The 43,182-nt window shown below is 65.9% G+C and carries 45 protein-coding genes; 21 read left to right on the forward strand and 24 right to left on the reverse strand.

The window, feature by feature from the left end:
- Positions 1–665, forward strand: a 665-nt coding sequence (locus tag ACLP4W_RS24505; RefSeq protein WP_442389984.1) for an alpha/beta fold hydrolase, incomplete at its 5' end; no start/stop codon positions are given.
- 198 nt (positions 666–863) lie between these two features.
- Here the strand turns inward: ACLP4W_RS24505 and ACLP4W_RS24510 are convergent.
- Genes ACLP4W_RS24510 through ACLP4W_RS24525 form a run of 4 tightly spaced genes read right to left on the reverse strand, consistent with a single transcriptional unit; the run spans position 864 to position 2,300 of the window.
- A complete protein-coding gene (locus ACLP4W_RS24510) occupies positions 864–1,178 on the reverse strand; it encodes a hypothetical protein (protein ID WP_442389985.1) in 315 nt (104 codons plus the stop codon).
- A 19-nt stretch (positions 1,179–1,197) separates the two neighbouring features.
- Positions 1,198–1,770 (reverse strand): TetR/AcrR family transcriptional regulator, encoded by a 573-nt coding sequence (locus ACLP4W_RS24515; protein WP_442389986.1) that lies wholly within the window; start codon positions 1,768–1,770, stop codon positions 1,198–1,200.
- On the reverse strand, positions 1,767–2,030 hold the full coding sequence (locus ACLP4W_RS24520; RefSeq protein WP_442389987.1) for a hypothetical protein: 264 nt from the start codon (positions 2,028–2,030) through the stop codon (positions 1,767–1,769). Before ACLP4W_RS24520 ends, ACLP4W_RS24515 begins: the two co-directional genes overlap by 4 nt.
- A 15-nt stretch (positions 2,031–2,045) precedes the next feature.
- Positions 2,046–2,300, reverse strand: a complete 255-nt coding sequence (locus tag ACLP4W_RS24525; protein ID WP_442389988.1) for a DUF3761 domain-containing protein — start codon at positions 2,298–2,300, stop codon at positions 2,046–2,048.
- A 335-nt stretch (positions 2,301–2,635) separates the two neighbouring features.
- Here ACLP4W_RS24525 and ACLP4W_RS24530 point away from each other — a divergent pair, with 335 nt between their 5' ends.
- Together ACLP4W_RS24530 and ACLP4W_RS24535 are read left to right on the forward strand one after the other, a co-directional pair.
- Positions 2,636–3,319: an SDR family oxidoreductase gene (locus tag ACLP4W_RS24530; protein WP_442389989.1), complete on the forward strand. Its 684-nt coding sequence runs from the start codon at positions 2,636–2,638 to the stop codon at positions 3,317–3,319.
- A gap of 384 nt (positions 3,320–3,703) precedes the next feature.
- Positions 3,704–4,057 (forward strand): DUF732 domain-containing protein, encoded by a 354-nt coding sequence (locus ACLP4W_RS24535; protein ID WP_442389990.1) that lies wholly within the window; start codon positions 3,704–3,706, stop codon positions 4,055–4,057.
- Between the two features lie 402 nt (positions 4,058–4,459).
- On the opposite strand, the gene ACLP4W_RS24540 is transcribed toward ACLP4W_RS24535, so the two are convergent.
- Complete coding sequence (locus ACLP4W_RS24540) at positions 4,460–5,965, reverse strand: DUF4185 domain-containing protein (protein ID WP_442389991.1); 1,506 nt, start codon at positions 5,963–5,965, stop codon at positions 4,460–4,462.
- 474 nt (positions 5,966–6,439) lie between these two features.
- Here ACLP4W_RS24540 and ACLP4W_RS24545 point away from each other — a divergent pair, with 474 nt between their 5' ends.
- The 4 genes from ACLP4W_RS24545 (at position 6,440) to ACLP4W_RS24560 (ending at position 11,374) form a co-directional block, all read left to right on the forward strand.
- Positions 6,440–7,855, forward strand: a complete 1,416-nt coding sequence (locus ACLP4W_RS24545) for an MFS transporter (RefSeq protein ID WP_442390024.1) — start codon at positions 6,440–6,442, stop codon at positions 7,853–7,855.
- Positions 7,856–8,127: 272 nt separating this feature from the next.
- A complete protein-coding gene (locus tag ACLP4W_RS24550; RefSeq protein ID WP_442389992.1) occupies positions 8,128–9,354 on the forward strand; it encodes an acetyl-CoA acetyltransferase in 1,227 nt (408 codons plus the stop codon).
- Position 9,355: 1 nt separating this feature from the next.
- Positions 9,356–10,879: a carotenoid oxygenase family protein gene (locus ACLP4W_RS24555; RefSeq protein ID WP_442389993.1), complete on the forward strand. Its 1,524-nt coding sequence runs from the start codon at positions 9,356–9,358 to the stop codon at positions 10,877–10,879.
- Positions 10,880–10,891: 12 nt separating this feature from the next.
- Positions 10,892–11,374, forward strand: coding sequence for a VOC family protein (locus tag ACLP4W_RS24560; RefSeq protein ID WP_442389994.1), 483 nt, complete (start codon positions 10,892–10,894; stop codon positions 11,372–11,374).
- A 4-nt stretch (positions 11,375–11,378) separates the two neighbouring features.
- On the opposite strand, the gene ACLP4W_RS24565 is transcribed toward ACLP4W_RS24560, so the two are convergent.
- The 8 genes from ACLP4W_RS24565 to ACLP4W_RS24600 all read right to left on the reverse strand — a co-directional run bounded on the left by ACLP4W_RS24565 (position 11,379) and on the right by ACLP4W_RS24600 (position 19,413).
- On the reverse strand, positions 11,379–11,813 hold the full coding sequence (locus tag ACLP4W_RS24565; protein ID WP_442389995.1) for a hypothetical protein: 435 nt from the start codon (positions 11,811–11,813) through the stop codon (positions 11,379–11,381).
- Between the two features lie 102 nt (positions 11,814–11,915).
- On the reverse strand, positions 11,916–12,689 hold the full coding sequence (locus ACLP4W_RS24570) for a VOC family protein (RefSeq protein WP_442389996.1): 774 nt from the start codon (positions 12,687–12,689) through the stop codon (positions 11,916–11,918).
- 104 nt (positions 12,690–12,793) lie between these two features.
- Positions 12,794–13,267, reverse strand: coding sequence for a type II toxin-antitoxin system Rv0910 family toxin (locus ACLP4W_RS24575; protein WP_442389997.1), 474 nt, complete (start codon positions 13,265–13,267; stop codon positions 12,794–12,796).
- Between the two features lie 4 nt (positions 13,268–13,271).
- On the reverse strand, positions 13,272–13,460 hold the full coding sequence (locus ACLP4W_RS24580) for an antitoxin (RefSeq protein WP_442389998.1): 189 nt from the start codon (positions 13,458–13,460) through the stop codon (positions 13,272–13,274).
- 41 nt (positions 13,461–13,501) lie between these two features.
- Positions 13,502–15,925 (reverse strand): cation-translocating P-type ATPase, encoded by a 2,424-nt coding sequence (locus ACLP4W_RS24585; protein ID WP_442389999.1) that lies wholly within the window; start codon positions 15,923–15,925, stop codon positions 13,502–13,504.
- A complete protein-coding gene (locus ACLP4W_RS24590; protein WP_442390000.1) occupies positions 15,922–17,514 on the reverse strand; it encodes a serine hydrolase in 1,593 nt (530 codons plus the stop codon). The genes ACLP4W_RS24585 and ACLP4W_RS24590 overlap by 4 nt, the downstream gene beginning before the upstream one ends.
- Before the next feature lie 40 nt (positions 17,515–17,554).
- Complete coding sequence (locus ACLP4W_RS24595) at positions 17,555–18,673, reverse strand: MBL fold metallo-hydrolase (RefSeq protein ID WP_442390001.1); 1,119 nt, start codon at positions 18,671–18,673, stop codon at positions 17,555–17,557.
- Positions 18,674–18,678: 5 nt separating this feature from the next.
- On the reverse strand, positions 18,679–19,413 hold the full coding sequence (locus tag ACLP4W_RS24600; protein WP_442390002.1) for an enoyl-CoA hydratase: 735 nt from the start codon (positions 19,411–19,413) through the stop codon (positions 18,679–18,681).
- Between the two features lie 27 nt (positions 19,414–19,440).
- Between ACLP4W_RS24600 and ACLP4W_RS24605 the strand changes: the two genes are divergently transcribed.
- The 3 genes from ACLP4W_RS24605 to ACLP4W_RS24615 all read left to right on the forward strand — a co-directional run bounded on the left by ACLP4W_RS24605 (position 19,441) and on the right by ACLP4W_RS24615 (position 23,366).
- A complete protein-coding gene (locus ACLP4W_RS24605) occupies positions 19,441–20,913 on the forward strand; it encodes a carboxyl transferase domain-containing protein (protein WP_442390003.1) in 1,473 nt (490 codons plus the stop codon).
- A gap of 400 nt (positions 20,914–21,313) precedes the next feature.
- Complete coding sequence (gene prrA, locus ACLP4W_RS24610) at positions 21,314–22,024, forward strand: two-component system response regulator PrrA (RefSeq protein WP_442390004.1); 711 nt, start codon at positions 21,314–21,316, stop codon at positions 22,022–22,024.
- Position 22,025: 1 nt separating this feature from the next.
- Positions 22,026–23,366 (forward strand): HAMP domain-containing sensor histidine kinase, encoded by a 1,341-nt coding sequence (locus tag ACLP4W_RS24615; protein WP_442390005.1) that lies wholly within the window; start codon positions 22,026–22,028, stop codon positions 23,364–23,366.
- Between the two features lie 73 nt (positions 23,367–23,439).
- Here ACLP4W_RS24615 and arfC read toward each other — a convergent pair whose 3' ends face one another.
- The 3 genes from arfC to arfA are packed head-to-tail and all read right to left on the reverse strand — an operon-like array spanning position 23,440 to position 25,294.
- A complete protein-coding gene (gene arfC, locus ACLP4W_RS24620; RefSeq protein WP_442390006.1) occupies positions 23,440–24,108 on the reverse strand; it encodes a channel accessory protein ArfC, sunset domain variant in 669 nt (222 codons plus the stop codon).
- 2 nt (positions 24,109–24,110) lie between these two features.
- Complete coding sequence (gene arfB / locus ACLP4W_RS24625) at positions 24,111–24,257, reverse strand: channel accessory protein ArfB (RefSeq protein WP_442390007.1); 147 nt, start codon at positions 24,255–24,257, stop codon at positions 24,111–24,113.
- 11 nt (positions 24,258–24,268) lie between these two features.
- Positions 24,269–25,294, reverse strand: a complete 1,026-nt coding sequence (gene arfA, locus ACLP4W_RS24630) for a channel-forming protein ArfA/OmpATb (protein WP_442390008.1) — start codon at positions 25,292–25,294, stop codon at positions 24,269–24,271.
- Between the two features lie 106 nt (positions 25,295–25,400).
- On the opposite strand from arfA, the gene ACLP4W_RS24635 reads away from it, so the two are divergent.
- Together ACLP4W_RS24635 and ACLP4W_RS24640 are read left to right on the forward strand one after the other, a co-directional pair.
- Positions 25,401–25,664 carry a DUF2630 family protein gene (locus ACLP4W_RS24635; RefSeq protein ID WP_442390009.1) on the forward strand — a complete coding sequence of 88 codons (264 nt, stop codon included), beginning with the start codon at positions 25,401–25,403 and terminating at the stop codon, positions 25,662–25,664.
- A 26-nt stretch (positions 25,665–25,690) separates the two neighbouring features.
- Positions 25,691–27,238: a phytoene desaturase family protein gene (locus ACLP4W_RS24640; RefSeq protein WP_442390025.1), complete on the forward strand. Its 1,548-nt coding sequence runs from the start codon at positions 25,691–25,693 to the stop codon at positions 27,236–27,238.
- Between the two features lie 36 nt (positions 27,239–27,274).
- Here ACLP4W_RS24640 and ACLP4W_RS24645 read toward each other — a convergent pair whose 3' ends face one another.
- Positions 27,275–28,570 carry a citrate synthase gene (locus ACLP4W_RS24645; RefSeq protein ID WP_442390010.1) on the reverse strand — a complete coding sequence of 432 codons (1,296 nt, stop codon included), beginning with the start codon at positions 28,568–28,570 and terminating at the stop codon, positions 27,275–27,277.
- Positions 28,571–28,839: 269 nt separating this feature from the next.
- Complete coding sequence (gene pdxH, locus ACLP4W_RS24650; RefSeq protein ID WP_442390026.1) at positions 28,840–29,466, reverse strand: pyridoxamine 5'-phosphate oxidase; 627 nt, start codon at positions 29,464–29,466, stop codon at positions 28,840–28,842.
- Positions 29,467–29,582: 116 nt separating this feature from the next.
- On the opposite strand from pdxH, the gene ACLP4W_RS24655 reads away from it, so the two are divergent.
- Together ACLP4W_RS24655 and ACLP4W_RS24660 are read left to right on the forward strand one after the other, a co-directional pair.
- Complete coding sequence (locus ACLP4W_RS24655) at positions 29,583–30,704, forward strand: citrate synthase 2 (RefSeq protein WP_442390011.1); 1,122 nt, start codon at positions 29,583–29,585, stop codon at positions 30,702–30,704.
- Between the two features lie 213 nt (positions 30,705–30,917).
- Entirely contained in the window at positions 30,918–31,376 is a 459-nt protein-coding gene (locus ACLP4W_RS24660; protein WP_442390012.1) for a VOC family protein, read from the forward strand.
- A 9-nt stretch (positions 31,377–31,385) separates the two neighbouring features.
- Here the strand turns inward: ACLP4W_RS24660 and ACLP4W_RS24665 are convergent, their stop codons facing one another.
- On the reverse strand, positions 31,386–33,077 hold the full coding sequence (locus ACLP4W_RS24665) for an FAD-dependent oxidoreductase (RefSeq protein WP_442390013.1): 1,692 nt from the start codon (positions 33,075–33,077) through the stop codon (positions 31,386–31,388).
- Positions 33,078–33,095: 18 nt separating this feature from the next.
- Positions 33,096–34,121 carry an AurF N-oxygenase family protein gene (locus tag ACLP4W_RS24670; RefSeq protein ID WP_442390014.1) on the reverse strand — a complete coding sequence of 342 codons (1,026 nt, stop codon included), beginning with the start codon at positions 34,119–34,121 and terminating at the stop codon, positions 33,096–33,098.
- 244 nt (positions 34,122–34,365) lie between these two features.
- Between ACLP4W_RS24670 and serC the strand changes: the two genes are divergently transcribed.
- Positions 34,366–35,484 (forward strand): phosphoserine transaminase, encoded by a 1,119-nt coding sequence (gene serC, locus ACLP4W_RS24675; RefSeq protein WP_442390015.1) that lies wholly within the window; start codon positions 34,366–34,368, stop codon positions 35,482–35,484.
- A gap of 121 nt (positions 35,485–35,605) precedes the next feature.
- Positions 35,606–36,361 carry a septation protein SepH gene (gene sepH, locus ACLP4W_RS24680; protein ID WP_442390016.1) on the forward strand — a complete coding sequence of 252 codons (756 nt, stop codon included), beginning with the start codon at positions 35,606–35,608 and terminating at the stop codon, positions 36,359–36,361.
- On the opposite strand, the gene ACLP4W_RS24685 is transcribed toward sepH, so the two are convergent.
- Genes ACLP4W_RS24685 through ACLP4W_RS24695 form a run of 3 tightly spaced genes read right to left on the reverse strand, consistent with a single transcriptional unit; the run spans position 36,358 to position 37,954 of the window.
- On the reverse strand, positions 36,358–36,645 hold the full coding sequence (locus tag ACLP4W_RS24685) for a DUF2537 domain-containing protein (RefSeq protein WP_442390017.1): 288 nt from the start codon (positions 36,643–36,645) through the stop codon (positions 36,358–36,360). The two genes, sepH and ACLP4W_RS24685, sit on opposite strands and share 4 nt — an antisense overlap.
- A 26-nt stretch (positions 36,646–36,671) precedes the next feature.
- Positions 36,672–37,526 carry a TrmH family RNA methyltransferase gene (locus tag ACLP4W_RS24690; protein WP_442390018.1) on the reverse strand — a complete coding sequence of 285 codons (855 nt, stop codon included), beginning with the start codon at positions 37,524–37,526 and terminating at the stop codon, positions 36,672–36,674.
- Positions 37,523–37,954, reverse strand: coding sequence for a MarR family transcriptional regulator (locus ACLP4W_RS24695; RefSeq protein ID WP_442390019.1), 432 nt, complete (start codon positions 37,952–37,954; stop codon positions 37,523–37,525). The genes ACLP4W_RS24690 and ACLP4W_RS24695 overlap by 4 nt, the downstream gene beginning before the upstream one ends.
- Positions 37,955–38,153: 199 nt before the next feature.
- Between ACLP4W_RS24695 and ACLP4W_RS24700 the strand changes: the two genes are divergently transcribed.
- Positions 38,154–38,429, forward strand: coding sequence for a DUF2530 domain-containing protein (locus tag ACLP4W_RS24700; protein ID WP_442390020.1), 276 nt, complete (start codon positions 38,154–38,156; stop codon positions 38,427–38,429).
- Positions 38,430–38,459: 30 nt separating this feature from the next.
- Positions 38,460–38,915: an SRPBCC family protein gene (locus tag ACLP4W_RS24705; RefSeq protein ID WP_442390021.1), complete on the forward strand. Its 456-nt coding sequence runs from the start codon at positions 38,460–38,462 to the stop codon at positions 38,913–38,915.
- On the opposite strand, the gene ACLP4W_RS24710 is transcribed toward ACLP4W_RS24705, so the two are convergent.
- Positions 38,912–39,775, reverse strand: a complete 864-nt coding sequence (locus ACLP4W_RS24710) for a DUF3027 domain-containing protein (RefSeq protein ID WP_442390027.1) — start codon at positions 39,773–39,775, stop codon at positions 38,912–38,914. The two genes, ACLP4W_RS24705 and ACLP4W_RS24710, sit on opposite strands and share 4 nt — an antisense overlap.
- A gap of 130 nt (positions 39,776–39,905) precedes the next feature.
- Between ACLP4W_RS24710 and ACLP4W_RS24715 the strand changes: the two genes are divergently transcribed.
- From ACLP4W_RS24715 to ACLP4W_RS24725, 3 genes are all read left to right on the forward strand, one after another.
- Entirely contained in the window at positions 39,906–41,570 is a 1,665-nt protein-coding gene (locus ACLP4W_RS24715) for an MFS transporter (RefSeq protein ID WP_442390022.1), read from the forward strand.
- 35 nt (positions 41,571–41,605) lie between these two features.
- Complete coding sequence (locus tag ACLP4W_RS24720) at positions 41,606–42,082, forward strand: DUF2771 domain-containing protein (RefSeq protein WP_442390028.1); 477 nt, start codon at positions 41,606–41,608, stop codon at positions 42,080–42,082.
- A 106-nt stretch (positions 42,083–42,188) separates the two neighbouring features.
- Positions 42,189–43,055, forward strand: coding sequence for a DUF559 domain-containing protein (locus tag ACLP4W_RS24725; protein WP_442390023.1), 867 nt, complete (start codon positions 42,189–42,191; stop codon positions 43,053–43,055).
- Positions 43,056–43,182 lie beyond the last annotated feature (127 nt).

Raw genomic sequence — 43,182 nt, forward strand, 5'->3', positions numbered from 1 at the left:
GACTAGACGTCGTGGCGTTCGACGGACCCGGCCAAGGGGCGGCGTTGGAAGCAGGATTGCCGATGACGGCCGAGTGGCACAAGCCGGTCGGCGCTGTGCTTGACCATTTCGGTGTCGATGATGTGACTTTGATGGGGTTTTCGCTCGGCGGGTGCCTGGTCATGCGTGCCGCAGCTTACGAGCCGCGGGTGAGTCGAGTCATCGCCGACGACATTCTCACCGATTTCACCGCCTGCTTCGCCTACCGGTTGGCCGCGCCGCAAAAAGCGCTGGTGGTTAACGCCGGCCGACTGCCCGCGGCCGTGGTGGACAGGTTGATAAACCGCGCCCGCAGCCGGAACTTGTTGGCCGACTGGGGGATCGGAAACGCCGAAACGGTGTTTGGAGTCGACACCCCGGCCCAGGCGCTGGCCGGGGTGCGCGCCATGCGCACCGATGACGTCTCTTCCGGGATCACCCAAGACGTGTTGCTGATGGCCGGAGCCGAAGATCACTACGTGCCCCTCGGTGCACAAATCCAGACCCTGACGAATGCTCGATCGGTGACTGCACGATTGTTCACGCGCGCCGAGAGCACTCAAAACCACTGCCAGATGGGGAATTTGGGGCTGTCCTTGCGAGTCATTCTCGGCTGGCTCGACGACCATACTGGCACTACGGGCTGAACGCCGGACGGTCGACGGTCGACTGGTTTAACCAGCGCCGCATCTAACCAATACTGCCGCAACATCCCACCGGCCGACATGGAGGCCAGCTACTGCACTCAACACCGGAGACCAGCCGCCGGCTGAGTTCTCACACCACGAAGTCTCCGGACTCGCCGGGGCGGCTCACTTTGGTGCTCTGGTCTTTGTACTTGACGGTTATGGTGCTGGCGGCGGCGGAGGCGGCATTCCCGGCACGGGCGGGCTGAATGTGGGCTGTCCCGCCATTGGAGGGGGAGCCGGATAGTCCCAGCAGGTCCCCGGTCCTTTGCCGTCCGTCCCGAGGGATGTGCACATGCGATAGCTGCCGTCTGGGTTGAAGCAGGTCGTGCGGACGCCGACGGGCACGTTGTACATGGTGTTCCACTCGGTCTTGCAGTTCTGGCCGGGATCCGCCGAGGCGGTTTCGGCTGCCACCACAGAGGTGGTGATGAGCGCTGCGCCGATACCGGCCGCAGCGATGACATTCTTCATAGTTCGGGTTCCTTTTCGGTCAGCTAGCCAGTGCCCGCATAGCTGTGGCCACGATGGCGTCGGCATCGGCCGGCGTCAATCCTGCGTGCCCGATGGCCATCCGGTACATCGCCGGCCCGAAAATGAGATCCAGCGCCACCTCGGGGTCGACGTTCGGATTCAGTTCACCGCGAGCGACACCGCGGTTCCAGATCTTCGTAACGGCTGCTCGGCGGACGTTCACCTGGTGTGTTCGTAGCCGCTCGCGTGCGGTCGGGTCGAACTGCGACTCACCGACGAGTTGGGCGTAGATCGCGCCAAGTGGGCTGGTGTAAAAGCGCATCATGCCGTGCAACGTCAGGCGGAAGTCTTCGGCCGCCGATCCGGTGTCGGGCACGGGCGCGTCGGCCATCATCTGATGCAGGAACGCGTCGATAGCCACCGCGGTTCTGTTGGGCCACCATTTGTAGATGGTCGCCTTGCTGACCCCGCTGCGTGCGGAGATCCGGTCGACCGACGCCATGCGCAGGTCGTCCTCCCTCATCAGTTCCATTGCGGCTTTCAGGACGGCATCGCGACATTCCTCGCTACGCGGTCGACCGCGCCCTGTCATGGCTGGCTGTCCTTTCGATCGCCTGGGCCGTTCCACTGGGTCCACATTCGCTGATTCGCCAGCCCTTGGGCTAGCCGCTTGGCGTCCGCCAGCGTTATCAGCCCGTAGTCACCGAGTTTCTCCTCGATCCCACCCGGTTCATCAGTGTGCATACTGAGCACGGCCAGATTCCAATTTCCGTCCGACCGTTCATAGGCGTGATAGTGGGCCCCGTCGCGGTACGCATGGTTGTCATCGGTCCACTCAAGCGGTTCGCGCACCATTGAAACCCCTTGTTACGAGTTCCATTGTGAATTCCACTGTTGAACGCCACCATGACCGGAACAGGTACCCGAGTGTTGCTCGCTGAACGAGTAGCTGCCATCCCTGGATTGGGCGTGCCAGCCTGGCGGTGCCACCCCCTGGTGCCTGTTCGGGGTCTGGCACGCAGTCGCCGGTTGGTTTGGATATGTGGCACGGCGGCTCCGAGTGGCCCGCTGGTGCCGAACCAATCGCCGCCGTCGCGATGGCTGCTGCGGTGAGGGTTGCACGGAGAAACATGCGCCCGACCTCCTTGTTGGACATACGTAGCACGACTCAAGGGCAGGTCAGATGTTCCTTGTCCCGTTTGGCCCGTGACAACTCATCAGGGCGAACTCACAGCGAGACGTCTAGTAATTACCTTTGTACCGAGCGGCACGGCGACGAAGACCTCAATCGGCGGGCTGGCCGCGGCCGCCTGCTGGCGCGCGCTCATGACGCCGGTATGCCGCAGCGAGGTGGGTTTGTCCGATGAGGTGTTGAGCTATCCGGTTGAACTCGTAGTCGATAGGCGAGAGCATTCCAATTGCCGATCTTGGTCCTGAACAACTCGAAGGAGACCACGATGAACAACGACCAGATCGTCGCGTTGGTCACCGGCGCCAACCGTGGGTTGGGTAAGCGGTTCGCAGCCCAGCTCGTCGAGCGTGGAGCGAAGGTTTACGCCGCCGCACGCCGTCCCGAAACGATAGACACACCAGGCGTCGAAGCCGTCCAGCTCGACATCACCGACCCAACCTCGGTAGGCCGCGCTGCCGGCCTGGCCGGCGACGTCACCGTGCTCATCAACAACGCCGGCAGCTCGACGCGCGCCTCACTGCTATCTGGGGCGTTAGAGGACGTGCGGCTGGAGATGGAGACGCACTACTTCGGAACACTCAATGCCATCCGTGCCTTCGCTCCGATAATCGAAGGTAATGGCGGAGGAGCAATCCTCAACATGCTTTCGGTGTTGTCCTGGCTGCACGCTCCCGGCTCCGGTGCCTACGCCGCAGCGAAGGCAGCGGCGTGGGCGATGACCGATGCCCTTAGGCAGGAACTTGCGCCTCGCGGCATTCAAGTCACTGCCGTGCACGTCGGCTACATGGACACCGACATGGCCGCCTTCGCGCCCGCAGACCAGAAGACCGATCCCTCGGTGGTCGCCAAACTCGCGTTGGACGGCCTGCTCGCCGGCGTACCGGAAATCCTCGCCGACGACCTGACGCGCGCGGTGAAGGCGCAACTATCCGGCAGTCAGCAGGGCTGACGTGACAGCGCGAGGGATGTTCGGCGCGATGTGTCGAAGGTTGCGTGTAAAGCCGTCGAGCGGCGGTTGGTTTTCGGCCTACCCATTTGGGCTAAGAGGTCGTTGATGAGCACGTACCGATCTGCGCCGAGCAGGCGTCGCCCTGCTTTGCAGAAGTAATCGGCTTCACGGCTGCCGACAACTGATCAAAACTCCCGTTGCGGTTGACACACGGCTACCAAAAAGGCGACTGGCCATGCACCGGCTTTTCCTCCATCTGCCGGTTGATCTCTCCAGCTTTTCATAAGCTTTTCCGAGCTTTCGCTATTCTTCATATTTGTGCCGCTTTGGACCCGCACACTACTGGCGGCATCGCGAACGCCAAGAAGAAAGGAAGCGCATCAAATGCCCTCACCTCGCTGGCTGGCCAGACTTACCGTCCCCATGATCGTTGGCGCCGCCCTGGTTAATAGCGCTGCGATTGCGACTGCCAATCCCGCTGATGACGCATACCTCGCAAAACTGCGCGCCGTCGGCCTCACTTGGCCGCCCAATACGGAAGAGGCACTCATCGGGGAGGCGCACCTCATCTGCTACGACCTCACTTGGGGTTGGCAGCCACAACAGATTGCCGACGACATTCACGCCCACTTGGACAAGAGGGGCGTTACGTTGTTAGACGTCGGAACCATGGTCAACGCCGCACACTCGACCTATTGCCCCGGTAATGTGTGCGACGCCCCTACCCTTTGCACGTGACAGCACTTAGGGGCCAGAACCTCCTATAGCCGCCAGGTCCGCTGGCAGTTCTAGACCACCGGCTGCACCCCTGGCCAGTCAAATTGTCTTAGCGCGTAGCCCAGACGGGCGCATCAAAGCACGATCCGGTGATCTTTGATTGTCGGGGTCGCGAAAGAACGCCACGCCCCGAGGGGCCATGACCGGCCCGATCAGGGTGCCGACGATCGACAGCCCCCCCGGCGACCCGTTGCGCCGCAATCGCTTCCGCCTCGGCGCGAGCCTTGGCCAACGCGGCCCGGAAAGCGGATTCCCTTGCGGCGTGAGCACATTCAGCATCATCGAATCGCGAGTCGTGTTCGGCGTAGACAGGACCGCACAACTCGGCGTCCTGCCCGCAGTACTCGCACTGAACAGGCGAGGCTATGGCAGCACGGTGTGCATCAACATCACATCGTATGCCGACCACAGCGACAGGTTGAAGTACAAGTCTCGTCCTGACGACCAGGGATGGATCATCGGCGCGTAGATACCACCGGGCATCTGGAATGACGACACTAGCGGTTGCTCTGGACTCCATGGCCCCTGCGGAGTCGGCGCTGTCCTTGCCACGACGTCGTTGCTGCCGCCGTTGGTGTACAACACCAGGTACTGCTTGAGATAGCTGTTGTATTGCGCTGACATCTCACCCACGGGACCCGGGAAAACCGGCGTCGCCGCCCCCGGATTGTTGGGGACCCAGCGACCGCCATCGTCGCCGTTCCAGTATTGGTACCTGGTGGGGTCCGGCACAGCGTTCGGGGGAACTCGCGAAAGAAACGCCGCGCCGCTCCGTCCCGAAGGCGTCCCGAACGAGTAGAGGTAACCGTCGGTACCCCGCATGAACGCCCCCATTTGGAAATTCTCATTTCCCGGAGTGAACCCGGTCCCCGAGACGGCGTCCGCCGAGGCCGTCCGAATGCTCCCGGGGTAGATTCCCCAGTTCTGGCCATTGTCGAGCGACCTGGCGATTGCCGAGTAGTTCGTACTCCATTCGCCATCGCGGCCCCACTGCCTGATGGACATGAAGTTCATGTATTGGGTTCTCCCAATCGAGATGGCCGCGGTCGGAATGATTCCCGTCTCGTGCCCCGCCCGATGGATGGTGTTGACGACCTGTTTGGACAGGCCGTTTGTCCACACCGGTGAGCCGGAGTACCTGTCGTTGGGCACGCCGTCGGCGATGTGGAGTCCATTCGTCAGGTCATGGTCCGAACTGCGGAACAGTACGTTGTATCGCCATTCTTGGCCGTGGACTTTGCAATAGCCGAATGTGTCACCGAAGGCCATGAGTATCTGACGGTTGGCGGGATCGCCGTTGTCCCACGCGATTCCGAGGTCGGTCCCGGAGATGCCGAAACGTTGGAGGGTTTTGTTTGGGCCGTTTGGTCCGGTCACCCAGTCGACGAGCGACGTTGGCGCCCCCGCGATCGAAGCAGGAGGCGCCTGTGCCGGCTGCGGCGCAGGCTGCGGTGCCGGCTGCGGGGGAACCGGGGCCGCGTTTGGCTGCAATTGAGTAGCGTTCGGCGACTGCGGGATGCCCGGCGTGGGGGGATTGGGCCCAGGCGGCGGGACGACCCCCGCTTGCTGTTGGATCGGCGCGGAGTATCGACTACCGGGAGCAGCGGGCCTGAGGAAAGACTGGATCAGCGGACCCAACTTGGGTAGCGGCGCCTGGTCATTCGTATGAGCAGGCCTGCGCCCAGTCGGTGGTACCACGACCGGCTGCGGCGCGGGTATCGCCGGGGGCGCGGCCGGGGGCTCCACGTTCGCTTCGGGCGCGTTGCACGGTGTGGCGTTCGCTAGCGGCGCGGGGCCCATCGCAACGAAGAAACCGATGGCGGTCACCGACGCCACCGATAGCGACACGATCCGGAGAATCGCTGTCAATGTCACACCTTTCCAGGAGCGGGTCGCCGCATTGACGTCCGCAGTTGGTTCATGTGACGATAGTGATTCGCGTGGCTTGTGTGACCAGTGATCTGCGGATAGGTATGCATCCGTGACCGTGTCGCAACGCATTGGCTTCACCGCGAAGGCGCGCGTCGAGAGCTGGTCACAAGCGGCGCCCACCACTTCCGTAACCGGCCCATCCCCATCCGTCGCAGCAGTCACGACAGGACGGCGGAGTGAGTCTGGTTGTCGGCACGAGACGGGCACATTGGCAGAGCCGGACGCGGCGAAGCCGGCGAAAAAACACCGGCTGTCCGGGTAGACCCCCTGCGACAAGTCGCCCGGCCAGGTACGCTCCCATCCGCCAGCGCACCCAACACCCCGTGGCCTCGGGAAACGGCTGCTTTCAGCAGGAGAGGACTCCGTCGGCGTCTCGGGGTAGGCAGTCCGCCAAGGAGGAACCCGGTGAGCGTGCCTAATGAGTCGCAGCGCGACCCATTCCAAAGCCGAACGTATCTTCGCCGAGTGGTCGCCGCGTCCATGGCCGGCACCGTCGTCGAATGGTACGAATTCTTCCTCTACGGCACCGCGGCCACGCTGGTGTTCAGCAAGGTGTTCTTCCCGCGGGGCGGCAACGAACTCGACGCAATCTTTGCCGCCTTCGTGACCTACGCCGTCGGCTTCGCCGCCCGCCCGCTTGGCGGCGTCGTCTTCGGCCAACTCGGAGATCGGTACGGGCGCAAAAAGTTGCTGCAGTTCAGCCTGCTGCTGGTAGGCGCCGCTACCGTCCTCATGGGCTGCCTGCCTACTTTCGCCCAGATCGGATACTGGGCTCCCGCACTACTGGTGGTGCTGCGCTTCATCCAGGGCTTCGCCGTCGGCGGCGAGTGGGGCGGCGCCGTTCTGCTCGTCGCCGAGCACAGCCCGAGGGCCAGCCGAGGGTTCTGGGCGAGCTGGCCGCAGGCCGCCGTGCCCGGTGGGAACATGCTGGCCACGGCCGTACTGCTGATACTGACCTCGACGCTGTCGAATGCGGCCTTCCTCAGCTGGGGCTGGCGCGTCGCGTTCTGGTTGTCCGCGGTCGTCGTTTTGATCGGCTACTACATCCGCACCAAGGTGACGGACGCACCCATCTTCCTGGAAGCTCAGCAGCAAGCCGAGCGCTCCAAGGCGACCCGGGTGGGTGTCTTTGAGGTTCTAAAGCGTTACCCGCGTGGCGTTTTCACCGCGATGGGTTTGCGGTTTGGTGAGAACACCATGTACTACTTGGTCGTCACCTTCACCATTACTTATCTCAAAGTGCAGGTCCACGCCGACACCAGGGTCATCTTGTTGTGGTTGCTGGCCGCGCATGCCGTGCACTTCGTGATCATCCCGCTAGTCGGACGTCTCAGTGACCGATTCGGCAGGCGCCCAATCTATTTCGTCGGTGCGGTGTGTGCTAGCACCTGGGGGTTCTTCGCATTCCCGATGATGAACACCGGCCGCAATGTGTTCATCATGACCGCGGTCGTCATCGGTCTGGTGTTCCACGGCCTCATGTACGCGGTGCAGCCGGCGGCGATGGCGGAGATGTTCCCGACCCGGATGCGTTATTCAGGGGTGTCGCTCGGCTATCAGGTCACCTCGATCGCGGCCGGTTCGCTTGCTCCGATCATTGCCGTGCGCTTGCTCGAGAGCTACAAATCCGCGGTGCCCATTTCTTGGTACCTGGCAGCCGCCGCGGCGGTGAGCGCGGTGTCCGTCCTGGCCGCCAACGAGACCAAGGGCATCGACTTGGCGGCCATCGACCTCGCCGATGCCCAGGGTGTTCGGCACCATCCGGCTGTCGCCACGGGGCACGCCGACGGACCCGATCCGACCGAGCTTGTCGAGGGCACCGTCTAGCTTTGCGCGAGCGCTGACCAGCGCAAACCACAGTTATCAGAGGTCAGCGCCGTTCCTAAAGTTGCCTGCCAGGTTGAGTCAGCATGTTTGTGGGCCGCCGCTGGCGGCAATGTCCCAACAGAGGTGGGCGCGTCGGCCGGCCTACGCGCGCACCTAGGTCCCGTCGGTTCAGCCCGAGAGCCGACGGGACCGCCCTCCTGCCGGTGCCTCAGCGACCTGACGGTCGCGGATACGGCCGAACGGGCGGGCCATCCAGGAGTACCGTGCCGCGTATGGACGGCTCGGCAGGTGTGTGGATTCTCGGCGGCTACCAAAGCGATTTCGCCCGCAACCTCACCAAAGAAGACCGCGACTTCGCAGCGCTGACCGCGGAGGTCCTCGAGGGCGCACTGGCCGCGGCCAAGGTCGACGCCGCCGACATCGGAGTCGTCCACGTTGGGAATGCCTTCGGCGAGACGTTCGCCGGCCAGGGCCACCTCGGGGCGATGCCGGCCACCGTCTGCAAAGACCTCTGGGATACCCCGGCCTCGCGGCACGAAGCCGCGTGCGCGTCCGGCAGCGTCGCGGTGCTGTCGGCGATGGCCGATCTGCGGTCGGGCGCGTACGACACCGCGCTCGTGGTCGGGATCGAGCTGGAGAAAACGGTGCCCGGTGACACCGCCGCCCAGTACCTGGGTGCCGCCGCGTGGACCGGTCACGAGGGCGCCGGCGCACGCTACCTGTGGCCGTCGATGTTCGCCCAGGTTGCCGACGAGTACGACCGGCGCTACGGCTTGGACGACACGCATCTGCGTGCCATTGCGCAGCTCAACTTCGCCAACGCGCGGCGTAACCCCAACGCCCAGACACGCGCGTGGACGGTCCCCGACCCGATCACCGATGACGACGCCACCAACCCGATCACCGAAGGCCGGTTGCGCCGATTCGACTGCAGTCAGATGACCGACGGCGGCGCGGGATTGGTCCTGGTCAACGACGCGTATCTGCGCGACAATCCCGGCGCGCGCCCGATCGGCCGCATCGATGGCTGGGGACATCGCACCGTCGGCCTGGGTCTGCGGCAGAAGCTGGACCGCGCTGCCGGCGACCCGTACGTGCTACCCCATGTGCGGGCCGCGGTGCTTGACGCGTTGCGCCGCGCGCAACTGAGCCTTGACGACCTCGACGGGATGGAGGTGCACGACTGCTTCACTCCCAGCGAATACCTGGCCATCGACCACATCGGGCTTACCGGCCCGGGCGAGTCGTGGAAGGCGATCGAAAACGGCGAGATCGAGATCGGCGGTCGGCTGCCGATCAACCCGAGCGGGGGGTTGATCGGCGGCGGACACCCGGTGGGAGCTTCCGGCGTGCGCATGCTCCTGGATGCGGCGAAGCAGGTCAGCGGCGCGGCCGGCGACTATCAGGTCGGGGACGCGAAAGCCTTCGGCACCCTCAACTTCGGCGGCAGCACCGCCACCACGGTCAGTTTCGTCGTCGGCACTACAAAAGGCGTTTGACATGAATGCTGGAATCGTCGGCAAGTTCCTGTCCACCCTGCCCGAGGACGACGACCACCCCTACCGGACCGGACCGTGGCGCCCGCAGACCACCGAGTGGGACGCCGACGACCTCACCGCCGTGGAGGGAGAAATCCCGCGCGACCTGGACGGCATCTACCTGCGTAACACCGAGAATCCTTTGCACCCGGCGTTCAAGACCTATCACCCATTCGACGGCGACGGCATGCTGCATGTGGTCGGCTTCCGTGATGGAAAAGCCTTCTACCGCAACCGTTTTATCCGCACGGACGGTTTCTTGGCGGAGAACGAGGCGGGCGGGCCGTTGTGGCCGGGCTTGGCCGAACCGGTGCAACTGGCCCAACGGGAAAAGGGCTGGGGCGCTCGTACCCGGATGAAGGACGCGTCGAGCACCGACGTCATCGTCCACCGGGGTATGGCGCTGACCAGCTTCTACCAGTGCGGCGACCTGTATCGGCTCGACCCGTACTCGGCCAACACGCTCGGCAAGGAGACCTGGAACGGACACTTCCCGGTCGAATGGGGCGTGTCGGCGCATCCGAAGGTCGACAACAAAACCGGCGAACTGCTGTTCTTCAACTACAGCAAGCAAGCCCCGTACATGCGCTACGGCGTCGTCGACGAGAACAACGAGCTGGCCCACTACGTCGACATCCCACTGCCCGGGCCGCGGCTGCCGCACGACATGGCCTTCACCGAAAACTACGCGATCCTCAACGATTTCCCGTTGTTCTGGGACCCCCGGCTGCTCGAGCACGACGTGCACCTGCCACGGTTCTACCCGGACATTCCGTCGCGCTTCGCGGTGCTGCCGCGCCGGGGCTCGACTGGCGAGATCCGGTGGTTCGAGGCCGACCCGACGTTCGTATTGCACTTCGTCAACGCCTACGAGGACGGCGACGAGATCGTGCTCGACGGCTTCTTTGAGGGCGATCCTCAGCCCGCGGAAAGCGGGGCCACCGGCGGAACCAACTGGGACAAGCTTTTCCGGTTCCTGGCGCTGGACCGACTGCAGGCCAGGCTGCACCGCTGGCGATTCAACCTGGTCACCGGCGCGGTCAAAGAAGAGCAACTATCGGAGTCCATCACCGAATTCGGGATGATCAATGCCCAGTACGCCGCCCGCAACTACCGCTACACCTACGCCGCTACCGGAAAACCGGGCTGGTTCCTCTTCGACGGACTGGTCAAACACGACCTGCACACCGGAAACCAGGAAGGCATCTCGTTCGGTGACGGTGTCTACGGGAGCGAGACCGCGATGGCCCCACGGGTCGGCGCCACCGGTGAAGACGACGGCTACCTGGTCACCCTCACCACCGACATGAATACCGACGCCTCTTACTGCGTGGTCTTCGACGCTGCCCGGATCACTGACGGCCCGGTATGCAAACTGCTTCTGCCGGAACGTATTTCGAGCGGCACGCATTCGACTTGGGCGCCCGGCACCCAGCTGCGGCGCTGGCATACCGCGGAGTCGGCGGCAAGCGCCATCGGGCTGTGAATCGGGGAAGCAGTGGACAAAAAGAATCGGCCCAGGACAACGCACTGGCCCACGCAGTTGGCGTCGATCGGCGCCATCCGTTTTGCCCGCCGCTCGTCGAACTTCGAAGAAACGGTCCGGTTTTACCGTGAGCTGGTCGGGCTTCCGCTCTACGAAACGTTCCAGGCCAGCTACGGCAGCAACGGTGCCATATTCGGCCTGCCCAGCTGGAACCTGACGCTGGAAATAGTTGAGTCGCCCAACCCCGTCGCCGTGGACCATCACGAACAACTGTGCCTGTACTTCCCCGACAAAAAGGCACAGCAGGCCGCAATCGCACGCCTTCAGGCGGCGGGGCGGGAACCCGTGGAGCAGCACTCGTACTGGGAAGCGACGGGCGCGGTCACCTATCGCGACCCGGACGGCCGCGAAGTCGTGTTCGCGCCCTTTGTGTTCGGCGTCAACGAGCCCGAGGACACCGCCACGTCAGGTAGCCACGAGTTCCCGTCTGTCTGAATCCTCACCGGCTTGAGCGACCGGCAACGAGAGCACCGATCAGTGCCGCGAGCGAGCACGCCACCGCACAGACCGCGCCGACCGCACCGACGTAGAGACCGTAGTCGGCCGATACCGGCGGCTTGACGTTGAGCTTGTAATACCAGACCGTAAGCGCCACGATGAGCAGCGAAATCACCAGGGCCGCAATCGAAGCAAGCCGCACCGACAACCCACGGCCCACCATCGCGCCAGCCACCAGCAGCGTCGAGGACAGCAACACGATGAGCTGACCCGCACCGAACCCCGGCGGTAGTACCAGGTTGCCGTGGGTGCCTCCGATGGCGCTGGCCCAGCCCCCACCGTTGACCGCCGTCGTCAGCCACGGCAGCCACGCGCTGGCCGAAATGAGCACAGCGAAAAACGCCACCAGCCAACCTGGGCTCAGCCGGTGAATCATGGTTGCGAGATTAGCTGACTCGAACCTGGGCCCGTATGACCGATTGTCACGCTGGCGTGGCGCCGGTCGGCGAAAGCCACGCCGGCGTGACGCTCGGCATCGTCAGGTAGCCAGCGAGGACAGGTTGAAGATGACACCCGTCGGATCGGTCGTCGCGGCCAACCGACCGTAGGGGGTGTCCTCGGCCGCCCGCACCACGGCGCCACCGTTGTCGCTGATCACCCGCAGGGTCTTGTCGACGTCCTCGGCGCCGAAGAAGGTCGTCCAGTTCGACGGGACACCGTCGGGCAGCACACCGGCGCCGTCCATTACGCCGAGTAATTGCTGGTCGCCGAACCAGGCTGTGGTGTAACGGAATTCGTCCGTGTCAGAAACCTGCTCCGTGCGCCATCCGAGGACCGCACGGTAGAAGTCGACCGCGGCGCGGTAATCGCGCGTGGTCAGTTGGTGCCAGACCGGAGAGCCGGCCTCCCCGATCACCTCGAAGCCGCGGTGTTCCAGCGGCTGCCACAACCCGAAGAACGCACCAGACGGGTCCATCGCCAGGCTCATGTAGCCCTTGGCGGGTACCTCCAACGTGTCCAGGCACGTCGAGCCGCCCGCCGCGGCCACCGCGGACATGGTCGCGTTGATGTCGGCGGTGTGGAAGTAGATGGCCCAGTTGTCCGGAGACTGGAACTCGGGCCGATTCGCCATCAGGCCGGCGACGGGGTGTCCGTCCTTGGCGGCGTTGATGTATCCGCCGTACTCGGGTCCGGCGGACTCGAACGTCCAGCCGAATACCGTGCCGTAGAAGTCCTCGGCGCGGTCGACGTTCGACGTCGTCAGATCGATCCAGCACGGAGCGCCCAGCGGCGCGCCATCACGGATGGGCACGATGATCTCCTTGTGGTGTCGTGGTGTCCTGGCCCCGTAATCGGGGTTCACCCATATCGACTCGCGCCAAACCGGAAACTCATCGGCCGGGGTCCGCCAGGTGATCAGCGACCGACGCCACGATCTCCGTTCCTGCCCGGGTCGGGGGCCGTGAACACGGTGACGAAATTCTGCAGCGATTCGCTGATGTCGCTTCGCAGCGCGGCGGCGACGATCATGCCGATCGGCCCGAACAGCGCTGGACCGCCGAGGTGCACATCGAAGCCGACGACCGAGCCCTCGTCCTTGGGCTGAATCTTCGCCATCAACTTGACTTTGACGCCGCCGACGCCATCGCCGTTGAGCGTCATGCCTTCCGGCGGCTTGTAGCGCACGACCGTCCATTTGATCCGGTTGTGCATGCCCTTGACCCCGACGATCGACTCGATGACCGTCCCTTTCTCGATGTCGTCGGGCAACGTGCTGCGCCACACCCGGTGGATGGTCAGCCACTCCCTGTACCGGGACAGGTCGGAGGCATGCGCCCAGGCGACCTCGGGAGGCAGGGGTACGTCGATGGATCCGGAGAGTTTAGCCATGCGCTCAGTTCTGCTGGTCGCCCTTGTCGCCAGAGCCAGCGGCCTTCTTGGCCTCTTCCTGCACCTTGTGGATAGTGTCGGAGTACTTGCCCTGCGTCTTGTCGTCGACGAACTCGCCGGCCTTGTCGATCGCCATCTCGACCTTGTCGGCGTTTTGCGACAACAGGTCCTTCGCCTTGTCAAGGATTCCCATGCTGCACCTTCCACGCCAATTCCTACTTTGCTGGTAAAAGCCTACTTGCCGGTGTCGTTGTCGCCAGTCGCCGACTGGCGCCACAACCGTGGCTGCACGCCGAGCATCCTGGCCCGGATCCACCACACCGCCTCGATCGCCGCGGCTCCGAGCACGCCGATGCCCAAGGCGGTGGACGTCACCGCGATGTTCGACGGGTCGAGCAGGAACTTCCGCTGAGCCAACGGGATGCTGAAGATCACCACGTAGGCCAGGCCGGAGGCAATAACCAGCGCCAACCGCCACCACTGGTAGGGGCGCGCGACCACCGCGAGCACCCATAGCGCGGTCATCAGCAATGTGATCAGCGCCGCGGTCGATGCTTGCTCCTGTTGCTGGAACGTGGCGTGGCGGCCGTGGTAGGCCAGCAGGTAGGAGATGAACGTAGCAACGCCGACGATAAACCCGGACGGCAGCGCCGAGGTCAGCACCCGCCGCACGAAACCGGGGTTAGCGCGCTCGTTGTTAGGTGCCAGCGACAGGATGAACGACGGGATTCCGATGGTGAACCACGCCGCGATGGTGACGTGGATCGGCTGAAACGGGTACAGCAGGGGGTCCGCCCTCAGCAGCTTGGACAGCAAGCATTCGGTATCGACGAACAGCGCCAGTAGCACCGAGTACACCGTCTTGGTCAAAAATAGGTTCGCGACCCGCTCGATGTTGCCGATCACCCGCCGGCCTTCGCCGACGACATAGGGAAGCGTGGCAAACCTGTTGTCCAGCAACACGATCTGTGCTACCGCGCGAGACGCCGGGCTGCCGGCTCCCATCGCGACACCGATGTCGGCATCCTTGAGGGCCAGCACGTCGTTGACGCCGTCGCCGGTCATCGCCACGGTGTGCCCGTGCGATTGCAGGGCGTGCACGATGGCACGTTTCTGATCGGGCCGCACCCGGCCGAAGGTGGTGTAGGAATCCAGCGCGTCGGCCAGTTCGGCTGCGTCGCTGGGGAGTTGACGCGCGTCCATGGTCTCGCCATGCAGACCCAGCTTGCCGGCCACGGCGCCGACCGACACCGCGTTGTCTCCGGAAATCACCTTGACCGAAACATCCTGGGCAGCAAAGTAATCGAGCGTCTCTCGGGCGTCGGGACGCACCTTCTGCTCAAGCACCACCAGCGCGACGGGGGTGACCCGGCCCGGAGCGTCCGGGTGATCCACGGCCACCTCGCTGCAACCCAACAGCAGCACCCGCAACCCCTGCGCGCCGATCCGCTCGGCACGTTCGGCCGCCGCCGATGCCGGATCGAGCAGCACGTCGGGCGCGCCGATCACCCAGTTGCCGTGATCGTGGTAGGACACGCCGCTCCACTTGGTGGCCGACTTGAAAGGCGCAGTGGCAGTGGCGGTCCAGCCGGGCGGTCGGTCATAGCTCTCGGCGATCGCCTGCATGCTGGCATTGGGTCGGGCATCGGCTGCGGCCAACGAGGCCAGCACATCGGCGACCGTTTCCCGGTGCGCGGCGAGTGCCCCAACCTCGGAGACGTCGCAAACCCGCATGCCGTTTTCGGTCAGGGTGCCGGTCTTGTCGGCGCAGACCACGTCAACCCGGGCCAGTCCCTCGATGGCGGGCAACTCCTGCACCAGGCATCGACGTTGACCGAGCCGAATGACCCCGACCGCAAACGCGATCGACGTCATCAGTACGAGGCCTTCGGGCACCATCGGCACCAGCGCACCGACCATCCGCAGTACCGACTGCCGCCACCCGACATGGGTGGTGAACAACTGGGTGTAGATCGTCAGCAGCCCGGCCGGCACCAACAGGTAGGTAATGAACTGCAGGATCCGGTTAATGCCGTTGCGCAGTTCGGATTTCACCAGGGTGAACTTGCTGGCCTCCTCGGCGAGCTTGGCGGCATAGGCTTCCGGCCCTACCTTCGTGGCACGATAGGAGCCGATGCCGGCGACGACGAAACTGCCCGACATCACCGCGTCGCCGGGGACCTTGGCCATCGGGTCGGCCTCTCCGGTCAGCAGCGATTCGTCGACCTCCAGGTTCTCCTCCTCGAGAATTTCGCCGTCGACGACGACCTGATCCCCTGGGCCGAGCTCGATGATGTCGTCGAGCACGACCTCGCTGGGCGCCAGCGTTCGGGTCCCGGATTGCCTGCGCACCAAGGGTTTCGCCTGCCCGATTATCGCAAGCTTGTCCAGCGTCTGCTTGGCTCGGATCTCCTGGACCATGCCGATGACGCTGTTGGCGACGATGAGCAGGCCGAACAGGCCGTTGATCACCGAGCCGGTCGCGAGCACGATCAGGAGTAACACGCCCAGGATCGCGTTGATCCGGGTGAAGACGTTGGCCCGAACGATTTCGGCGACGCTGCGCGCGGCGCGTTGCGGGACGGCGTTGCTCTTGCCTTCGGCTACCCGCTGCGCCACCTCGGCATCGGTCAGGCCCAAGGTGTTAGCGGGGCTCATCGTGTGAACGTTCCGAGCTTGTTCGTATCAAAGTATTCCAGGTTCAGGGTGGCGCCGGGGAACCCGGAGAAAGTGGCCTTGGAAATCGTTCCAGGCGGGGCGTTTTCGCTCGTTAAAGGAAAGGTGAAGGTATCGCCATCCCAATGCGTCAAGGGGAACGTCTGGTTGTTCGGCCCCATCGCCAGCTGCAGCCCTCCGTCCTTTTCGGTCACGACGGCCGGACCCCAATAGTCGCTGGCGTACACCCCGAGGTAGTCGGTGAGCGGCCTGGCCGGCATGGGATTGGCCGGGGGCTGCTTGCCGACGAGTGAGCCTTCCGGTTTGTTCATCGGGGCGAATAGGTTCTTGTACAGGGTCGCCCAGTCCTGACTAACCTGACCGTATTGCAGCAGATCCATGAATTCGGCGGTCAGCGTCTCCGGCACGCCGATGGGTGCCGCGTTGGTCAGTGCGATGATGCCCACGTCCTCCGACGGCATCACCACGAAGTTTGTCGCGGCTCCCAAGGAGAATCCGCCTGAATGGCTGTACTCGGTGCGCCCCGAAGAGGTCACCGACACGTTGAACCCGTAACCATAGGCGCCGGCGCGCGCCTTCGGCGTAGCCGCGGGCACCGAGATGACCTCCGGGGTGTTGACCGGCAGCAAGGCCTCCGGGGACGCAATCCGCTGGCCGTTGTAGGTTCCGTTGCCCAGCATCATGGTTAGCCAGCGCGCCATGTCGTTGACCGACGAGCTCACCCCGCCCGCGGGTGTCTGGGGATCCGGTTTCCGCTGAAAGCGCGGCTCCCATTTGTCTCCGACTTTGACATGGTTGACCGCGTGGTCGGGCCTGGCCATGAAATCAGCGAACTTCGAACTGGTGGAAGCCATTCCCAGCGGGCGGTACAGCACCCCGTCGGAAAGGTCCTCCCATGGCTTGCCCGCCGCGACCGCCACCGCCTCGGCTGCGGCGGTCACTCCGAAGTTGGTGTAGGCGTGGCTGATTCGAAAGGGCGCCAGCGGCAAGTACTTCAGCCGCTCGAGCGACTGCCGACGGTCGTAGCCCAGCTCCTCCAGCTTGTCACCGGCGTGGTCGGGCAGCCCGGACCGATGCGAATACAGGTCGGCCACGGTCACGTGGCCGGTGACATAGGGATCGCTCAGCGCGAACCACGGCAGCTTGGCCGCCACGGGCGTGTCCCAGGTGACCACGTTGTCGGTCACTTCATGTGCTACCACCGTGGCGCCGACCGATTTCGACACCGACGCCAATTGGAAAACCGTGTCGGCGTCGACCTTGTTGTCTTGGCCGTCGCCCTTGCTCGCGTCCCTGACTCCGAAACCCTTGGCATACATCGTCTTTCCGCCATGAACGATGGCTACGGCCATTCCCGGGATGCCGGTGCTCTTCATCAGGTCAGCGACCAGGCCGTCCACCTTCGCTACGGCGTCATCGATCCGGCCCGCGGGTATCTGCAGACCCGACGCCTCATTGGGCGGGGCGTCGGATTGCGCGGACGGCGGGCTGGATACCGGTTGCGCGGGCCCGCAGCCCGTCAACGCGAGCGCGGCCACCACGACAGCGGCCGTTGCCGCGCGTTTCGTCATGGCCGCACACTTTAGCCCTTTGGCCCGTACGGCTAGCGATTCAGAGCCGCCACCACGGGTTGAATCTCCCAGGTCCGGCGGGATCGATGCGTTGGCCGGGGGTGGGCACCGCCACATTGACATGAGCGGGCCCCGCAGCCGCCAGCAGGCGCTCGACCGGCTCAGCCCACGGGTGGGGCGCCAGACGGAAGGTGCCCCAGTGGATCGGCACGAGCAGGCCGGACCCCGAGTCGGTGACATCCAGATGCGCCCTGACTGCCTCCTCCGGGTTCATGTGGACGTCCGGCCACGCCGTGTTATAGGCCCCGATGGGCAGCAGGGTCAGGTCGAACGGTCCGTGGTCGGCGCCGATCTGCGTGAAGCTCTTGGTGTAGCCGGTGTCGCCGCCGAAATACGCGCGATGACTCGGACCAAGAAAGACCCACGACGCCCACAGCGTGGTATTCCGATCCAGAAAGCGCCCCGAGAAGTGCCGCGCCGGCATACAGATCAAGGTGAGCTCGTCGACCTGGGCGCTCTGATGCCAGTCGAGTTCGACGATGCGGTGCTCGGGTATTCCCCACGCACGCAGATGGGCACCGACTCCGAGCGGCACGAAGAACGGCGCCCGCTGGGTGCGGGCGAGCGCGATGACGGTGTCGAGATCGAGGTGGTCGTAGTGGTCATGGCTGATGACCACCGCGTCGACGGCGGGGAGCCGTTCCAGTTGCACCGGTGGCGGATGCAGCCGCTGCGGTCCGACGACGTCCGACGGCGAGCATCGGTTACTCCATACCGGATCGGTGAGCACCCGGTAACCGTCGATTTCCAGCAGCGCCGTCGAGTGGCCGAACCAGCTGACGGCGAGCCTGCTGGGATCAGCGTCAAAGATCGCCGGCGCGGCCAACGGGATCGGCGCTGACGGCAGGCTCCCGCCGTGGTTACCCAAGAACTCCCACACGATGAGCCGCAGTTCCTCGCGATCCATCTTGTAGATCGAGGCGGGGTCGAGGTTGGCGAACACGCCGTCGGAGTAGTTCGGCGACCCCTCTGCCACCGCCCGGATCGAGGCGGGGTGGGCGCCGAGGGCAGCCGGTGCGCCGTGTAGCGCACGCAGCAACCAACTGCCCGCCGCCAGCGAGGCCGTGCCGACGGCCAGTCGTAGCGCCCCCCGCAGCATGACCGTCAGGCCCCCTGAAACCTCGGCGGCCGCTTCTCCACCCGGGCGACCTGCGCTTCGACGACATCCTGGCTGGACCAGGCTTTGTCGAAGAGCTCCTTGTGCTCCGGCCGCTGCTCTTCCATGGCGCCGTCATCGTTGAGCACCCGCTTGGCGTGCTGTATCGCAAGCGGCGCCAGGCCGGCGATCTCGGCGGCCCAGGCCTGGGCGTCGGCCAGCGTCCCGATGCGGTTGGCCATTCCGGTCTGCAGCGCCACGTCGGCGCTCAGCCTCTCCGCGGTCAGCAGCATCGCGCGGGCCCGTCCGTGACTGACCAGCGAAGACAGTCGACGAATACTCCAGTTGTCAAGGGCGAGACCGTATTTCGAAGTGGGAAACTGGAAGAACGCCTCCGGTGCAACGACCCGCAGATCGCATCGCATCGCCAGCTGCAAGCCGGCGCCGATGGCGGGGCCGTTGATCGCCCCGATCACCGGCATCGGCACCGCGTCCATGACCTTGTGTAGCTCGATCAGCCGGTCGGGATAGTCGGCGGCGAATGCGTCGCCGCTCAGGTCAGCGCCGGCGCAGAACGCCGTACCCTGGCCGGTCAGCACGATCGCACGGGTGGACCCGTCGTCACCGGCCTTCTGTAGGGCCTCCCGCAGCTCGTCGACGAGCTGGGAATTCAGCGCGTTGCGGCGCTCGGGGCGCTGCAACTCGATGGTCATCACGGCTTCGGCCTGGCTCACACCGATCATGAAACCCAGCCTATATAGCCTCGTCGGGTGACCCATATCACGACCGAACAACTGCGCGATGCGGTCCTCGACGAGGGCTCTTTCGTCAGCTGGGACAGCGGTCCGCCGGCATTGCCGGTCACCGAGTCCTATGCGCGGGAGCTGGCCGAGGCCCGAGCCGCCACCGGCCTGGACGAGTCGGTGCTGACCGGCGAAGGGCGTCTGTTCGGGCGCCGGGTGGCGGTGGTGGTCTGCGAGTTCAGCTTTCTCGGCGGCTCGATCGGGGTAGCAGCGGCGGAAAGGATCACCGCCGCCATAGAGCGAGCGACGGCCGAGCGGCTGCCGCTGCTGGCGTCGCCGAGTTCCGGCGGCACCCGCATGCAGGAGGGCACGGTCGCGTTTCTGCAGATGGTCAAGATCGCCGCGGCCGTCAGGCTCCACAAACGGGCGCACCTCCCCTACCTGGTCTACCTGCGCCACCCGACCACCGGCGGGGTGTTCGCGTCGTGGGGCTCGCTGGGCCATGTCACCGTCGCCGAGCCGGGCGCTCTGATCGGCTTCCTCGGACCTCGGGTGTACCAGCTGCTCTACGGGGAGCCATTCCCGGCCGGCGTCCAAACTGCGGAGAATCTGCAGCGGCACGGGGTGATCGACGGCGTCGTCGCACTTGACGAGCTGCGCCGGACGCTGGATCGCGCGCTCAGGGTGATTGCCGACCCACCCGAGCCGCTGCCGGAGCCGGCGCCAGCCGAACCGGTACCCGATGTGCCGGCGTGGGACTCGGTGGTGGCGTCACGGCGTCCAGACCGGCCGGGTGTCGGATTTTTGTTGCGACACGGCGCCACCGACCGGGTGCTGTTGTCGGGCACCGGACAGGGCGAGGCCGCGACCACCCTGTTGGCGCTGGCCCGCTTCGCCGGCCAGCCCTCAGTGGTGCTCGGCCAGCAGCGAGTGACGGGCGGGGTGGTCGGGCCCGCTTCGTTGCGGGAGGCCCGGCGCGGCATGGCGCTGGCCGCCGAGCTGCGCCTGCCGCTGGTGCTGGTCATCGACACCGCCGGACCCGCGTTGTCGGCCGAGGCCGAGCAGGGCGGGCTGGCCGGCCAGATCGCCCAGTGCCTGGCCGAGCTGGTGACGCTGGAGACCCCGACGGTGTCGGTCCTGCTGGGCCAGGGCAGCGGTGGGCCGGCGCTGGCGATGGTGCCCGCCGACCGGGTGCTTGCCGCGCTGCACGGCTGGCTGGCGCCGCTGCCTCCGGAGGGCGCCAGCGCCATTGTCTTCCGGGACACCGCTCACGCCCCCGAACTCGCTGCGGCCCAAGGTATTCGGTCGGCCGACCTGCTGGCGTCCGGGATTGTCGACGTCATCGTGCCGGAGCATCCCGACGCCGCCGACGAGCCGGTCGAGTTCTCCCAACGCCTCTCGCGCGCCATAGCCGCCGAGCTACACGCGCTGCGGGGAATACCAGCCGCCGAGCGCCTGGCCGCGCGCTTGCGGCGCTACCGCAACATCGGATTGCCCTGAGACATGTCAGCCGGTCATGGTGGAAGCGCCGCCCTTAGCCGCGGCTACCGCGACACTTGCACCACGTACACGACACGCCGCAGCACGTGACCATGGTGTAAGTCTCGGCGACGGTGTGCGGTAAAGCGGCCTGGGAAGCCGGGGAGCTCGCTCTCCGCGGTAAGTAAGCGAAATCGTCTGGTGCCTAGGCAAATTAGTCTTGCTCCTCCCGCATGAACACCACTCTGAGCGACAGAGCGCGGCAACGACATCGAATATCTGGGCTTGCCAGCTGAATTCGATGACGGGGCGGCGGCATCCGCGCGCAGTCACAGCGCAGCCTCGGAAACGTAACCATTTGGCCACCGGGCCACTCCACCCGCGGTGATCCTCCCACCGCTACCGCCAACAATCAGGCAAAATGGGCGCCATGGACACTGGAGCAACCTCACCGCGGGTCTTGGTGGTCGACGACGACGCCGACGTGCTTGCCTCGCTGGAACGCGGGCTGCGGTTGTCCGGCTTCGAGGTGGCCACGGCGGTCGACGGCGCCGAGGCCCTGCGCAGCGCCACCGAGACGCGACCGGACGCGATCGTGCTCGACATCAACATGCCGGTGCTGGACGGCGTCAGCGTCGTGACGGCGCTGAGAGCCATGGACAACGATGTCCCCGTCTGCGTGCTCAGCGCGCGCAGCTCGGTCGACGACCGGGTGGCGGGCCTGGAGGCCGGCGCCGACGACTACCTGGTCAAACCGTTCGTGCTGGCCGAGCTGGTCGCGCGGGTCAAGGCGCTGCTGCGCCGCCGCGGCGCCACCGCGACGTCGTCGTCGGAGACCATCACGGTGGGGCCGCTGGAAGTGGACATTCCCGGCCGGCGGGCCCGCGTCAACGGTGTCGACGTCGACTTGACCAAGCGGGAGTTCGACCTGCTGGCGGTGCTGGCCGAGCACAAGACCGCGGTGCTGTCCCGTGCGCAGCTGTTGGAGCTGGTGTGGGGGTATGACTTCGCCGCCGACACCAACGTCGTCGACGTGTTCATCGGGTACCTGCGTCGCAAGCTGGAGGCCAACGGTGGCCCCAGGCTGCTGCACACCGTCCGCGGAGTCGGGTTCGTGCTGCGAATGCAATGACATGAACATCCTGTCGCGGATCTTCGCCCGTACGCCTTCGCTGCGGACCCGGGTGGTGATCGCGACGGCCATCGGCGCCGCGATTCCGGTGCTCATCGTGGGCACCGTCGTCTGGGTTGGGATTACCAACGACCGCAAGGAACGGCTGGACCGCCGGCTCGACGAGGCCGCGGGTTTCGCGATCCCATTCCTGCCGCGCGGTCTTGACGAAATACCGCGTTCGCCCAACGACCGTGACGCCATCATGACGATCCGCCGCGGCAACCTGGTCAAGTCGAATTCCGACGTCACGCTGCCCCAGCTGAACGTCGACTACGCCGACACCTACGTAGGTGGGGTGCGCTATCGGGTGCGGACGGTGGAGATTCCCGGGCCGATGCCGACGTCGCTCGCCGTGGGCGCGACGTATGACGCCACCATCGCCGAGACCAACAACCTGCACCGCCGGGTGATGCTGATCTGCGGATTCGCCATCGCCGCGGCGGCCGTGTTCGCCTGGCTGCTGGCCGCGTTCGCGGTGCGCCCGTTCAAACAGCTCGCTCAGCAGACCCAGTCGATCGACGCGGGCGACGAGGCGCCGCGGGTGGAAGTGCACGGGGCCAGCGAAGCCGTCGAAATCGCCGAGGCGATGCGGGGAATGCTGCAGCGCATCTGGGACGAGCAGAACCGGACCAAAGAAGCGCTCGCCTCGGCTCGCGACTTCTCGGCGGTGTCCTCCCACGAGCTGCGCACTCCGCTGACCGCGATGCGCACCAACCTCGAGGTGCTGGCCACCTTGGATCTGGCCGACGACCAACGCAAAGAAGTGATCAACGACGTCATCCGCACCCAGTCGCGGATCGAGGCCACCCTGAGCGCCCTGGAACGGTTGGCCCAGGGCGAACTCTCGACGTCCGACGATCACGTGCCGGTCGACATCACCGAGCTGCTCGACCGCGCCGCCCACGACGCGATGCGGATCTACCCCGACCTCGATGTGTCGCTGGTGCCGTCGCCGACCTGCATCATCGTCGGCTTACCCGCCGGGTTGCGCCTGGCCGTCGACAACGCGATCGCCAACGCCGTCAAACATGGCGGCGCCACTCGGGTCCAGCTGTCGGCGGTCAGCTCGCGGGCCGGAGTGGAAATCGCCATCGACGACAACGGCAGCGGAGTGCCCGAAGACGAGCGCACGGTGGTGTTCGAGCGGTTCTCCCGCGGGTCGACGGCCTCGCACTCGGGGTCCGGCCTGGGGCTGGCGTTGGTGGCCCAACAGGCCCACCTGCACGGCGGGACGGCTTCCCTGGAAGACAGCCCGCTGGGCGGCGCCCGGCTGATGCTGCGCCTCCCCGGCCCCAGCTAGCACTGCGCCGAACGTCGACTTGTTGGGCGACACGACGCGTTTTGGCTCAACAACTCGACGTTCGGCGTCCCCGTCATTTCCTGGAGCTCTTGCGCCACGCAGTGAAACAGGCCCGCACGGCGGATTCCTCGTCCCTGAACCACACCTGGGCGACGGTCGGGTCGTAAGTCGGATCGTCGGGGGTGTAGTAAAGCCGGGTATCCGAACGGCCCTTGACCAGCCATCCCGCCGGTCCGCCGCCATCCGGGGTGGCGCGCGCTGAGCCCGGGCCGTACGGGGCGTATGGCAGGCCGGGGATCTTCCCGGTGAGCGACTCCCTGGTGACCGGGATTTTCGTCGTCGGCGACTCTTCGGCGGCTGGGGCCGTCTTGGCCGGCGCCCTTCTCGCGGGCGGAGCTTTCTTGGGCGGCGCCGCTTTTGCTGCCGGACCCTTCTTCGACGGCACCCTTCTCGCGCCCGGGACCTTCTTCGTCGGTGCTTCTTTCCCGGCCGGAGCCTTCTTCTTCGACGGTGCCTTTTTCGTGGCCGGGTGCTTGGTCGGCGGCCGCCTGTGCAGGAATTTTTTGATGAACGCGATGTTGTTCGTCGGCGACTCGTCGGCGGCGGGCAGCTTCGTCGTGGCAGGCTCGGACGTGGCACCCACCGGCGCTTCGCGTTTGACAGGGCGGACCGAGAGCGCGAGCGTCAGCACCAACCCCGTCACAAACGACAAACCGAAGAGCCACCAGTGCACGTGGTTCATCGCTACCCATCCATCCCAGGACGGCTCACGTCGGCAGGGACTTCTCCGTGGCCGGTGCGTTTGCTCAAGATGTCGGCGATCACCAAGGCGGCGCCCGAGCCCGCCACGAAGGCGAACAGGTACCACAACCACTGGATTACGAAATCCATGGTGGATCTCCTTAGCTGACAACGATTTCGACGCGGCGGTTCTTGGCGCGCCCCTCGGCCGTGTCGTTGGGGGCAACGGGGTTGATCGAACCGAGACCCTTGACGACCAGCTGAGCCAGGCCAACGCCGTGGGCTACCAAGAAGTCGGCGACGTTTTGGGCTCGCTGGTCGCTCAGCGGAATGTTGATGCCCTCGGTGCCCGAATTGTCGGTGTAGCCGTTGATCGTCGCATGCGCGGTCGGACACGCCTTGAGCTTGTCCGCTACCTGAGTCAGGATCTGCTCGTCGGCCGGGGTCAGGCTAAAGCCGTCGTTTCCAAACGTAATCGGCCCGCCCGTCACGGCATTGATGGCCGATTGCAGGTCGGCGCACGGCCCCGACGCGGGGGGCGCAGGTGGCGCAGGCGGCGGTGGTGGTGCCGGGCTGGGCGGCGGAGGCGGCGCAACTGGCCCGTTAACCGCAAGCTTGCCAACGACATTCAGGTTTGACCAAGTGTGCACCGCCTCCTGTTCGACGTTGTTCTTCTGGTCCTGCGATGCTGCGGTGCCCGCCAGGGTGACGGTGTCTGTGTTGACCGTGAGGCTGAAATCGGGAATCGACGCGCTGTCTCTGAAGATCGGCCCGGCGTTTGAGAAATCGAGCGCGATGACATTGGGGTTGATGTGGATTTGGTCGATGACGTTCACCCCTGGCGCCAGTGAGCCGTTGAGCGCCTTCATCAATGCCGCCTTGGCGGAGTCGTCGGGAAAATCACCGCTGAACGTAAAGTCGTTACCGTTGCGGGTAATTGAAAGCGGCGCCAGGGATAACTTGGGAGCAGCGGGCTTGGTCGAGGGCGCCAGAGTTGGCAGCGCGCCGGTGGGCCCAGGAGTCGGCCGGGGCCGGTCGAACGCGATGTATCCGATTGCCGCTATCAGCAATGGAATAACCACGAGGCCAATCAGCCAGGGCAGGCCAAGTGACCGCCGGTGAAATCCCGGAGCTCGCCGCGAGCCGGTGGCTGCGGCCACTCGCCGCAAACCCGCCCCTAACCCCACTACTGGCCCTCCCTCAATGCGTTACCGGGACATGTTCGTCCTGCAGGCGATATGCAGCCTACCGAGTCCACGCCGCGACACCCCCCAAGTCGGGCACACTGGAGCGATGGGCAACGGCAAAAAACCAACCGACAGTGAAACCCTGGGATACATCCGCGAGCTGGTCGCCGAGGAGAAGGCCCTGCGGGCGCAGCTGCAGCACGGCGACATCACCACATCGGAGGAGCATGATCGCCTGCGCCGGGTGGAGGTCGAACTCGACCAGTGCTGGGACCTGCTGCGACAGCGCCGGGCGCTGCGCGAAACCGGCGGTGACCCACGCGAGGCAGACGTGCGCCCGCCTGACCAGGTCGAGGGCTACCTGAGCTGAACGACCGAGCGGCAAAAGTCGATGTCATAGACGCCATAGTCATAGGCGGGGGCCACAACGGGCTGGTCGCGGCCGGCTACCTGGCCCGGGCCGGCCTGCGGGTGCGGTTGCTGGAGCGGCTGGAGCAGATCGGCGGGGCCGCAGTCTCCGCGCAGGCCTTCGACGGTGTCAAGGTCCGGGTGTCGCGGTACGCGTACCTGGTCAGCCTGCTGCCGTCGCGCATCGTCGACGACCTGGGCGTCGCGGCGCGGCTGGCCAGGCGGCAATTTTCGTCGTACACGCCCGACCCCGCTGTGGCGGGGCGCTCCGGCCTGCTGGTCGGGCGCCCCGACGCATTCGCCTCGATCGGCGCCACCGGCGACGAGCGCGGATACGCCGACTTCTACCGGCGCTGCCGGCTGGTGACCCAGCGCCTCTGGCCAACGCTGACCGAACCACTGCGCACCCGTGAGCAGGCCCGCCACGACGTCATCGACGGCGGCGGTCCCGATGCGGCGGCCGCGTGGCGGGCCATGATCGACGAGCCGATCGGGCACGCCATCGCCGACGCGGTGGGCAACGACCTGGTCCGCGGCGTGATCGCCACCGACGCGCTGATCGGCACCTTCGCTCGCGTCGAGGACCCGTCGCTGAGGCAGAACGTCTGCTTCCTGTATCACGTGCTCGGCGGCGGCACCGGGGACTGGGACGTTCCCGTCGGCGGGATGGGCTCGCTGACGACGGCCCTGGCCACCGCGGCCGTCGGTCACGGCGCCGAAATAACCACCGGCGCAGACGTTTACGCTGTCGACCCGGACGGTCAGGTGCGCTACCGCACGGGCGACGAAGAGCACGTGATCCGGGGCCGGTTCGTTCTGGCCGGCGTCACACCGGCAGTCCTGGCCGGCCTCCTCGGCGAGGAGCCCGCGCCGCTGGCGCAGGGCGCGCAGGTCAAGGTGAACATGGTGCTGCGGCGGCTGCCTCGGTTGCGCGACCACAGCGTCACACCCGAACAGGCATTTGCCGGGACGTTCCACGTCAACGAGACGTGGACCCAACTGGATGCGGCGTATTCGCGGGCAGCCGGCGGGCGACTACCGAAACCACTGCCGTGCGAGGCCTATTGCCATTCGCTGAGCGATCCCAGCATCCTGGGGGCGGGCCTTTGTGACTCGGGCGCTCAAACGATGACGGTGTTCGGCTTGCACACCCCGCACTCGCTGTTCGGCGAAGCCGACTCCGACACCCTGCCCGACCGACTGACCAACTCTGTGCTGGCCTCGCTGAACTCCGTTCTGGCCGAACCGATTCAGGACGCGTTGATGAGCGACGCGCATGGCCGGCCGTGCATCGAGACGACGACCACCATGGATCTGCACCGCACCCTGGCGATGACCGCGGGCAACATCTTCCATGGCGGCCTGTCGTGGCCGTTCGCCGACGACGACGAGCCGCTGGACACGCCGGCGCGCCGGTGGGGAGTCGCCACCGCCCACGATCGAATCATGCTGTGCGGCTCGGGTGCCCGTCGCGGCGGTGCGGTTTCGGGCATCGGCGGTCACAACGCCGCGATGGCGGTGCTGGCCTCGCTTTGATCGTGGCTTCGACTGTGGCGCTTGCGAGCCCGCGTCCTAGCGTGCGTCGATGCCGACGTAGTCGCGTTCGGTGTAGCCGGTGTAGATCTGGCGCGGACGGCCGATCTTGCTGTCGCCCTCGTCGTGCATCTCACGCCAGTGCGCGATCCAGCCGGGCAGCCGCCCCAACGCGAACAGCACGGTGAACATCCGGGTCGGGAATCCGAGCGCCCGGTAGATCAGGCCGGTGTAGAAGTCGACGTTGGGGTAGAGCTTGCGCTCAATGAAGTAGTCGTCGGTCAGCGCCGCTTCTTCGAGCTCCTTGGCGATACTCAGCAGGTCGTCGTCACCACCGAGCTTGGCCAGGATCTTGTCGGCCTGCTCCTTGACGATCCGCGCCCGCGGGTCGTAGTTCTTGTACACGCGGTGGCCAAAGCCCATCAGTTTGACGCCCGCTTCGCGGTTCTTCACCTTACGGACGAACTCGCTGACGTCATCGTCGCTTTGGCGGATCTGCTCGAGCATCTCGAGCACCGCCTGGTTGGCGCCCCCGTGCAGCGGCCCCCAGAGTGCATTGATACCACCGGAGATGGAGGTGAACAGGTTGGCCTGCGACGACCCCACCAGCCGAACCGTCGATGTCGAACAGTTCTGCTCGTGGTCGGCGTGCAGGATGAGCAGCATGTCGAGTGCCCGCACCACCTCAGGGTCCGCCTGATAGGGCTCTGCGGGCAGCCCGAACGTCATCCGCAGGAAGTTTTCCACCAAGGTCAGCGAGTTGTCCGGGTAGAGGAACGGTTGGCCGACCGATTTCTTGTAGGCATAGGCGGCGATGGTCGGCAGCTTGGCCAGCAACCGGATCGTCGACAGTTCGACCTGCTCGTTGTCCGTCGGGTCCAGCGAATCGGGGTAGTACGCGGAGAGCGCATTGACAGCGCTGGACAACACCGGCATCGGGTGGGCGTTACGCGGAAAACCGTCGAAGAAGCGCTTGAGGTCCTCGTGCAGCATGGTGTGCAGCTGAATCCGCTTGGTGAAGTCGGCCAGCTGCTCTTTGTTCGGCAGCTCACCATAGATCAGCAGGTAACTCACCTCGATGAAGGTCGACTTCTCGGCGAGCTGCTCAATCGGGATACCGCGGTAGCGCAGGATCCCGGCGTCGCCATCGATGTATGTGATGGAGCTCTTGCACGAGGAGGTGTTGACGAAGCCGTTGTCGAACGTGGTGTAGCCGGTCTTGGACAACAGCGGACCGAGAGCAATGCCGTCAGCTCCTTCGGTGGCGTTGACGATCTGCAGGTCGATCTCGCCGCCCGGGTACTTCAGAGTTGCGGTGTCGTCGGTGTCGGCCACGAGAACCCCTTTGCGCTCTGGCTTGTATGGCTGCCCTGACTAGGTGCGTATAGCTGAAGGTAGTCGTTATGACGACGGCGCGCCTGCCCGGGGTCGAGTCTGCTGGTCTTGCGGCTTTCCCGGCTTGATCGCGCGACCATGGCCGACGGCCGGCGCTTACCGGCAGGCAGATTGCCCGCGTTGCCCCCTTGCCGCGTCGCGGTCGGCGGGCTCGATCTGACAGCCCGCCTCCTCCTCAGACCGCTTCGCGGTCTGCATCGTCGGCGAGCTCAAGGCTGAAGGCGCTCGACGTGGCCGCCGATGACCCGAAGCCGGTTGTGCACCCTGTTCTCCCGGCCCTGCCAAAATTCCACCACCTCAGGCGCGAGGAGGTATCCACCCCAGTTGGGCGGCACCGGGATCTGCTCGATGTCCGCGAACCGAGCAGTTACCACTGCCAGCTGTTCAAGCAGTGCGGCAAGCGACGCGATCGGCCGCGACTGGTGCGACGCCCACGCACCCAGTTGTGAGCCACGCGGCCGCTGGGCCCAGTAATCCTGCGTGACCTGCGGGTCGACCTTGCTCACCGCGCCGCGGATGTGCACCTGGCGTCCCAGCTGGAACCACGGGAAGGTTGCCGACGCATGCGGCGTCGCCGCCAATTCGGCACCTTTGGCCGAGTCATAGTTGGTGAAAAATGTGATTCCGGTCTCGTCCGCGCTCTTGCACAACACCGATCGGCTTACCGGCCTGCCGTCGCCAACCGTGGCCAGCACCATGGCGTTGGGCTCGGCCACCCCGGCGCGTTCGGCGTCGTCAATCCACTTGCGGAACAACGCAAGCCAGCCGTCGGCCAACCAGTCCGCGTCCAGGTCGGGGCTGCCGTCCTTCTCGACGGACCCGTATTCCACGCGCATCCTTCGCAGGTGCTCTTTGCCTGTTTCGGGGTCTGGTCCTGCCATTGCGCCAACGCTACCGGGGGTTGCTACCGGCCGGTAGCGTCGGCCCGACGGTGGGGTGCGAGAATTTTCCTATGACTGTGGTGCCCGAAAACTTTGTCCCCGGCCTAGAGGGTGTGGTCGCCTTCACCACCGAGATTGCCGAACCGGATAAAGACGGCGGCGCGCTGCGCTACCGCGGCGTCGACATCGAGGATCTGGTGAAGCAGCAGGTCACCTTCGGCGACGTGTGGGCGCTGTTGGTCGACGGTAGGTTCGGCCGCGGTCTGCCTCCCGCCGAGCCTTTCCCGCTGCCGATCCACACCGGCGATGTGCGCGTCGATGTGCAGGCGGGCTTGGCGATGCTGGCTCCCATCTGGGGGTACAAGCCCCTGCTCGACACAGACGAAACCACCGCCCGCGAGCAACTGGCCCGGGCGTCGGTGATGGCACTGTCCTACGTCGCGCAGTCCGCGCGCGGCATTTATCAGCCGGCCGTCCCGCAACGAGTTATCGATGAATGCCAAACGGTCACAGCACGATTCATGACCCGCTGGCAGGGCGAGCCGGACCCCAGGCATATCGAGGCCATTGACGCCTACTGGGTATCGGCCGCCGAGCACGGTATGAACGCCTCGACGTTCACCGCGCGAGTGATCGCCTCAACCGGCGCGGACGTGGCGGCAGCGCTGTCGGGCGCGATCGGGGCGATGAGCGGGCCGTTGCACGGCGGGGCACCGGCCCGAGTGCTGCCCATGCTCGAAGAGGTCGAGCGCAGCGGCGACGCCCGCGGCCTGGTGAAGGGCATCCTGGACCGCGGCGAGAAGCTGATGGGATTCGGCCACCGGGTCTATCGCGCGGAGGACCCCCGAGCGCGGGTGCTGCGGGCGGCCGCCGAGCGGCTGGGCGCACCGCGCCACGAGGTCGCGGTCGCGGTGGAGCAGGCCGCGCTGGCCGAGCTGCGCGAGCGCCGTCCGGACCGGGCCATCGAGACCAACGTCGAGTTCTGGGCCGCGGTGATCCTGGACTTCGCCCGGGTGCCGGCCAACATGATGCCGGCAATGTTCACTTGTGGACGCACCGCGGGGTGGTGCGCCCACATTCTCGAGCAGAAGCGACTCGGCAAGCTGGTCCGCCCGTCGGCCATCTATGTGGGACCGGGCCCGCGCAGTCCGGAGTCCGTCGAAGGCTGGGACCGGGTTCTCACCAGCGCCTGAGTCTGGTCGGTTGCTCAACCATTTGCGCGCGAGCGTAACGCCACTGCGAACTTCGGCTCAATTTTTCGCGCTGGCGTTACGCTCACGTGCCCAACCTGTCAGGGCCCGGTGATTAGGTTCTTCCGCGATGAGTTTCTGCAGCGGATGCAGTCATAACTCGCGAGCCAGTCTCCGCCCGGGGCTGGCACGGAGACCGACAGCAAGGAGACGAACATGGAGATCAACATCGAACCTGCCCTGTCCCCGCACCTCGTAGTTGACGACGCCGCCGCGGCGATCGACTTCTACGTCAAGGCTTTTGGTGCCGTCGAGCTGGGGCGTGTACCCGGTCCCGACGGCAGGCTGATCCACGCCGCGCTGCGCATCAACGGCTCCACGGTAATGCTCAACGACGACTTCCCGGAGACGTGCGGCGGCAAGTCGATGACGCCGAAGTCACTGGGCGGAACTCCGGTCACCATCCATCTGACCGTCACCGACGTCGACGCCAAGTTCCAGCGGGCACTCGACGCGGGCGCCACTGTGGTGGCCGAGTTGGAGGATCAGTTCTGGGGTGACCGCTACGGCGTGGTCGCCGACCCGTTCGGCCACCACTGGTCGCTGGGACAGCCGGTGCGCGAGGTCAGCATCGACGAGATTCGAGCGGCGATGTCAGGGCAGGCGGGCGGGTAGCCGCTTCGGCTACCGGTCAAGCAGTCGCGCCAGCAGCCGGCGTCGCAGCGGCGCCGGCGCCGCGGTCGCCGCTGCGGCGAGCATGTCGGTGACGTCGGTGAACTTGTTGCGCGGCCGTCCGTCGTGGGTGCCGCGCGCGACCTCCGCGGCGTCGATGGCACGCCATCCTCTTTTGTCGACCGCGTGAGGCTGCCGGGCGCAGACGAGCTCGGCCAACGCCTCTGGCTTGGTTACCGGGTCGGTCAACTTACCGGCATTGAAATCGCCGACGAGGGCCTGAACGGTCTGAAGAGAACACGACTTGTTGGTACCGATGAACCCCGTCGGGCCGCGCTTGATCCAACCCGCAACGTACGCCCCGGGCAGCGGTCGGCCGGAGTCGGGATCGACGACACGGCCGTCATCATTGGGGACAACGGCCGCGTGCTCGTCGAACGGAAGATCGCGGATCGGCTTGCCGCGGTAACCAATCGACGTCAGCACCAGGCCTGCCTCGAGCCGGCGCACTTCTTCGGTCCCGGTGACCGAGAACTCCACTCCGGTAGCACGCTGCTGACCGACCACACGCTTGGGCGTGAGTCGATAGGCCAGCCGGATTCGTGGGCGTGACGCCGGTACCGACGCGTCGCCAAGTTTGCTCAAGATTTCCAGCTTGTTCTTGGTCAGCGGGTCGGAGACCGTCGCGAGATCGCTTGCCACCAGCTTGTGGTCGTCGGTGTCGAGGACGACCTCGGAAGTGCCCACGAGCCCGATCAGTTCGCGCAACGTGAAGGCCGAGTGGGCGGGACCGCGCCGGGCGGCGATAACCACTTCGCGCACCGCGGAGCTACGAAATGCTCTTAGTGCACGGTCGGAGATGTCGGTGCGGGCAAGGTCGTCGGGGTCTGCTGTGAGCACCCGCGCCACATCGAGGGCGACATTGCCGTTACCGATGATCACCGCGCGTTCATGGCTGAGATCGACTGGCAGATCAGCAAAGTCGGGATGCCCGTTGATCCACGCGACCAACTCGGTGGCGGTTCCCGTGCCCGAAAGGTCCACGCCGTCGATGTCCAGCCGACGGTCGTCGGGCGCACCCACCGCGTACAGCACGGCGTGGTGGTGGGCCAGGAGGTCGGTGTGGCTCAGGTGCTTGCCGATCTCGACGTTGAGGTAGAACCGGAAGCGGCGATCACGGACAACCCGGTCGAAGAGCCGGGTGACTCTCTTGGTGTTCTGGTGATCGGGCGCCACCCCGGCCCGCACGAGCCCGTAAGGCGCGGGAAGCTTCTCGAAGACGTTGACGCGCACGCCATGCTGGGTGAGCAGCTCATCGGCGGCATACATCGCCGCGGGCCCGGACCCGACAATGGCGACGGTCAGCGGCTGATGGCGGCGGGCATGCACCTCGGCGGCCGGGGTCACCGGAGCCAGCTTGGAGGTCGGCGGCAGCTTCACGTCCGCGGGCCGCTCCGGGTAAAAGGAGGCGTTGATCTCGACGAACGGCAGCTGCTTGGGCTCCAGCCGGCTGTCAGGCGCGATCGCGGCAACCGGGCAGGCGCTCACGCAGGCACCGCAGTCCACGCAGGCCACCGGGTCGATGTAGAGCATCTCCGACGTTGCAAAGCCCGGCTCGTCCGGTGTTGGGTGAATGCAATTCACCGGGCACGCGAAAACGCAGGACCCGTCGTTGCAGCACGACTGGGTAATAACGTGCGGCATAAAAGAACCCGTAAAACCCTATGCAGCCGGCGCGGCGGCCAGGTGCTGGCGTTGCGGTTCGCTGCGGTAGCGCGACGGTTTGCCGTTGATCTTGCACAGGCGCCACATGAGCCGCGCGGAGCGGGTTTCCATCAAACCGGTGTCGTCGGCCAGCATCCGGACGTCGGCGAACATGTCGCTCAGCCACTTTCGCGAATCCGGCGACCGGAAGAAAAGCTCCTTCTTGACCTCGCGCGGGATGTCGAACTCCTGCCAGAACGACTTGGGCGGCACCACGATGGCCTGGCACAGGATCCGCATCGTCAGCGGGTAGTACAGCGAGACCCAGAAGCGCTGCCGCTTGGTCAAGTGCGGCAACCGCTTTCGCAGGAATTCGTGCGCGAACGAGATGTGTCGCGCTTCTTCGGCCACATGGATCGCCATCACCCGATCCATGATCGGATGTAGCGACTTGCCTTCACGCAGAACATTTTTCTGAGTGTGGTCGATAGGCTCTTCGCCGGCGAGCACACCGATGAAGAACGCCACCGGCAAGGGGCCGGCGACCAGCGGAACGAGCGGCGAAATCCAGCGCAGCGTGCGTGGCATGCCCGGGACGTCAGCGCCGACGCGGTTGACCATCTCCTGGAACATCATGGTGTGGTTGCACTCTTCGACCGATTCGTGCAGGCAGTAACGATATTCCGGCGATCCGTTGGGCACCCAGAACGTGTAGTTCATCAGACCGCGGATCAGGATCGATTCGAAGTGCAGCCCAACCTTGGCCACGTTGGCCTGGCGCCACATCCCGATCTTGATCTTGCGCTCTTCGGATTGGGCTTGATACCAGGGATGACGCCCCAACGGGTCGGTCAACGGCAGGATCCACCGGGGGTCGTTGTCTGTGACAGCGAATTCCGGTGAATCCCAATCGATGTCGGTATACGGGTTGAAGTTTCGCCGCACAGACCCCTCGGACAGTGTGGCAAGCATGTCAACGTATTCGGCGTCGTCGCGCACCTCCATGTTGCGGCGCCAACGCCGAACCATTCGCGTCCTGGCCATTCCAAGCCTCCCCAACGAGGTTTACATTCGGACGTGCTGTGTCCAGACAGTACCGCAGGTACCGGATATTTTCTAGACCCCTTTGCGACGCTGTGGGCTGACCAGTGGTCACCGACTGGGTGTGTCCTGACTCACATCCCACGGGACTTCACGGGTGGACGGCCAGGCGTTATCCGACAGCCCGGACTGCGCACAATCGGCCCGCGGCGTCAGGGCCTCGGGATCGCTCACTAGGCTGGTTGACATGGCTGACCAGCTTGAGATCCCCGCTGACATCAAACCCCGCGACGGCCGCTTCGGGTGCGGTCCCTCCAAGGTCCGACCCGAACAACTGAAGGCGTTGACCACCACCGCGGCGACGTTGTTCGGCACTTCGCACCGGCAAGCGCCCGTCAAGGATCTCGTGGGCCGGGTTCGGTCGGGAGTAGCCGAACTGTTCTCCGTGCCCGACGGTTACCAGGTCATTCTGGGCAACGGCGGCGCTACGGCGTTCTGGGATGCCGCGGCTTTCGGGCTGATCGACAAGCGCTCGCTGCACCTGGCGTTCGGCGAGTTCAGCTCGAAGTTCGCCTCCGCGGTCAGCAACAACCCGTTCGTCGGCGATCCCATCGTTATCAAGGCGGATGCCGGCAGTGCTCCCGAGCCGCAGGCCGATCCGTCGGTCGATGTGATCGCCTGGGCGCACAACGAGACATCGACCGGGGTCGCGGTGCCGGTCCGCCGCCCGGCCGGCTCCGGCGAAGCCCTGGTCGTCATCGACGCGACGTCTGGCGCCGGCGGGCTGCCGGTCGATATCACCGAGGCAGATGCCTACTACTTCTCGCCGCAGAAGAACTTCGCCAGCGACGGCGGGTTGTGGCTGGCCGTCATGAGCCCGGCCGCGCTGGCCCGCGTCGAGTCCATCGCCGCGTCCGGTCGCTGGGTTCCCGACTTCTTGTCGCTGCCGATCGCGGTCGAGAACAGCCTGAAGAACCAAACGTACAACACGCCGGCGATCGGCACGCTGGCGCTGATGGCCGAACAGCTCGATTGGCTGCTGGGCAACGGCGGGCTGGACTGGGCGGTCAAGCGCACGGCGGACTCGTCGCAGCGGTTGTACTCCTGGGCGGAAGAGCGGCCCTACACCACGCCGTTCGTCGCCGACCCCAAGTTGCGGTCGCAGGTGGTGGGCACCATCGACCTCGTCGACGACGTAGACGCCGCGGCCGTCGCGAAGACCCTACGGGCCAACGGCATCGTCGACACCGAGCCCTACCGCAAACTCGGGCGAAACCAGCTAAGGGTCGCGATGTTCCCCGCCGTCGACCCCGACGATGTCAGCGCCCTCACCCAATGCATCGACTGGGTAGTCGAGCGGCTTTAACCTCGCGGTCATCAGCCTGCAACCCGCCAGCGTGTCAGAGCGGGTTATGGGCGTTAGCTGCACTAGAGTGCGCACCTGACGGGTCCGTTGCCGGCCTGCACGGATCCTGCGAGGAGAAGCCATGCGGGAACTCAAACTGGTTCGGCTCGACGACGACGGCAAACACATCATCTGCGAGAGTGGGGACCCCGCGGAACAGTTCAAGCTACCGGCCGACGAGAACCTGGCCGCCGCCCTACGCGGCGAAGTGACGCCCCCAGAGCAACCGCAGCTCGACATGCAACTCAGCAACATGCTGAGCCCCAAGGAAATTCAGGCCCGGATCCGGGCTGGCGCGTCCGTCGAGCAGGTGGCCGCGGCGTCGGGCACCGACGTCGTGCGGGTCCGCCGGTTTGCCCACCCGGTGTTGCTGGAGCGTTTCCGCGCCGCGGAGCTGGCAACGGCCGCGCATCCGATGCTCGCCGACGGCCCCGCGGTGCTGACCCTGCTGGAAACCGTGACCGCGGCATTCGTGGCCCGCGGCCTCAACCCCGACAAACTCAGCTGGGACGCCTGGCGCAACGAAGACAGCCGCTGGACGGTGCAGCTTGCCTGGAAGATCGGCCGATCCGACAACATCGCACATTTTTGCTTCATTCTCGGCGCCCATGGCGGAACGGTCACCGCGGTCGACGACGCGGCCGGCGAGCTGATCGACCCGGACTTCGAGCGTCCGCTGCGGCCGCTCGCGCGGGTGGCCCACCTCGACTTCGAGGAGACGGCGAAGCCGGAGGCCACCGCTTCCCCCGAACAGCCGGTGCACACCCGGCGCGGCAAGCCGGTCATTCCGGCTTGGGAGGATGTGCTGCTCGGGGTGCGCTCAGGCGGACACCGCTAGGCGCTCCCCGACGCCACCAGCGCGAGCAACGCCAGCCACGCGCCCGCCACACCTACGGCCGCACCCAGCACAAACCAGCGCAGCACCCGGGTGCGCCGCCATCCCCACAGCGTCGGCGCCAGCCCTCCGGCCGCCACGATGTTGAGGCCGACCGCCAACAGCGGATGCACCCGGATCAGCCCGAGGCTCAGCACCACAACGCTGATCCCGGTTACCGCAGCGACGAACCCGGCGACCGTCAAACCCGTTGCCCAGGGCGCAGAATGGTCGCGCGCGTCGCTCACCGACCGAGCCTAGCCTGGTTGCCCGGCTATCCCCCGCAAGCGGAAGCACCCCCGCCGCGCGCCCGTTCATAGAAGGCCAAAGCCGCCGCGGTCGCGACGTTGAGCGAGTCGGTACCCCGCGACATCGGGATGCGCACGCGCACATCGCTCAGCCGCAGGGTGCCCGCCGTCAGCCCCGGGCCCTCGGCGCCCACTATCACCGCGATAGGTTCGTCACGCGCCGCGGCCATCGCCTCCGCCAACGTGCGCGCTTCGCTGAGCGGAGTCATCGCCAGCAGCCGAAATCCGTTCTCTTTCAACAGCACAAGGTCGGTGGGCCAGCTGGTAGCCCGTGCATAAGGCACCAGCAACGCGTGGCCCATGGACACTCGGACGGCGCGACGGTACAGCGGATCCGCGCAGCCGCTGCCGAATACCACCGCGTCCACGCCCAGCCCCGCGGCGTTGCGAAAGATCGAGCCGAGGTTCTCGTGGTCGTTGACGCCCTCGAGCACCGCGACGGTACGGGTGCCGTCGACTACCTGTGCAACGCTGGGTTCCGGCACCCTCTTGGCGGCCGCCAGCACGCCGCGGTTGAGGTGGAAGCCGACCACCCGCGCCATCACATCGGCGGATGCTCGGTAGAACGGCGCTCCGGTACCAGCCAGGTCCTCCTTGAGCTCGGCCAGCCTGCGGTCGGTACCCAGCAGGGCGTGCGGGGTGAAGCGGGACGCGAGCATGCGCTGTACGACCAGCACGCCTTCGGCGATCACCAGACCTTTGCCGCTGGGCAGATCGGGACGACGATCGACGCTGTTCAGGTCGCGGAAATCGTCGAGCCTCGGATCGTCGGGGTCGTTGACGTCCTGAACATCCACGCCGTCAATACAACGTGCGCTCACGGGCTTTCGTCGACCAGGGCCAACATCAGATCGGCCGCGTTGCGCAGGGTTTCACGTTTGTCGCTGTCCAGTGTCGCCAGCCGCTCCGCCAGCCACTCCTGGCGAGCGCGACGCGCGACCTTGACCAACTCGGCGCCGGACTCGGACACCGAGACCAGCACCTGTCGGCCGTCGACGGGGTGCGGGGCGCGGTCTACGAGACCCATGTCGGCCAGCGAGGCGATCACCCGGGTCATCGACGGCGGACGGACGCGCTCGCGAATGGCCAGCGCGCCGGGAGTCATGGCACCCTCGTTGGCCAGGGTTGCCAGCGCCGACAGCTGGGATAGCGTTACCGGAGAAGACGGGTTGCGAAACCTCAGTTGGCGGGCCAGCCGCATGACGGCCAGCGACAAGTCGCTGGCCAGCCGCCCATCGCTGTCAGGCATGGCGCGAGGTTACACGGAACCCAAGAAACTCGGGAGACTAAATGGCAAACGACGGACTTTGGTCCGTTCGCTCTGCTGCGGCAAATTTCGGCGGCACACTTTCGTTGTCGGAGCGCCCGCCGAGGCCTGCTTGATTGCCCGGCTTCCCCGCCTCAGACCATGCAGCCGCCCGCGTCGTTGCGGGGCTATGTTAATCACGATGTCTGTCGAACCCGGCCAGAACCGCGAGGCGCCGCCACTTCCACCCGCGCTGCTCCAGGTGTGGCCCGTCATCGCGGTCGGCTTCTTGGGCTGGATGGTCGCCGCGGCCCTTGCGTTCCTCGTACCCACCCTGCAGGGTTGGCGCTCGGTGACACTGGGCGGACTGGGAACCGGGTTGCTCGGAACCGGAATCTTCGTGTGGCAGCTCGCCGCCGCCCGCCGCGGCGCCCGCGGTGCACAAGCCGGACTCGAAACCTATCTCGACCACAAATAGATTCGGACAATTCCGGACCCAGGAGGAGCCATGGTAGCGCCGCTGCTGCAAGCGCAAGTCGATATCAACGCGCCGGCTTCGACAGTCTGGGCGTTGATATCCGATTTTCGGCGAATGCCGGAGTGGAGCCCACAGTGTCGCTGGATGAAGCCGTTCGGCCCGCTCCGGCAAGGCACGCGCACCCTTAATTTCAATCGGCGCAACCGGATGTTTTGGCCCACCACGTGCACGGTCGTAGAGGTAATTCCCGAAAAGAGACTTGCGTTCCGAGTGAACGCCAATCGCAGCATCTGGAGCTACGAGCTCGAGCCCAACGGCGAGGGCACGCGGGTAATCGAGAGCCGTCACGCCGAAAACGGCGTCAGCGCATTTTCGAACCTGACGGTGAACGCGCTCTTCGGCGGAACCGCGAACTTCGAGCGCGAGTTGGTTGACGGCATGAACGCCTCGCTGTCAAACATCAAAGCCGCCGCCGAGAAGCGTTAGTCCTCCGACGGCTTCGGCTCAGATTCGGGCGGTTCCGCCTCAGACTGCGGCGACTCGGGTTGGGCCTCGGGCTCCGATGCGGGCGGCCGCTCCATGATGTCGAGTACGCCGTCGTCGTACGGCTCATACATCGGCGAGCCGCTGCCCGCCGGAGCCGGGGTGTCGGAATGGGCACCGCAGCCGTACCGCTTGTCCACGATATGTCCGTCGGCGGAAAGCTCGTTGCCGCACACGCCGAACATCGAACCCAGCGATCCCGCCAGCGGCAGGAAGAACCCACAATCGCGGCACACGCGTTTGGTGGAGCGGGCCATCGCCGAGTCGGGACCGTAGTCTCCGGTGTGCCATCGTTCGGCGGCATCCAGGCGGCCCCAGGCGCTCATCACCCAGCGCCGGCCGAACCCGAATTCGGCGGCGGTCTCGTCGACCTGCGGGTCACCGCTGGCGGTGTAGCTGGCAACCAGGCGTGGGTCGTCCGCCGCCGGCGCCAGCAGGTCTCCGGGATTCAGATCCCCTGGCCGGACCCGCTGCTCCCAGGGCACCCATTCGGGCGCCAGCAGCGCCGTCGGCCCGGGGATGAGCACCACTTCACTGATTGTGGCGTGGTCGGAACCGGGATAAGCCGCGACGACGGCCGCCCACTGCCACCCTTGGTAACCGGGCAGATGCGCCAGGAATCGGTGAGTGGCGGCGTTTGGATCTTCGTAGCTGACACCGAGGTAATCCCCCACGGCATCCGGGCCGCAGAACTCCTCGACGGCGGCCCTGGCCTGGTCGGCCGCAGCCATGAGCACCGCCGCCAAATCGTCCGGCCACTCGGCCACGGTCGTCGCGGCGGGTTCCTCGATGGGTCCGGTCACGGTGTCCCCTCTCTGCATTGCGCCTCCAATACTAGGTTGGCGAGCCACACCCGGTTACCTGCGGACGCACGGAGTCGGCATAGGGGAGAATTGGTTCGTGTCTGGACGGCGGCGTAATGATCCGGGCCGCGTGGCCTCCAACCCGGGCCGCCGGACCCGCCCGGACCTCAAGGGATCGGCCAACCAGCATCCGGGCGTGGCCAACTACCCGGCCGACGACTCCGACGATCGCCGCGCGCGCCGTCCGCCGCCGATGCCGAGCGCCAACCGTTATCTGCCTCCTCTGGGCCAGCAGCCAGAATCGGACCGCAGTGACAGCTCGCCGCGTGATCCCGAACCCGGCGAACGCATCACCGTCACCCGCGCCGCGGCGCAGCGCAGCCGCGAAATGGGTTCCCGAATGTACTGGATGGTCCAGCGCGCCGCCACCGCCGACGGCGCCGACAAGTCCGGTCTGACCGCGCTGACGTGGCCGGTGGTAGCCAACTTCGCGGTGGATGCCGCGATGGCCGTCGCGCTGGCGAACACGCTGTTTTTCGCCGCGGCGACCGGAGAGAGCAAGGGCCGAGTCGCGCTGTACCTGTTGATCACCATCGCGCCGTTCGCGGTTATCGCGCCACTCATCGGACCGGCGCTGGACCGGCTTCAGCACGGCCGCCGCGTCGCACTCGCTGCGTCGTTCGCGCTTCGCACCGCGCTGGCATTGGTGCTGATCATGAACTACGACGGTGCCACCGGTAGCTACCCGTCGATGGTGCTCTATCCATGCGCGCTGGCGACGATGGTTTTTTCGAAGTCGTTCAGTGTGCTGCGCAGTGCGGTGACACCGAGGGTGATGCCGCCGACCATCGACCTGGTTCGCGTCAACTCCCGCCTGACCGTGTTCGGTCTGCTCGGCGGCACCATCGCCGGCGGTGCCGTCGCTGCCGGCGTGGAATTCGCCTGCACCCACTTGTTCAAGCTGCCCGGCGCGTTGTTCGTCGTCATCGCCGTCACGATTGTCGGCGCCTCGCTGTCGATGCGGATTCCGCGCTGGGTCGAGGTGACCGAGGGTGAGGTCCCGGCCACCTTGAGTTATCACCGGGACAGCGGCCCGCTGCGGCGAAGCTGGCCCGAAGAAGTCAAGAAGGTAAGCGGAACACTCCGACAACCTTTGGGCCGCAACATCATTACCTCGCTGTGGGGCAATTGCACCATCAAGGTGATGGTCGGCTTCCTGTTCTTGTATCCGGCGTTCGTCGCCAAGGCGCATCAAGCCAACGGCTGGGTTCAACTGGGCATGCTGGGCATGATCGGCGCCGCGGCCGCTGTGGGCAATTTCGCCGGCAACTTCACCAGCGCACGCCTGCGGCTGGGCAGGCCGGCCGTGCTGGTGGTGCGCTGCACGGTGGCGGTGTGCGCGGCCGCCTTGGCGGCCGCGGTGGCGGGCAACCTGATGGTGGCCGTGATCGCCACCTTGGTCACCTCGGGGTCCAGCGCTATCGCGAAGGCCTCGCTGGACGCCTCGCTGCAAAACGATCTCCCCGAGGAATCGCGGGCATCGGGTTTCGGGCGCTCCGAGTCGACGCTGCAGCTGGCCTGGGTGTTGGGTGGGGCACTGGGCGTCTTGTTGTACACCGAGTTGTGGGTCGGCTTCACCGTCGTCACCGCCGTGCTCATCCTTGGGCTGGCGCAGACCCTTGTCAGCTTCCGCGGCAACTCGTTGATTCCCGGCCTCGGCGGTAATCGGCCGGTGATGGTCGAGCAGGAGGGGCTGCGCCACGGCGCCGGCAGGCCGGCGGCGGTGCCGGAGTGAAACCCAGGAAAAGGCGGGGTGCGGCCGTGCTGTTCATGGCCTCGGTGACGTTGCTCGCCGTGGCGGCTGGAGTCGGAACGTGGCTGCTCGTGCGCCCGACCGGCCCACAGCGACCCGAGATCAGCGCGTATTCACACGGACACCTGACCCGGGTGGGGCCGTACCTGTACTGCAATGTGCTCAACCTCAACGACTGCCAGACACCGCAGACTCAGGGCGAGCTACCGTTCGACGAGCACTATCCGGTGCAACTTTCGGTCCCCGAAGCGATTTCCCGGGCCCCTTGGCGGCTATTGCAGGTATATGACGATCCCGCCAACGCCACCACCACGATGTTTCGTCCGGGCACCCGGCTGGCGGTCACCATTCCGTCGGTCGATCCTCAGCGCGGGCGGCTGACCGGGATTGTGGTGCAGTTGCTCACGTTGGTGATCGACGAGGGCCAAACGAACGACATCACTACGGTCCGCGCCGTCCCGCACGCGGAATGGTCGGTGCGGCTGACGTCCTGACTTCTCCAGGGCCGAACGTCGACTTGTTGTGCGGATTTAGGTCGTTTTAGGCGCAACAGGTCGACGTTGGGCGGAGGGTGTCGGTGGGGCCAGGCATCGTGCTCGCATGCAAATCCTGGACTGGCCTTTCAGAGGAACCGAAGCGCTCGCAGCCGGAATCGTCACACCGCATCGATTGCGGACCGATTTCGAGATGGTCCATCGCAACGTGTACATCCCTCGCGCGCAGAAGCTGACGCCCGTGACCCGGGCGGTCGCTGCCTGGCTGTGGTCGGGGCGTTCCGCGACGGTTGCGGGCCTGTCCGCGGCAGCGCTACACCGCACGGCGTGGATCGACGATTGGTTGCCGGCCGAGCTGAACCGGGGTAGCCGTGATAAGGCACGCGGGATCATCCTGCACAGCGACACCCTCGACGAGGATGAAACGTGTATGTGCGACGGGATTCGGCTGACCACACCGGCACGCACGGCGTTCGACCTGGGAAGACGAAAAGGACTGACCGCAGCGGTGATTCGGCTCGACGCGCTGGTGCGGGCGAGCGAGGTGAAGGTGGCCGACGTGGAACTGGTGGCCGAGCGCCATCGGGGGGCGCGCGGGTTGGTGCAATTGCGACAGGCTTTGCCCCTAATCGACGCCGGCGCCGAATCACCTTATGAGACGAAAACCCGTTTGGTTCTCATCACCAGCGGGCTGCCGCGCCCCCAGACCCAGATCGAGGTGGTCAACGACTGGGGCGCGGTCATCGCGCGGATTGATATGGGCTGGGAGGAGTGGAAGGTCGGCGTCGAATTCGACGGCGCGCAACACCGGACCGATCCCGCGCAGCGGACCCGGGACATCGATCGATTGGCCGAACTCGAGGCCCGCGGCTGGGCGATCATCCGGGTCAGCGCCGACCTGCTGCGATATCGACCCCACGTCGTCGTGGCACGCGTCCGTAGTGCCCTGCTCGCCGCCGGCTGCCCACTCTAACCCGAAGTTCCCCCTGCTGTGTTGACGGGTTGGGGTGTTGACGTGGGGTTTTGTGATCTGGTGGGTGTGGGCTACTGACTACGCCAGACCGTGGCGGTGGGATACGTCGAGGAGTTCGAAGGCCCGC

It is taken from the genome of Mycobacterium sp., assembly GCF_052145595.1.
In the GTDB taxonomy this organism is placed as follows: Bacteria; Actinomycetota; Actinomycetes; order Mycobacteriales; family Mycobacteriaceae; genus Mycobacterium.

Bases quoted from the DNA above. Each gene is read 5' to 3' on its own strand.
- ACLP4W_RS24595 (WP_442390001.1), bottom strand. From the start codon at position 18,673: ATGCTGCGGGGGGCGCTACGACTGGCCGTCGGCACGGCCTCGCTGGCG.
- ACLP4W_RS24550 (WP_442389992.1), top strand. From the start codon at position 8,128: ATGGACGGCTCGGCAGGTGTGTGGATTCTCGGCGGCTACCAAAGCGAT.
- ACLP4W_RS24515 (WP_442389986.1), bottom strand. From the start codon at position 1,770: ATGACAGGGCGCGGTCGACCGCGTAGCGAGGAATGTCGCGATGCCGTC.
- ACLP4W_RS24695 (WP_442390019.1), bottom strand. From the start codon at position 37,954: ATGCCTGACAGCGATGGGCGGCTGGCCAGCGACTTGTCGCTGGCCGTC.
- serC (WP_442390015.1), top strand. From the start codon at position 34,366: ATGGCTGACCAGCTTGAGATCCCCGCTGACATCAAACCCCGCGACGGC.
- ACLP4W_RS24530 (WP_442389989.1), top strand. From the start codon at position 2,636: ATGAACAACGACCAGATCGTCGCGTTGGTCACCGGCGCCAACCGTGGG.
- ACLP4W_RS24555 (WP_442389993.1), top strand. From the start codon at position 9,356: ATGAATGCTGGAATCGTCGGCAAGTTCCTGTCCACCCTGCCCGAGGAC.
- ACLP4W_RS24725 (WP_442390023.1), top strand. From the start codon at position 42,189: ATGCAAATCCTGGACTGGCCTTTCAGAGGAACCGAAGCGCTCGCAGCC.
- ACLP4W_RS24575 (WP_442389997.1), bottom strand. From the start codon at position 13,267: ATGGCTAAACTCTCCGGATCCATCGACGTACCCCTGCCTCCCGAGGTC.
- ACLP4W_RS24585 (WP_442389999.1), bottom strand. From the start codon at position 15,925: ATGAGCCCCGCTAACACCTTGGGCCTGACCGATGCCGAGGTGGCGCAG.
- ACLP4W_RS24670 (WP_442390014.1), bottom strand. From the start codon at position 34,121: ATGGCCAGGACGCGAATGGTTCGGCGTTGGCGCCGCAACATGGAGGTG.
- pdxH (WP_442390026.1), bottom strand. From the start codon at position 29,466: ATGCGCGTGGAATACGGGTCCGTCGAGAAGGACGGCAGCCCCGACCTG.
- ACLP4W_RS24580 (WP_442389998.1), bottom strand. From the start codon at position 13,460: ATGGGAATCCTTGACAAGGCGAAGGACCTGTTGTCGCAAAACGCCGAC.
- prrA (WP_442390004.1), top strand. From the start codon at position 21,314: ATGGGCGCCATGGACACTGGAGCAACCTCACCGCGGGTCTTGGTGGTC.
- ACLP4W_RS24600 (WP_442390002.1), bottom strand. From the start codon at position 19,413: ATGATCGGTGTGAGCCAGGCCGAAGCCGTGATGACCATCGAGTTGCAG.
- ACLP4W_RS24635 (WP_442390009.1), top strand. From the start codon at position 25,401: ATGGGCAACGGCAAAAAACCAACCGACAGTGAAACCCTGGGATACATC.
- ACLP4W_RS24535 (WP_442389990.1), top strand. From the start codon at position 3,704: ATGCCCTCACCTCGCTGGCTGGCCAGACTTACCGTCCCCATGATCGTT.
- ACLP4W_RS24700 (WP_442390020.1), top strand. From the start codon at position 38,154: ATGTCTGTCGAACCCGGCCAGAACCGCGAGGCGCCGCCACTTCCACCC.
- ACLP4W_RS24660 (WP_442390012.1), top strand. From the start codon at position 30,918: ATGGAGATCAACATCGAACCTGCCCTGTCCCCGCACCTCGTAGTTGAC.
- arfB (WP_442390007.1), bottom strand. From the start codon at position 24,257: ATGGATTTCGTAATCCAGTGGTTGTGGTACCTGTTCGCCTTCGTGGCG.
- ACLP4W_RS24665 (WP_442390013.1), bottom strand. From the start codon at position 33,077: ATGCCGCACGTTATTACCCAGTCGTGCTGCAACGACGGGTCCTGCGTT.
- ACLP4W_RS24510 (WP_442389985.1), bottom strand. From the start codon at position 1,178: ATGAAGAATGTCATCGCTGCGGCCGGTATCGGCGCAGCGCTCATCACC.
- ACLP4W_RS24720 (WP_442390028.1), top strand. From the start codon at position 41,606: ATGGCCTCGGTGACGTTGCTCGCCGTGGCGGCTGGAGTCGGAACGTGG.
- ACLP4W_RS24565 (WP_442389995.1), bottom strand. From the start codon at position 11,813: ATGATTCACCGGCTGAGCCCAGGTTGGCTGGTGGCGTTTTTCGCTGTG.
- sepH (WP_442390016.1), top strand. From the start codon at position 35,606: ATGCGGGAACTCAAACTGGTTCGGCTCGACGACGACGGCAAACACATC.
- ACLP4W_RS24615 (WP_442390005.1), top strand. From the start codon at position 22,026: ATGAACATCCTGTCGCGGATCTTCGCCCGTACGCCTTCGCTGCGGACC.
- ACLP4W_RS24705 (WP_442390021.1), top strand. From the start codon at position 38,460: ATGGTAGCGCCGCTGCTGCAAGCGCAAGTCGATATCAACGCGCCGGCT.
- ACLP4W_RS24590 (WP_442390000.1), bottom strand. From the start codon at position 17,514: ATGACGAAACGCGCGGCAACGGCCGCTGTCGTGGTGGCCGCGCTCGCG.
- ACLP4W_RS24655 (WP_442390011.1), top strand. From the start codon at position 29,583: ATGACTGTGGTGCCCGAAAACTTTGTCCCCGGCCTAGAGGGTGTGGTC.
- arfC (WP_442390006.1), bottom strand. From the start codon at position 24,108: ATGAACCACGTGCACTGGTGGCTCTTCGGTTTGTCGTTTGTGACGGGG.